General features: G+C 64.8%; 51 protein-coding genes. 36 read left to right on the top strand and 15 right to left on the bottom strand.

Translation table 11 applies throughout. From position 1 onward, the window contains the following. Positions 1-423: 423 nt before the first annotated feature. The 8 genes from RBA41_RS25360 (at position 424) to RBA41_RS25325 (ending at position 7,852) form a co-directional block, all read left to right on the top strand. Positions 424-2,046 (top strand): methyl-accepting chemotaxis protein, encoded by a 1,623-nt coding sequence (locus tag RBA41_RS25360; RefSeq protein ID WP_306627007.1) that lies wholly within the window; start codon positions 424-426, stop codon positions 2,044-2,046. A gap of 163 nt (positions 2,047-2,209) precedes the next feature. Further along, complete coding sequence (locus RBA41_RS25355) at positions 2,210-3,214, top strand: LLM class flavin-dependent oxidoreductase (protein WP_306627006.1); 1,005 nt, start codon at positions 2,210-2,212, stop codon at positions 3,212-3,214. Between the two features lie 57 nt (positions 3,215-3,271). After that, complete coding sequence (locus tag RBA41_RS25350) at positions 3,272-3,766, top strand: Dps family protein (RefSeq protein ID WP_306627005.1); 495 nt, start codon at positions 3,272-3,274, stop codon at positions 3,764-3,766. A 147-nt stretch (positions 3,767-3,913) separates the two neighbouring features. Then, positions 3,914-4,684, top strand: a complete 771-nt coding sequence (locus RBA41_RS25345) for a ParA family protein (protein WP_306627004.1) — start codon at positions 3,914-3,916, stop codon at positions 4,682-4,684. A gap of 75 nt (positions 4,685-4,759) precedes the next feature. Beyond that, on the top strand, positions 4,760-5,434 hold the full coding sequence (locus RBA41_RS25340) for a type 1 glutamine amidotransferase domain-containing protein (RefSeq protein ID WP_306627003.1): 675 nt from the start codon (positions 4,760-4,762) through the stop codon (positions 5,432-5,434). A 387-nt stretch (positions 5,435-5,821) separates the two neighbouring features. Beyond that, complete coding sequence (locus RBA41_RS25335; RefSeq protein ID WP_306627060.1) at positions 5,822-6,259, top strand: Hsp20/alpha crystallin family protein; 438 nt, start codon at positions 5,822-5,824, stop codon at positions 6,257-6,259. Between the two features lie 15 nt (positions 6,260-6,274). Continuing rightward, positions 6,275-7,021, top strand: coding sequence for an Hsp20/alpha crystallin family protein (locus tag RBA41_RS25330; protein ID WP_306627002.1), 747 nt, complete (start codon positions 6,275-6,277; stop codon positions 7,019-7,021). Between the two features lie 477 nt (positions 7,022-7,498). Further along, on the top strand, positions 7,499-7,852 hold the full coding sequence (locus RBA41_RS25325; protein ID WP_306627001.1) for a hypothetical protein: 354 nt from the start codon (positions 7,499-7,501) through the stop codon (positions 7,850-7,852). 76 nt (positions 7,853-7,928) lie between these two features. Here the strand turns inward: RBA41_RS25325 and RBA41_RS25320 are convergent, their stop codons facing one another. From RBA41_RS25320 to RBA41_RS25310, 3 genes are read right to left on the bottom strand one after another with little or no spacing between them, the layout of a single operon-like run. Beyond that, a complete protein-coding gene (locus tag RBA41_RS25320; RefSeq protein WP_099874076.1) occupies positions 7,929-8,354 on the bottom strand; it encodes a BLUF domain-containing protein in 426 nt (141 codons plus the stop codon). A gap of 19 nt (positions 8,355-8,373) precedes the next feature. Then, positions 8,374-9,081 carry a GTP cyclohydrolase I gene (gene folE / locus RBA41_RS25315; RefSeq protein WP_054266098.1) on the bottom strand — a complete coding sequence of 236 codons (708 nt, stop codon included), beginning with the start codon at positions 9,079-9,081 and terminating at the stop codon, positions 8,374-8,376. 40 nt (positions 9,082-9,121) lie between these two features. Further along, entirely contained in the window at positions 9,122-10,120 is a 999-nt protein-coding gene (locus tag RBA41_RS25310) for a MerR family transcriptional regulator (protein WP_306627000.1), read from the bottom strand. Between the two features lie 184 nt (positions 10,121-10,304). Here RBA41_RS25310 and RBA41_RS25305 point away from each other — a divergent pair, with 184 nt between their 5' ends. The 8 genes from RBA41_RS25305 to RBA41_RS25270 all read left to right on the top strand — a co-directional run bounded on the left by RBA41_RS25305 (position 10,305) and on the right by RBA41_RS25270 (position 22,039). Continuing rightward, positions 10,305-10,613 (top strand): PsiF family protein, encoded by a 309-nt coding sequence (locus RBA41_RS25305; protein ID WP_306626999.1) that lies wholly within the window; start codon positions 10,305-10,307, stop codon positions 10,611-10,613. 210 nt (positions 10,614-10,823) lie between these two features. Then, positions 10,824-13,289, top strand: a complete 2,466-nt coding sequence (locus RBA41_RS25300; protein WP_306627059.1) for an EAL domain-containing protein — start codon at positions 10,824-10,826, stop codon at positions 13,287-13,289. 172 nt (positions 13,290-13,461) lie between these two features. Next, the gene (locus RBA41_RS25295; protein ID WP_306626998.1) at positions 13,462-14,664 is read left to right on the top strand and encodes an ammonium transporter; all 1,203 of its coding nucleotides are present in this window, start codon (positions 13,462-13,464) and stop codon (positions 14,662-14,664) included. Between the two features lie 103 nt (positions 14,665-14,767). Next, a complete protein-coding gene (locus tag RBA41_RS25290) occupies positions 14,768-15,466 on the top strand; it encodes a FadR/GntR family transcriptional regulator (protein WP_099874071.1) in 699 nt (232 codons plus the stop codon). Between the two features lie 185 nt (positions 15,467-15,651). Further along, positions 15,652-18,471, top strand: coding sequence for a TonB-dependent receptor domain-containing protein (locus RBA41_RS25285; protein ID WP_306626997.1), 2,820 nt, complete (start codon positions 15,652-15,654; stop codon positions 18,469-18,471). A 2-nt stretch (positions 18,472-18,473) separates the two neighbouring features. Beyond that, entirely contained in the window at positions 18,474-19,298 is an 825-nt protein-coding gene (locus tag RBA41_RS25280; protein WP_306626996.1) for a rhamnogalacturonan acetylesterase, read from the top strand. A gap of 212 nt (positions 19,299-19,510) precedes the next feature. Next, the gene (locus tag RBA41_RS25275) at positions 19,511-21,745 is read left to right on the top strand and encodes a pectinesterase family protein (protein WP_306626995.1); all 2,235 of its coding nucleotides are present in this window, start codon (positions 19,511-19,513) and stop codon (positions 21,743-21,745) included. Between the two features lie 87 nt (positions 21,746-21,832). After that, entirely contained in the window at positions 21,833-22,039 is a 207-nt protein-coding gene (locus RBA41_RS25270; protein WP_306626994.1) for a hypothetical protein, read from the top strand. Between the two features lie 53 nt (positions 22,040-22,092). Here RBA41_RS25270 and RBA41_RS25265 read toward each other — a convergent pair whose 3' ends face one another. Next, positions 22,093-23,700 carry a glycoside hydrolase family 43 protein gene (locus RBA41_RS25265; protein ID WP_306626993.1) on the bottom strand — a complete coding sequence of 536 codons (1,608 nt, stop codon included), beginning with the start codon at positions 23,698-23,700 and terminating at the stop codon, positions 22,093-22,095. A gap of 2 nt (positions 23,701-23,702) precedes the next feature. Beyond that, positions 23,703-24,707, bottom strand: coding sequence for an alpha/beta hydrolase (locus RBA41_RS25260; RefSeq protein ID WP_306626992.1), 1,005 nt, complete (start codon positions 24,705-24,707; stop codon positions 23,703-23,705). A gap of 182 nt (positions 24,708-24,889) precedes the next feature. On the opposite strand from RBA41_RS25260, the gene RBA41_RS25255 reads away from it, so the two are divergent. From RBA41_RS25255 to RBA41_RS25245, 3 genes are all read left to right on the top strand, one after another. Beyond that, the gene (locus RBA41_RS25255) at positions 24,890-26,296 is read left to right on the top strand and encodes a glycoside hydrolase family 88/105 protein (protein WP_306626991.1); all 1,407 of its coding nucleotides are present in this window, start codon (positions 24,890-24,892) and stop codon (positions 26,294-26,296) included. A gap of 7 nt (positions 26,297-26,303) precedes the next feature. Then, the gene (locus RBA41_RS25250) at positions 26,304-27,518 is read left to right on the top strand and encodes a DUF4861 family protein (protein WP_306626990.1); all 1,215 of its coding nucleotides are present in this window, start codon (positions 26,304-26,306) and stop codon (positions 27,516-27,518) included. A 268-nt stretch (positions 27,519-27,786) separates the two neighbouring features. Continuing rightward, positions 27,787-30,738 (top strand): TonB-dependent receptor, encoded by a 2,952-nt coding sequence (locus RBA41_RS25245; protein WP_306626989.1) that lies wholly within the window; start codon positions 27,787-27,789, stop codon positions 30,736-30,738. Positions 30,739-30,757: 19 nt separating this feature from the next. On the opposite strand, the gene RBA41_RS25240 is transcribed toward RBA41_RS25245, so the two are convergent. Continuing rightward, on the bottom strand, positions 30,758-30,952 hold the full coding sequence (locus tag RBA41_RS25240) for a hypothetical protein (protein ID WP_306626988.1): 195 nt from the start codon (positions 30,950-30,952) through the stop codon (positions 30,758-30,760). Positions 30,953-31,152: 200 nt separating this feature from the next. Between RBA41_RS25240 and RBA41_RS25235 the strand changes: the two genes are divergently transcribed. Beyond that, complete coding sequence (locus tag RBA41_RS25235) at positions 31,153-32,403, top strand: DUF819 family protein (protein WP_306626987.1); 1,251 nt, start codon at positions 31,153-31,155, stop codon at positions 32,401-32,403. Positions 32,404-32,454: 51 nt separating this feature from the next. Here RBA41_RS25235 and RBA41_RS25230 read toward each other — a convergent pair whose 3' ends face one another. Then, positions 32,455-33,288: a pyridoxamine 5'-phosphate oxidase family protein gene (locus RBA41_RS25230; protein ID WP_306626986.1), complete on the bottom strand. Its 834-nt coding sequence runs from the start codon at positions 33,286-33,288 to the stop codon at positions 32,455-32,457. Continuing rightward, on the bottom strand, positions 33,285-33,908 hold the full coding sequence (locus RBA41_RS25225) for a glutathione S-transferase family protein (RefSeq protein WP_306626985.1): 624 nt from the start codon (positions 33,906-33,908) through the stop codon (positions 33,285-33,287). The genes RBA41_RS25230 and RBA41_RS25225 overlap by 4 nt, the downstream gene beginning before the upstream one ends. Before the next feature lie 117 nt (positions 33,909-34,025). Between RBA41_RS25225 and RBA41_RS25220 the strand changes: the two genes are divergently transcribed. From RBA41_RS25220 to RBA41_RS25205, 4 genes are all read left to right on the top strand, one after another. After that, complete coding sequence (locus RBA41_RS25220; RefSeq protein ID WP_306626984.1) at positions 34,026-34,952, top strand: LysR family transcriptional regulator; 927 nt, start codon at positions 34,026-34,028, stop codon at positions 34,950-34,952. A gap of 60 nt (positions 34,953-35,012) precedes the next feature. Beyond that, on the top strand, positions 35,013-35,600 hold the full coding sequence (locus RBA41_RS25215; protein ID WP_306626983.1) for a TetR/AcrR family transcriptional regulator: 588 nt from the start codon (positions 35,013-35,015) through the stop codon (positions 35,598-35,600). Positions 35,601-35,682: 82 nt separating this feature from the next. After that, entirely contained in the window at positions 35,683-36,456 is a 774-nt protein-coding gene (locus RBA41_RS25210) for an SDR family NAD(P)-dependent oxidoreductase (protein WP_306626982.1), read from the top strand. 62 nt (positions 36,457-36,518) lie between these two features. Continuing rightward, a complete protein-coding gene (locus tag RBA41_RS25205) occupies positions 36,519-37,004 on the top strand; it encodes a hypothetical protein (protein WP_306626981.1) in 486 nt (161 codons plus the stop codon). A gap of 109 nt (positions 37,005-37,113) precedes the next feature. Here the strand turns inward: RBA41_RS25205 and RBA41_RS25200 are convergent, their stop codons facing one another. The 3 genes from RBA41_RS25200 to RBA41_RS25190 all read right to left on the bottom strand — a co-directional run bounded on the left by RBA41_RS25200 (position 37,114) and on the right by RBA41_RS25190 (position 41,420). Beyond that, positions 37,114-40,272 carry a S8 family peptidase gene (locus tag RBA41_RS25200; protein WP_306626980.1) on the bottom strand — a complete coding sequence of 1,053 codons (3,159 nt, stop codon included), beginning with the start codon at positions 40,270-40,272 and terminating at the stop codon, positions 37,114-37,116. 19 nt (positions 40,273-40,291) lie between these two features. Further along, positions 40,292-41,080 carry an NF038120 family PEP-CTERM protein gene (locus RBA41_RS25195; RefSeq protein ID WP_306626979.1) on the bottom strand — a complete coding sequence of 263 codons (789 nt, stop codon included), beginning with the start codon at positions 41,078-41,080 and terminating at the stop codon, positions 40,292-40,294. Between the two features lie 175 nt (positions 41,081-41,255). Further along, positions 41,256-41,420, bottom strand: a complete 165-nt coding sequence (locus RBA41_RS25190; RefSeq protein WP_306626978.1) for a hypothetical protein — start codon at positions 41,418-41,420, stop codon at positions 41,256-41,258. Here RBA41_RS25190 and mepK point away from each other — a divergent pair. From mepK to RBA41_RS25140, 10 genes are all read left to right on the top strand, one after another. Continuing rightward, complete coding sequence (mepK, locus tag RBA41_RS25185; RefSeq protein WP_306626977.1) at positions 41,419-41,955, top strand: peptidoglycan L,D-endopeptidase MepK; 537 nt, start codon at positions 41,419-41,421, stop codon at positions 41,953-41,955. The two genes, RBA41_RS25190 and mepK, sit on opposite strands and share 2 nt — an antisense overlap. A 101-nt stretch (positions 41,956-42,056) precedes the next feature. Continuing rightward, positions 42,057-42,830 carry a hypothetical protein gene (locus tag RBA41_RS25180; RefSeq protein ID WP_306626976.1) on the top strand — a complete coding sequence of 258 codons (774 nt, stop codon included), beginning with the start codon at positions 42,057-42,059 and terminating at the stop codon, positions 42,828-42,830. Then, positions 42,827-43,159, top strand: coding sequence for a hypothetical protein (locus RBA41_RS25175; RefSeq protein WP_306626975.1), 333 nt, complete (start codon positions 42,827-42,829; stop codon positions 43,157-43,159). The genes RBA41_RS25180 and RBA41_RS25175 overlap by 4 nt, the downstream gene beginning before the upstream one ends. A gap of 42 nt (positions 43,160-43,201) precedes the next feature. Further along, positions 43,202-45,187 (top strand): putative bifunctional diguanylate cyclase/phosphodiesterase, encoded by a 1,986-nt coding sequence (locus tag RBA41_RS25170; RefSeq protein WP_306626974.1) that lies wholly within the window; start codon positions 43,202-43,204, stop codon positions 45,185-45,187. Between the two features lie 127 nt (positions 45,188-45,314). Beyond that, entirely contained in the window at positions 45,315-46,520 is a 1,206-nt protein-coding gene (locus RBA41_RS25165) for an MFS transporter (RefSeq protein WP_306626973.1), read from the top strand. 76 nt (positions 46,521-46,596) lie between these two features. Then, positions 46,597-48,030: a PQQ-dependent sugar dehydrogenase gene (locus RBA41_RS25160; RefSeq protein ID WP_306626972.1), complete on the top strand. Its 1,434-nt coding sequence runs from the start codon at positions 46,597-46,599 to the stop codon at positions 48,028-48,030. An 86-nt stretch (positions 48,031-48,116) separates the two neighbouring features. Continuing rightward, positions 48,117-48,560: a thioesterase family protein gene (locus tag RBA41_RS25155; RefSeq protein ID WP_306626971.1), complete on the top strand. Its 444-nt coding sequence runs from the start codon at positions 48,117-48,119 to the stop codon at positions 48,558-48,560. Positions 48,561-48,621: 61 nt separating this feature from the next. Continuing rightward, on the top strand, positions 48,622-49,215 hold the full coding sequence (locus RBA41_RS25150) for an RNA polymerase sigma factor (RefSeq protein WP_306626970.1): 594 nt from the start codon (positions 48,622-48,624) through the stop codon (positions 49,213-49,215). A gap of 16 nt (positions 49,216-49,231) precedes the next feature. Continuing rightward, positions 49,232-49,702, top strand: coding sequence for a hypothetical protein (locus RBA41_RS25145; protein WP_306626969.1), 471 nt, complete (start codon positions 49,232-49,234; stop codon positions 49,700-49,702). A gap of 26 nt (positions 49,703-49,728) precedes the next feature. After that, complete coding sequence (locus RBA41_RS25140) at positions 49,729-50,655, top strand: hypothetical protein (RefSeq protein ID WP_306626968.1); 927 nt, start codon at positions 49,729-49,731, stop codon at positions 50,653-50,655. Between the two features lie 22 nt (positions 50,656-50,677). On the opposite strand, the gene RBA41_RS25135 is transcribed toward RBA41_RS25140, so the two are convergent. After that, entirely contained in the window at positions 50,678-51,172 is a 495-nt protein-coding gene (locus tag RBA41_RS25135; protein ID WP_306626967.1) for a DUF3016 domain-containing protein, read from the bottom strand. A gap of 158 nt (positions 51,173-51,330) precedes the next feature. Between RBA41_RS25135 and RBA41_RS25130 the strand changes: the two genes are divergently transcribed. Next, positions 51,331-52,068, top strand: a complete 738-nt coding sequence (locus RBA41_RS25130) for a DNA-formamidopyrimidine glycosylase family protein (RefSeq protein ID WP_306626966.1) — start codon at positions 51,331-51,333, stop codon at positions 52,066-52,068. A 176-nt stretch (positions 52,069-52,244) separates the two neighbouring features. Further along, a complete protein-coding gene (locus tag RBA41_RS25125) occupies positions 52,245-53,750 on the top strand; it encodes a response regulator (RefSeq protein ID WP_306626965.1) in 1,506 nt (501 codons plus the stop codon). A gap of 489 nt (positions 53,751-54,239) precedes the next feature. Here RBA41_RS25125 and RBA41_RS25120 read toward each other — a convergent pair whose 3' ends face one another. From RBA41_RS25120 to RBA41_RS25110, 3 genes are all read right to left on the bottom strand, one after another. Continuing rightward, positions 54,240-54,854, bottom strand: a complete 615-nt coding sequence (locus tag RBA41_RS25120; RefSeq protein ID WP_306626964.1) for a hypothetical protein — start codon at positions 54,852-54,854, stop codon at positions 54,240-54,242. Positions 54,855-55,382: 528 nt separating this feature from the next. After that, entirely contained in the window at positions 55,383-55,751 is a 369-nt protein-coding gene (locus tag RBA41_RS25115; protein ID WP_306626963.1) for a hypothetical protein, read from the bottom strand. Positions 55,752-55,767: 16 nt separating this feature from the next. Next, positions 55,768-57,349 (bottom strand): RHS repeat-associated core domain-containing protein (locus tag RBA41_RS25110; protein WP_306626962.1); only part of this gene is annotated, 1,582 nt, incomplete at its 5' end.

Raw genomic sequence — 57,349 nt, 5'->3', positions numbered from 1 at the left:
GTCGGGCGAGCAAGAAAGATAATATTGCCGTAATGTTACGCCAGAGTGAGCTCCGGATGACCTTGCTATTACACATTATTTCCAGATATCCATTTTTCCAGCATGCAGCTTGTTGCTTTTCGGGCAGGCAAGGCCGGTTTTGTCCGGCCTTCCGCAGTCAGTGTTTGACTCTCCAGTTTCCATAACGTAATCTTTCCTGTAAGAATTCACAATCCTGGCGGCGGCGACCATTGCGCTTCCAGGTCGGGCCCGTCATCCGTGGCCGACCTGCCCGGTAGCGACAGCGGGCAAGCAAGCGCAATCTGTCGCCAGCCAGCCTCGGTGGCGTTCCAAAAAAGCACTGATCAACATCAACAAGCGCGGCGCGTGTGCTATCTTTCAATAGACAGACGGGCTCGCAGACTGCACGCAAAGGATGTCGCCATGAGTATTCCCTTTCTTGAATCGATGAGCATCGCCAAAAAGCTCGCCACCCTGATCCTCAGCAGCGTGGTCGGCATCGTGGTGCTGACCGCCCTGTTCCTGGCCTCCGAAAAGCGCCTCATCCTGGAGGAGCGCGAGAACAATGTGCGCCAGGCCGTCGAAACGGCGCACGGCATCATCGCCTACTATCACGGCCTGTCCGACAAGGGCGGCATGCCCAAGGCCGAGGCGCAGAAGCACGCGCTGGCCGCCATCAAGGTGCTGCGCTACAGCAAGACCGAATACTTCTGGGTGCAGGACCAGACGCCGGTGGTGTTGATGCATCCGATCAAGCCGGCGCTCGACAATACCAATGTCAGCGCCAGCAAGGACGCGACCGGCAAGCACCTCTTCGTCGAGTTCGTCGACACGGTCAAGGCCAACGGCGCCGGCTTCGTGTTCTACATGTGGCCCAAGCCGGGCAGCGAACATCCGGTGCAGAAAGTGTCGTACGTGCAGGGCTTCGCGCCCTGGGGCTGGATCGTCGGCTCGGGCGTCTACATCGATACCGTCGACACCACCATCCGCGCGCGCCTGATTTCCTTCTCGCTGGGCGCGCTGGCGCTGGCCGGGATGCTTGCGGGTCTCGGACTGGTGATCGGGCGCGGCCTGCTGCGCCAGCTCGGCGGCGAGCCCGACTATGCGGCCGGCATCGCGCGCAGCATCGCCGAAGGCGACCTGAGCATCAACATCGACCTCAAGCACAATGACACCAGCAGCCTGCTGCACGGCATCCGCACCATGCGCGACGACCTGGCCAAGATCGTGATGCAGGTGCGCATGGGCACCGATACCATCGCCACCGCATCGAGCCAGATCGCGTCCGGCAACCTCGACCTGTCCTCGCGCACCGAGCAGCAAGCCAGTTCGCTCGAAGAAACAGCGGCGTCGATGGAAGAGCTGACCGGCACCGTCAAGCAAAACTCGGACAACGCGCGCCAGGCCAACCAGCTGGCCGCCACCGCGTCCGACGTGGCCATGCAGGGCGGCGCGGTGGTGGCCCAGGTGGTCGACACGATGGCCTCGATCAACGACTCGTCCAGGAAGATCGTCGACATCATCAGCGTCATCGACGGCATCGCCTTCCAGACCAATATCCTGGCGCTGAACGCGGCGGTGGAAGCGGCGCGCGCCGGCGAACAGGGACGCGGTTTTGCCGTGGTCGCCTCGGAAGTACGCAACCTGGCCCAGCGCAGCGCCGCGGCCGCCAAGGAAATCAAGGCCCTGATCGGCGACTCGGTCGAGAAGGTATCGGCCGGCAACAAGCTGGTGGCCGACGCCGGCGGCACCATGGACAATGTGGTGGCCAGCGTGCGCCGCGTGACCGACATCATGGCCGAGATTTCGGCCGCCAGCCACGAGCAGAGCGCCGGCATCGCCCAGGTCAACCAGGCCATCGCCCAGATGGATGCGGCGACCCAGCAGAACGCCGCGCTGGTCGAGGAAGCGGCCGCCGCGGCCGAGAGCATGCAGGACCAGGCCGCGCGCCTGTCGCAGGTGGTGGGCGTGTTCCGCCTCGACGGCATGGGGGGCCAGCGCGGCGCCCTGGCGGCACGCGCGCCGCGGCAGGGACGGCTGGCGTAAGCCGCCGCGCACACCTTGTCAACACAGCGCGCCGGCGCTGTGAATTGCCTGACGGCATGTGGACAAAACGCCTTTTAAACGGCGCACCCGTCCCCATGTGGGTAAGACTGCGCTGCACAATCAGAGGCCGCGCCAGCCCCCTTACCGTCCCAAGGCACTGATGATGATTCCCTTTTCCGTACTCGACCTGTCCCCGATCACCCAAGGCAGCAACGCGCGCGTGTCGTTCCAGAACACGCTCGACCTGGCGCAGCATGCCGAACGCTGGGGCTTTAACCGCTACTGGCTGGCCGAGCACCACGGCATGCCGGGCATCGCCAGCGCGGCCACCGCGGTGCTGCTGGGCTATGTGGCCGGCGGCACCTCAAGCATCCGGGTCGGCGCCGGCGGCGTGATGCTGCCGAACCACTCGCCGCTGGTCATCGCCGAGCAGTTCGGCACGCTCGAGTCGCTCTATCCCGGCCGCATCGACCTGGGCCTGGGGCGCGCTCCCGGTTCCGACCAGGCCACCGCGCGCGCCATGCGCCGCAACCTGCAATCGGACGCCGACGAATTCCCGCAAGATGTGGCCGAGCTGATGGATTACTTTTCCGATGCGTCGCGCCGCCCGGTCATGGCCGTGCCCGGCGCGGGCCTGAAGGTGCCGCTCTGGATCCTCGGTTCGAGCCTGTTCGGGGCCCAGCTGGCCGCCCAGCTGGGCTTGCCGTATGCCTTCGCCTCGCACTTCGCGCCGGCCCAGATGATGCAGGCCGTGGACTTGTACCGCGCCCGTTTCCGTCCGTCGGCCCAGCTCGACAAACCGTACGTAATGCTCGGCTTTAACGTGTTCGCCGCCGATACCGACGAGCAGGCCGCGCTGCTGGCCACCTCGATGCAGCAAGCGTTCGTGAACCTGCGCAGCGGCCGCCCGGGACGCCTGCAGCCGCCCGTGTCCGGCTACCTCGACGCCCTCGGCCCGCAGGAACGCGCCATGCTCGACCAGGTGCTGTCGTGCTCGGCCATCGGATCGCCGCAGACGGTCGCGCGCCAGTTGCAGCAGTTCATCGAGCGCACCGGCGCCGACGAGCTGATGATCACCTCGCAAGTGTTCGACCACCAGGCGCGCCTGCACTCCTACGACATCGTCGGCCAGGTGCATGCCGCCGCCGGCGCGCACGCGATGGCCTGAAATCGCCTATATTCTCAACCGCTTTCCAATCAACGCCTCATACAGGAGCATGTACTTATGAACAGCAAAACCTCGCCCGCCCCCATGGTCGACCTCGGCATTGCCGACGACGACCGCAAACAGATCGTCGAAGGCCTGTCGCGCCTGCTCGCCGACAGCTACACGCTGTACCTGAAGACCCACCAGTACCACTGGAACGTCACCGGTCCCATGTTCCAGACCCTGCACACCATGTTCATGACCCTGTACAACGAGCAGTGGCTGGCGGTCGACCTGATCGCCGAGCGCATCCGCGCGCTGGGCGAACTGGCGCCCGGTTCCTACCAGCAGTTCGCCTCGCTGACCTCGATCACCCCGGCCAGCGGCACGCCCAACGCCAAGGAAATGATCCGCGACCTGATGGAAGGCCAGGCCACCGTGGTGCGCACCGCGCGCGCCCTGTTCAGCGTGGCCGAGAAAGCCAACGACCAGCCTACCTGCGACCTGCTGACCCAGCGCATGCAGACGCACGAAAAGTACGCCTGGATGCTGCGCAGCCTGCTCGAAGACTGATCGCCCGGCGCCGGCCGCCCCTTGTGCCCGGCCGGCGCCTGCCTGCGGCCAAACGTCGCATCAAGCTCACACTTATCCTCCCGTCGCCCCGATGCTGCATCGCAGCATGCTAGTATTGTAAATTAATCACTTCCCCCGGGCCGGCAGATGAAACGTGTGATTTTCAACCAGAAGGGTGGCGTCGGAAAGTCGACGATTGCGGTCAACCTGGCGGCCATCGCGGCCCATCAGGGCAAGAAAACCCTGCTGATCGACATCGATCCGCAGTGCAACGCCAGCCGCTACCTGCTCGGCGCGGCCATGAGCGAAGTAGCGCCGACCATGGGCGCCTACTTCGAGCAGATGCTCAACTTCATCGTCTTTCCCAAGCCGGCCAGCGAGTTCGTGCACCCCACGCCATTCGAGAATCTGTCGATCATGGTGTCGCACCCGGAACTGGGCGACCTGCAGGCCAAGCTCGAATCGCGCCACAAGATCTACAAGCTGCGCGACACCCTGACCGAACTGGCCAGGGACTTCGACGAGATTTTCGTCGACACCCCGCCGGCGTACAATTTCTTCACCCAGTCGGCCCTGATTGCCGCCGACCGCTGCCTGATTCCCTTCGACTGCGACGATTTTTCGCGCCAGGCGCTGTACACCCTGGTGGCCAACGTGGCCGAGATCAAGGCCGACCACAATCCCGCGCTGGAGATCGAAGGCATCGTCGTCAACCAGTTCCAGGCCCGCGCCCGGCTGCCGCAGCGCCTGGTGGACGAACTGGGCGCGGAAGGCTTGCCGGTGCTCGGCAACAAGCTGTCGAGTTCGATCCGCATCCGCGAATCGCACGACCGCAACCTGCCCATGATCCACCTCGACCCGCGCCACAAGCTGAGCCAGGAAATGCTGGCGCTGTATCACGAACTGCAAGCCGCGTAAGGCCTGCTGGACGACGCGGGAACGGCATCTGTGCCAAACTGCCAGGATTGTTTCTTTCCCAACCCTGGAGTCCGCATGAATGTATTGATGGTATTGACCTCGCACGATCAACTGGGCGACACCGGTCACAAAACCGGCTTCTGGCTCGAGGAATTCGCGGCACCGTACTACGTACTCAAAGACAAGGGCGTCAACGTGGTGCTGGCCTCGCCGGCCGGCGGCCAGCCGCCGCTCGACCCCAAGAGCGACGCACCCGATGCGCAGACCGACGCCACGCGCCGCTTCAAGCAAGACCCGGCCGCGCAGGCAACCCTGGCCGCCACGCACAAGCTGGCGGATATGAAGGCCGCCGAGTTCGACGCCGTGTTCTATCCGGGCGGCCACGGCCCCCTGTGGGACCTGGCCGAAGACAAGCATTCGATCAGCCTGATCGAAACCATGATCGCCGCCGGCAAGCCGGTAGCCGCCGTTTGCCACGCGCCGGGCGTGCTGCGCCATGTCAAGGGTGCGGATGGCAAGCCGCTGGTCGCCGGCAAGCGCGTCACCGGCTTCACCAACACCGAGGAAGAAGCGGTTGGCCTGACCAAGGTGGTGCCGTTCCTGGTCGAAGACATGCTCAAGGAACACGGCGGCATCTATTCCAAGGGGCCTGACTGGGCGTCGTACGTGCTCACCGACGGCTTGCTGATCACGGGCCAGAATCCGGCGTCGTCGGAAGCGGGCGCCGAAGCGCTGCTCAAACTGCTATAAAGTCATCGAGCCTTCCGCGTGGGACCGCCGCGGCAAAGGCTGAGGTACCGAACCGGCATCACCCGGGCGGTCAGTCGCAGCCGTGCCGGCGCGATGTCGTCGCCGCACACATTCGCCACACCTTCTTACACGCGGACAATCGCGGCATCGATCTCGCGCAGCTGGGCCTGTTCGTGTTTCCTTCCTTTGGTCGTCGGCAAGCGGCCTCATTCCCTGATCCCCTTATCCGATAGCCACGCAATGCGGGCAGTGCGGCCGACGGTTCGCACGCATGTTTGATCAAGCGCAAACGCGCGCAGCCGGACGGCGCGCCAACGCCATGCGCGCGAACCTCGCCCGTGGTGCAAGGTCAAACTCGCATTACCTAAACGGGAGAGCACCATGATGATGTATCGATCCATGTTTCCTGGCGATGTATTCGCCGAGATGGACCGCATTCAGCGGGAAATCCAGCAAGCCTTCGACCTCGGGCCCAGCATCCGCGGCCTGGGCCGTGGCGGCTTCCCTGCGCTGAACGTCGGCAGCACGCCGCACAGTGTCGAAATGTACGCCTTCGTGCCGGGGCTCGACCCCTCATCGATCGAGGTGCAGCTCGAACAGGGGGTGCTGACCATCGCCGGCGAGCGGGCCGACGATTTGTCGAGTGCGCAGCAACAAGCCACGGTACAGATTAACGAGCGCTTCGCGGGCCGTTTCAAGCGTGTAGTCAGCCTGCCTGACGACATCGACCCCGAATCGGTATCGGCGCACTATCGCGACGGCGTCCTGCACGTCACCGTGGCACGGCGCCAGGCGACCCAGCCACGCCGCATTTCAGTTCATTGACCAGGAGAGCGCACCATGACGACCAACGAGAACGAACACAGCGGCGCGGCAGGTACTGCCGGCCAGGCAGGCAATCCACCAGCCATGGGTGATCCGGCCGACGCAAGTATCGCCGGCAGTGCGGGCAACATCGGCAATGTCGGAACTGGCGGCGCTGGCGGTAGCGGGAGCACGGGCCAGGCTGCCGAAGGCGGCACCAGCGGGGCGGGCAGCGAGGCAGGCGGCGACATGAGCGCATCGGGCGCAGGCAGCAGCGCCGATGCCATCAGCGGGACCGGAGGTTCCGCCGGCGCTGACAGCAGCCAGGGCAGTGCGGAGATGGGCGATAGCGCCGGCGCCGGCCAGGGCAGCGCGGCAGCGGACGGTGGCCCCGGCGCGATGACCCCAACCTCCTCCAGCGACCAGGCCACCGGCACTTCCGTCGCCCGCACCGGTATTCTGATACCGCCAGTGGACGTGATTGAAGACGCCAACGGCATCACCCTGCTGGCCGACCTGCCCGGCGTCTCCAGGGACAAGCTCGATCTGCGCCTCGAAACGAACAGCCTCACCATCAACGGCGCGGTATCGCTCGATGTTCCGCAAGGGATGGAATCGCGCTACGCCGAGGTCAAGCACCTGCAATACCAGCGCACCTTCGCCCTGTCCAGGGAACTCGATGGCGAGCAGGCGAGCGCGGAACTGACGCACGGGGTACTCAAAATCCGCATTCCCAAAACGGCGCACGCCCAGCCGCGCAGGGTCCAGATCAACGTCGCGTAACGTACGCAGACGACAGTACCGGCGCTACGAAGCCTGCGATGCGCGCTGGCTTCGTCGCGCCGGTGCCGCGGGCACGGGCCGCTCGGAAAAATAAGGCGCATGGGACTCGCTGGGAGGACGACTCGGATCAGATCGGAGCAGCGCCTGCCCGTCCCGTTCCGTGTGCGCTTGACCTCATTGAGCGCTGTCACAATGGTCGCCGACGGATCGACGCCGCACTCATGTATTTTCCGACCACAAACCTGCCCGCCGGTGCATGGCCGCAGCATCGGTGTAATCAAAAAATAACAAACAATCTGGTTTGTTGCGCGCTTGCATCGTCATGCAAAAGGAATTTCACATGCCGCAATTTGATACTCTTGAGCATGATATATTTCACTCAGATCGACGCCCGGCACAGGTCAGCCCCCATCTGTCGGCGGCGCCCGCACAGTGGCGGGACGATCGGTCAAACCGAATTTATCGAAAGAGACACTCATGAAAATCAAGATGCTCGTAATCGCAACTGCGTTCCTTGGCAATGCAGCTTTTGCCGGTGATGCCGACTTCACGCTGGTCAACAAGACCGGCTATCCGATCCGCTCGGTCCATATCGCTCCAGCCAAAAGCAAAACCTGGGGTAACGACCGTCTGGGCGAGGGTATTTTGGCACCCAACAAGGCGCGCCTGATCAAGTTTTCGAACAAAGCCCAGTGCCTGCAAAGCCTGAACGTCACGTTCGACGACGATGGTTCGGAAGTCGAGTGGGACGACTTCAATCTGTGCGAGCTGAACAAGATCACGCTCAAATACAACCGCAAGACCGGCGACGTGTCCGCGGACGAAGAATAAGCCCTGCTTTTCTCCAGCAGCGCCATTGCGCCGCACTGCTGCCGGCGCGGCCATCCGGCCGCTGTGCGGCCTTGCCCTACGGGTGGCCGACCACCGACGCGCTGGCCATCAGTTCGTCGATCAGCGCCAGCGAATTCTTTCCTGACATGGCATGCGGGTTCAGTCCCGGCAAGTCGGAAAAACGCAGCAAGGTCGACGGATTGATGCGCGCCAGGTTCGCCTTGCCCATGGTCCAGCCGGCATACCGGCGCTCGTTGATTTCCTCATAGTGCAGCAACACCACATCGGTGTGGCGCGTATCGCGCACGATCTTCGCGTACAGCGCGTTGATCGCCTCGCGCCCGCCTTCGAGCACTTGCATGTAGACATGCTCGCTGTGGCACAGGATGCCGGTGATGCCCTGGGCGGGATTGTGCGCGTGCGACTGGCACATGATGTCGTGGATCGTATCGGGCTGCGGCGCAGCAATTGCGCGGCTGGCGTACAGGAGGCGGACGAGCATGGTGTGATTCTCCGAAAGATCAGCGTTTAATCAGGGACAAAAACTCGCGCCGCAGCGCCGGATCCTTCAAAAACGACCCGTGCATGACGCTGTTGATCATTTTCGCATCCATATCCTTCACGCCGCGCCACTGCATGCAAAAATGGTCCGCTTCCATGACCACGGCCAAGCCGTCCGGCTGCATCTTTTCCTGCAACAGGTCGGCCAGCTGCACCACCGCCTCTTCCTGGATTTGCGGACGGCTCATGATCCAGTTGGCGATGCGCGCGTACTTCGACAAGCCGATCAGCGCCGAATGCTCGTTCGGCATCACGCCGATCCAGACCTTGCCGATCACCGGGCACAGGTGGTGCGAACAGGCGCTGCGCACCGTGATCGGGCCGATGATCATCAGCTCGTTCAAGTGCGAGGCGTTGGGAAATTCGGTGACTGGCGGCATCGGCACATAACGGCCGCCGAAGACTTCGTTGATGAACATCTTGGCCACGCGGCGCCCGGTATCCTGGGTGTTGTGGTCGCTGACGGTATCGATCACCAGGCTTTCGAGCACGCCTTGCAGCTTGGCGCTGACTTCGTCGAGCAGCTCGTCGAGTTCGCCCGGCTCGATGAAACGCGCGATATTGTCATTGGCGTGGAAGCGCGTCTTGCTGGCGACCAGGCGCTCGCGGATGCGCTCCGACACCGTCACGGTGCTCGGTTGGTATTCGGTAGTCAATCCGTTCGACATGCTCAGTTCCTGTGAAAGATGATAAAAATGGCGGTCCGGCTCAGGCCAGGCCATCCGGCAGCGGCAAGCCTTCGGCCCGCGCCAGCCGTTCCAGTGCGTTTTCCAGCAGGGTGCGCGCCTGCGCCGCCGCCTGGCCCAACTCCTGGTGCAGGGCGGCGTCGCCCGGATTGCGCGATCCGCACTGCACGCTGTAGCGCTCAAAACTGCCGATCATCATCAGGATATCGGCAAGATGGCGCGGGCACTCGCACATCACGCTATTGCTGGCCGCCGCCAGGGCCGCGAGGGCCTGGTCGTCCAGCCGGCGCGGCGCCACCGTGTCGGCGGGACGCGGCGCCGGCGCACGGGCCGGTGCGGCCACCTGCGCGCGCCGCGCCGGAAACGCCACCTGGCACAGCAATGCCACCTCGGCCATGTCGGACGGCGCGCGCGCCACCAGGCAGCCGAGGGCGCGCAGATGGCGGATCGTGGCGCTGGCGCAAAAACGGTACAGCACCACCACCGCCGGCGTGCCGCACGCCAGGCGCGCGGCGGCCACCTGCGGCAGGGCCGAATCGTCCAGTTCGGATAATTCGATCAGCAGCACATCGGCATCCACGCCGCGCAAGGCGGTGCCCGCCTCGTCGAGGCGGGCGCAGGACTGGCGCACGTCGAGCGCGAGCCGGTCGCGTCCAGCGGCCGTCAACTGGCGCGCCAGCCCGGCGCCCACCACCGCCACCCGGATCGGGCCGCTGGCGCCGGTGTCGGGTGCCAGCGGCTCGGCCAGATGCTGGAGCTGGTCGAGCGGCAAGCGGGCCATGGCGCCGATGGGATGGCCCTGGTCGACCAGCTGCTTGATCAGGCTCAGGCGGCGCACCTGGGCACTCGAATACAAACGCTGCCCGCGCGCCGAACGTTGCGGTTCGGAGACGCCATAACGGCGCTCCCACACCCGCAAGGTTTCGACGGGCAAGCCCGCCAGACGCGCGGCCACGCCGCTGCGGTAGGCGCCCGTATCGTCGGAGCGCACCGTATCGTGATCGGCAGAAAGTTCATTCATGGCGTCATCCTTCGTATTGAACCGCTTATGAACCGTGAAAAATCAATTATACCGCTTCAAATCATGGACAGTTGGAAGTGCCCCAAAAAGCGCGGGCGCCAAGAAAAAGTGGTGACGGCGGCAACATCTGACGTATATTTGCTCTGTTGCACGCCAGAATAATCCAACGACCGAGGACGAACCGATGAAAAACATGTTGATGACCTGCGCCCTGCTGGCGTTCACCAGTGCCGCCTTCGCCGCGGCCGAGGCAGCGGCGCCGGCGGCCAAGTCGGCCCAGCAGAACAAGATGGTGACCTGCAACGCCGACGCCAGCGGCAAGAAAGGCGACGAGCGCAAAGCCTTCATGAAAGACTGCCTGAGCGCCAAACCAGCGGCCCCGACCGCCACGCCCCAGCAAAACAAGATGAAGACCTGCAACGCCGACGCCGCCGGCAAAAAAGGCGACGAGCGCAAAGCCTTCATGAAAACCTGCCTCAGCGCCCCGAAATAAGCCCCAACCAACCCGGTGCCGGACACCGGGTAACACGATGGCGCCTGCCGCTGCCCTGCGGCTGCGCCGTCGATCGTCCCGCGGCCGCCAGCGCCGCCGGGGCAAAATAATTTGACACAAGACCGCACTTTCTTGAAGCACGACTGTCTTACACGACTGGCGGATGCGGGACGAACTCCGCCTCCTCTGCCGCAAGGAGCCCGTGTGACAATGCTAGCCGCCTTACCCGACTCCATCCCCGAGGTCACGATCGATGCTTTGCTGGAGCATATCGTCCTGATCGACCAGCGCGGCACGATTCTGTCGGCCAACAAGGCGTGGCGTGAATTTGCCCTCGCCAATGGCGGCGACCCATCCCGGGTCTGCGAGAGCATCAACTACCTCGACGTGTGCGACCGCGCGGCCTCGTCCGGCTGCCGCGACGCCACCCAGGTCGGCGTCCTGGTACGCGACGTGTTGACCGGGCGGCGCCGCAGCGCCACCTTCGACTATCCCTGCGACGCGCCCGGCCAGCAGCGCTGGTTCTCGCTCAAGATCACCGCGCTCGACCATGCCGGCGTGCCGGCCGTGGTGCTGGTGCATGACAATATCACCGAGCTCAAAAACTGCGAGCGCCAGATCCAGTTCCAGGCCAGCCTGCTGGCTTCGGTCGAGCAAGCCGTCATCGCCACCGATGTGGGCGGCACCATCCTGTACTGGAACCCCTTTGCCGAAAAACTCTACGGCTGGTCGGCCGCCGAAGCGCTGGGACGCAACATCATCGAGCTGGTCCCGGCCGACAACTCCGCCGAACGGGCCGCCCAGATCATGGCGCGGCTGCAGGCCGGCTGCAGCTGGTCGGGCGAATTCCTGGTGCGCCACCGTAACGGCAGGACCTTCCCCATGCACGTGACCGATTCGCCGATCCGCGACGAGCAGGGCCGCCTGGTCGGCGTGATCGGCATTTCCACCGACATCAGCGAATGGAAAAAGACCGAGCGCGCCCTGAACCTGTCGGCCATGGTGTACGAGGCGATCGGCGAAGCGATCATGATCACCGAGCCCAACGGCCGCATCGTCGCCGTCAATCCGGCTTTTATCCGCCTCAGCGGCTACACCGAACAGGAACTGATCGGCCAGCCGGCCAGCATGCTGCTGGCCGGCGTGCTGGGCCAGGCCCACAACTGCGAACTGCTGCGGCGCCTGGAAAAGGCCGGTCATGCGCAGGGCAAGGTGTGGGCGCGCCACAAGAACGGCGACGAGTGCGCCGAATGGCTGCGCGTCGACACCATTTACGACGAGCGCGGCCAGGTCAAGTTCCGCGTGAATATGTTTTCCGGCATCACCGACCAGAAGCTGGCGGAAGACACCATCTGGCGCCAGGCCAATTTCGACTTTCTCACCGGCCTGCCCAACCGCAGCATGTTCCATGACCGCCTCGAACACGAGCTGCGCAAATCGCGCCGCTCCGGCCTGCCGCTGGCGCTGATGTTCATCGATATCGATCATTTCAAGGAAGTCAACGATACCCTCGGCCACGATACCGGCGACAAGCTGCTGCGCGAAGTGGCCGCGCGCCTGTCGGCCTGCATCCGCCAGGCCGACACCGTGGCGCGCCTGGGCGGCGACGAATTCACCGTCATCCTCGGCGAGCTCGACGACCTCGACAGCGTCGAGCGGGTCGCCCACGCCATGCTCGCCGCGCTGGCCGAACCGTTCGCCATCAAGTCCGAAACGCTGTACCTGTCCGGCAGCATCGGCATCACCCTGTTCCCGCACGACGCCACCGACGTCGACACCCTGCTCAAGAACGCCGACCAGGCCATGTACGCCGCCAAGAACCGCGGACGCAACCAGTTCGGCTACTTCATGCAATCGATGCAGCGCGCCGCGCAGAAAAAGATGCGCACCCTGAGCGACCTGCGCGCCGCGCTCGCGCTCGACCAGCTGCGGGTGCTGTACCAGCCCATCGTCGAGCTGGCGAGCGGGCGCATCCGCAAGGCCGAAGCCCTGCTGCGCTGGGAGCATCCGCTGCGCGGCCCGGTCAGCCCGGCCGAATTCATCCCGCTGGCCGAGGAATCGGGCTTGATCATCAGCATCGGCGACTGGGTGTTCCAGCAAGCGTTCCACCAGGCCATGCGCTGGCGCGGCAGCATCGACCCCGAATTCCAGATCAGCGTCAACATGTCGCCGGCCCAGTTCCGGCGCCACTCGCCCGGCGCCAGCCACGCCTGCCATCCGCCGCACGTGCGTGCCCATCCGGTGCTGGGGCGCTATGTCGGCACCGAAATCGTGGTCGAAATCACCGAAGGCATGCTCATGGAATCGACCCACAACATTCGCGAACAGCTGCTCTCGTTTCGCGAAAGCGGCATCCAGATGTCGATCGACGACTTCGGCACCGGCTATTCCTCGCTGTCCTACCTGAAAAAATTCCACATCGATTACCTCAAGATCGACCAGTCCTTCGTCCTCAAGATGGTGGCCGGCTCGGACGACCTGGCCTTGTGCGAAGCCATCGTCGTCATGGGCCACAAGCTCGGCATCAAGGTCATTGCCGAAGGCGTCGAAACGCAGGAACAACGCGACCTGCTGACCGCCGCCGGCTGCGATTTCGGCCAGGGCTACCTGTTTTCGCGGCCGCTGACCGCGCCCCAGTTCGATATTTTGCTGCGCAGCCACAATCACTGCGCCTGAACGCTGCACCAAAACGGATGCGCCGCCGTGGTGCGCGCGCACCGGCGCCAGCCGCCGGGTGCGCGTATTTCCCTGTCAAATCAAGCGCTTGCGGTGCCGCACCAAAATGGAACGATTATTGCTTTCTTTAAAGGCAGCAGCACTTCCATGCACCTTTATCGGGAATCGTCCAATGAACGGAACCAACCACGCCGCCGACGCGCTTTTCATCTTGCTCGGCGCCATCATGATCCTGGCGATGCACGCCGGCTTTGCCTTCCTGGAACTGGGGACGGTCAGGAAAAAGAACCAGGTCAACGCCCTGGTCAAGATCCTGGCCGACTTCGCCGTTTCCACGATTGCCTATTTTTTCATCGGCTACGGCATTTCCTACGGCGTCGACTTCTTCGCCAGCGCCGACGTGCTGGCGGCGCGCAACGGCTACGAACTGGTCAAATTCTTCTTTCTGCTGACCTTCGCCGCCGCCATTCCCGCCATCATCTCGGGCGGCATCGCCGAGCGCGCCAGGTTTTATCCCCAGCTGATCGCCACCGCCTTGCTGGTCGGCTTCATCTACCCCCTGTTCGAAGGCATTGCCTGGAACCAGCGCTTCGGCATCCAGGCCTGGCTCAAGCTGGCCTTCGGCGCCGAGTTCCACGACTTCGCCGGGTCGGTCGTGGTGCACGCCGTGGGCGGCTGGATCGCCCTGCCCGCCGTGCTGCTGCTCGGTGCGCGGCGCGGACGTTACGGGCGCAACGGCGCCATTGCCGCCCACCCGCCGTCCTCGATTCCCTTCCTGGCGCTCGGCGCCTGGATTCTGGCGGTGGGCTGGTTCGGCTTTAACGTCATGAGCGCGCAAACGCTCGACAAGATGAACGGCCTGGTCGCCGTCAACTCGCTCATGGCCATGGTCGGCGGCACCCTGGCCGCGCTGGTGCTCGGCAAGAACGATCCGGGCTTCACCTACAACGGCCCGCTGGCCGGACTGGTGGCCGTGTGCGCCGGCTCGGACCTGATGCATCCGCTCGGCGCACTGGCCACCGGCGCCATCGCCGGGGCGATTTTCGTGGCCATGTTCACCCTCACCCAGAACCGCTGGAAGATCGACGACGTGCTCGGCGTGTGGCCGCTGCACGGCCTGTGCGGCACCTGGGGCGGCATCGCCGCCGGCATCTTCGGCCTCACAAGCCTGGGCGGCATCGGCGGCGTGTCGTTCGCCTCGCAGCTGGTGGGCACCGTGCTGGGCGTGGCCATCGCGCTGGCCGGCGGCTACCTGGTGTATGGGGTGCTGAAAAAGGCCATGGGCTTGCGCCTCGACCCCGAGCAGGAATTCCAGGGCGCCGATTTGTCGATCCACCACATCTCATCGACCCCGGAGCGCGAATCGAGCTGGTAGCGCGCACATGGGGGGAGAGCCTTGCAACATTAGCCATAGCAAACTAAAATCAGGCGAGCATGCGAACACCCTCCCTCACGCCTTACCCCGGACCCAGCAATCAATGAAGAAACCCTCTGCGCCGCAAGAATCGAACTCGGCTGAGCCGCGCCTGTACCGTGTGGTGGCCACCCGGATTCAAGAACTCATTCGCGACGAGAGCATCAAGGCCGGCGAGCGCCTGCCGGCCGAGCGCGACCTGGCTGCCAAGCTGAGCGTGAGCCGGGCGTCGCTGCGCGAAGCGCTGATCGTGCTCGAACTGAGCGGCATCGTGGAAGTGCGCGGCGGCTCCGGCGTGTATGTGAGCGAGCAGGCCACCGCGCAGGCCGACGTGCCCGAGGTGGGGCCGGGTCCGTTCGAGGTGCTGGCCGCGCGCCGCATGATCGAGTCCGAAGTGGCGGCGCTGGCGGCCAAGATGGCCACCGATTCGGCCATCGACGCGATTCTGACGGCGGTGCTGGAGATGGAGCACCACCATGAAGACCGGGCCAGCAACGAGCAGGCCGACCGCAATTTCCATCTGGCGATTGCGCGCGCCACGGGAAACACGGCGCTGGTGGGCGTGGTCGATTACTTGTGGAACCAGCGCGGCAGTTTGTGGCACAAGCTCAAGGAGCATTTCCAGACCGAGGATTTGCGCGTGACCACCTTGACCGATCACCGCAAGATTCTGGAAGCGATTGCTTCCCATGATGTGGCTGGCGCCCGCCAGGCCATGCGCGCGCACCTGGAACGGGTGACGCGCACGTTCTCGCGCGGGTAAACCGCCGGGGCGTTGTTTTTCCACTCGTACTCCGAGAGTACCACCACACCTTTTTCTTTCCACCCCACCTCGTCGTTTCCGCCATTGGTGGAACGACAGGATATTGGCAAGTCCACCTTGATTAATTGGTCAGGCCAAACTAGAATTGGTCTAACCATAAAAACAATCCAATCAGGAGACTCGCCGTGCCAACATCATCCCGGTTCCCGCAACCCAAGCTGCTGCTATCCTCCATTGCCATCGCGGTCCTGACCCTGATGAACCAGGCTGCCGCCCAGCAGGCCGACGCCGCCATGGCCCGCGTCGAAGTCACCGGCTCCTCCATCAAGCGCCTGGCGAGCGAAAACGCCCTGCCGCTGACCACCATCAAATCCGAGGAGCTGGTCAGCCGCGGCCTGACCACGATGTCCGAAGTGGCCACCTCGCTCACCGTCGGCGCCACCAACGAACCGGTCGGCGGCGGTGGCGGCGGCACCATGATCAATATGCGCGGCCTGAACACCAACCGCACCCTGGTCCTGCTCAACGGCCGCCGCCTGGCCAACGAAGCCATCGGCGACAGCTCGATCAACGTCGACGTCATCCCGATGAGCGCCATCGAAAGAGTCGAAGTGCTGCGCGACGGCGCCTCGGCCATCTACGGCACCGACGCCATCGCCGGCGTGGTCAACTTCATCACCAGGCGCTCGATTTCCGACACCACCGTCAGCGCCAGCGTCATGGCGCCCGAGCGCAGCGGCGGCGGCGACCAGCGCCGCTTGAGCATCACCACCGGCACCGGCGACCTGGCCAAGGATGGCTGGAACGTCTACGCCGCCTTCGACACCCAGAAACGCACCTCGCTGATGCAGCGCGACCGCCCCAACATCAGCGACCCGGACGACATCGCCCGCCTGGGCGGCACGGCCTTCACCAGCAACACCTCCGGCTCCTCGTCCTCGCCGGCCAACTACACCGTCTACGCCAACGGCAAGCCGACCAGCCTCACCGGCAACCCGTATTTCGCCGCCGGCTGCGTCGCCCCCTACCCCGGCCAGTACAGCCTGCCCTCGACCAAGCCGAGCGGCGCCGGCAGCAAGACCTGCGTGCTCGACCCGACCCTGTATCCGCAACTGCTGGCCGACAACAAGCAAACCACGTTGCTTACCAAGGGCAGCCTGCGCCACGGCGACGGCAATCTGCTGACGGTCGAGCTGCTCAGTTCCGAGTCGTACATCGACGCCCTCAATCCGCCCCAGCCGTTCGGCGCCCAGACCGACTACGACAAGGTCAATCCCGGCGTGCGCAAGCCATTGATGATCACCAAGGCCAGCAAATGGTATCCGGGCGGCGCCGGCGGCGTGCCCGCCGTGGCCGGCCTGAACGGCGCCGATCTGGCGCTGACCTGGAGCCTGGACGAACTCGGCCCCGCCATTACCGACGACCGCCAGAACAGCCACCGCCTGGTGCTCACCGAAGAAGGCCAGTTCAAGGGCTGGGACTACAAGGCCGGCTTCAACTACGCCTACAGCAAGCGCACGGTCAAGTTTTTGAGCGGCTTCCTGCGCACGCCCGGGCTGTACAAGGGCGTGGCCGACGGCGTGCTCAATCCTTTCGGCCCGCAGGACGACGCCGGCAAAGCCTACCTCGACAGCATCTCCGCCGACGGCCTGGTCAACCGCCGCGCCGAAGTGCACTACTACGGCCCCGACCTGACCCTCAACCGCGAACTGATGCCGCTGGGCGGCGGCGCGCTGGCGCTGGCGGTCGGCGCCGACCTGCACCGCGAAACCTACCGCGACGCGTCCGGCGACATCGGCGACGCGGTGGTCTACAAAGTCTCCGGCACGCCCAACCGCTACCCGCACGGCGAGCGCACCGTGCTCGGCACCTACCTGGAGCTCGACGCGCCGTTCACCAAGCAGCTCAACGTCAACCTGGCCGTGCGCGCCGACCGCTTCAGCGACTTCGGCACCACCTTCAACCCCAAGGCCAGCGTACGCTACGAGCCATCGAAAGCGTTGATGCTGCGCGCCACCGCCAGCACGGGTTTTCGCGCCCCGACCCTGCCCGAGCTGTACGGCACCCCGCAAACGCGCGTGCCCTCGACCTCGAAATGGGATGATCCCGTGCTGTGCCCGAGCGCCACGCCCGGCATCAGCGGCACCGGCACCCTCACCACCGATCCGAAGTACGCGGGCCTGAACCTGGACGCGGCCAAGGTCTGCGGCAGCACCCTGACCGTACTGACCGGCGCCAATCCCGGCCTGGAGCCGGAAACGTCCAAGACCTTCACCGCCGGCATCGTGATCGAACCGGTCAAGAACCTGGTTGCCTCGCTCGACTTCTGGAACGTCGAGATGAAAGGGACGATCGCGCAGATTTCCGAAGACACGATCTTCGGCGACGTCAACAAATACAACAAGCTGTTCGTGCGCAACGCCGACGGCACCCTGGCCTACATCACCAAGACGCGCCTGAACATGGGCGGCCTGCGCACCCAGGGCATCGACGCCAGCCTGAACTACACCCTGCCGACTTCCACCATGGGGCGTTTCGGCCTGTCCTTCGACGGCACCTACGTCAGCAAATACGAAGGCCAGAACGAAGAAGGCGGCGACTGGTTCGACAGTGTCGGCCAGCCCGGCGCGCTCTCGACCGGCGCCACCTCGGCCAACACCTACGTCTTCAAGTGGAAGCACAACCTGCGCCTGTCGTGGAGCAAAGGCGGCTTCGGCACCCAGCTGACCCACTCCTACACGTCGAGCTACATCGACACCAACGCCCTGCCGAGCCAGAAGCCGGGCCAGCCGTTCTATCACGAGATCGAGCCGTACATTCTCTACAACCTGACGGCCAACTACGCGTGGAACAAGAAGCTCAAATTCACCGTGGGCGTGAACAACCTGTTTGATGTCGACCCGCCGCTGTCGAACCAGCGCCTCAGTTCGCGCGTGGTATTCGCGCAAAACATCGCCAAGCCGATCGGCCGCGCCTACAACGTGCGCGTGAACTACACCTTCTGACGATGAAACCGGTCCACACCCTCATTGCGCTGGCGTGCCTGGCGGTGGCTGCCAGCGTGCCGGTGCAGGCGGCGCACGGTGCGGCGCGGCCGGCGCGCATCATCCTCGTCGGCGACTCGACCATGGCGACCCGTTCGGGCTATGGCGACGCCCTGTGCCAGCGCCTGCGCGCGCAAGTGGCCTGCATCAACCTCGCGCGCGGCGGACGCAGCTCCGGCAGCTTTCGCGCCGAGGGGCGCTGGGACGAGGTGCAGGCGCTGCTGCGCGACGGCGCGGCCTACAGCGCCAGCTACGTGCTGATCCAGTTCGGCCACAACGACCAGCCGGGCAAACCCGGGCGCTCGACCGACTTCGCCACCCAGTTCCCTCACAATATGGCGCGCTACGTCAGCGAGGCGCGCGCGCTGGGCGGCGTGCCGGTGCTGGTCACGCCGCTGACGCGGCGCAGCTTCAAGGGCCAGTATTTGCGCGACGACCTCGGTCCGTGGGCAGCGCAAGTGCGGCGCGTGGCGCGCGAGAGCGGCGCCATTTTGATCGACCTGAACAAGATCAGTGCCGACGCGGTGCAGGCGATGGGATCGGCCGAAGCCGACACCCTGGCGCAAGCGCCGCCGCCGGACCCGAATGCGTCGCCGGCGCCGGCGACGGCGGCGACAGCGGTGGCCGCGCTGCCTGGTGCAGCCATCGAACCGCAAGGCACCCCGAAAATCAGCTTCGACCGCACCCACGTTGGCGCCAAGGGCGCGGCGCTGTTTTCCGGCATGGTCGCGAGCGAGCTGCGCCGCCAAATCCCCGCCCTGCGTCCCGCCTTCGCCCCCGAGCCCTGAGCCATGCCGACACAGGGTTCAACCTTCCTGCAACCGCCCTGCTTCCCGCCTTTGCCCCTGAGCCCTGAGCTATGTCCATGCGTCTGACCTCCCCGATCTTGCTGTCCCTGTTGCTCGCCCCCATCGCCGTCGCCGAAACAGGGTTCAAAACTCCTACAACCGGGGTCAGACCTCCAATTAGCAATGTTTCGAGTCAGAGCTCTGACCCCGGTTTGCCCACGGCCCTTCATCTCGACGAAGGCCCGGCCGCAGTGCGCACGCTGTTCACGCATGTGCCGCCCGCCGCCGACTATTTTGTCGAGGCCCGCATCCGCGCCTTGCCCGGCCCGCCCGGCCAGTTGTACTTGCTCGGCCGGCATGTCGATGCGAACAACTGGTTCGGCGCCGGCCTGCAAATCAGCGACGCCAGCCCGACCGTCCAGGCCGATATCGTGCGCCAGCAGCACGGCAAACTCAGCCGCCTGAAACAGGTCAGGCGCGCCATCGCCAGCGAGGGCCGCTTCCTCACCGTCCGCTTCGAGATGGCCGGCGAGGCGCTCAGCGTCTACCTCAACGGCGAAAAACTGAGCACCGCCACCGTGCCTGCGTCGGCCATCGCGGGCGCGGTCGGCGTCTACAGCAGCGGCAAAAGCTTCGAGCTCGATAACATCCGCGTGGGCGACCCGGCAAACAAGCCGATGCGCATCGCACCCGCGGTCGCCGCCAGCAGCTTCAAGGCGCAAGCGGGCGACCCGCCATCGACGCTGCCCATCAGCGCCTTTTCCGGCGACGGCCTCACACCGGCACGCTTCACGGTCCGCTCCAGCAACCCGGCCGTGGCCAGCGCCACCGTGCGCGGCGGCAGCATCGTCGTCACGCCAAAGAAACCCGGCAGCGCCAGCCTCGTTCTCGCCAGCGTCGCCGACCCGAGCGTGCAGAGCATCATCGACGCCAGCATCGCGCCCGCCTTCGCGCCGCCCGCCCACAAGGCCGATCTCGCCGGCGCCATCATCCCGCCCGCCCGCGCCGACGCGGTCCAGACCGACACCCCGCTGCGCCTGCGCTTCGACCAGCCGCCCCGCCTCGGCAGCGCCGGTTCGGTGCGCATCTACCGCCAGGCCGACCACAAGCTGGTCGATATCATCCGCCCCGGCGATGAAGTCGCGGCCATCGGCTACCCAGGCCAGGACCAGCGGCGCTACACCCGCCGCACCCCGATCACCATCGACGGCAACAGCGCCACCATCCGCCCGCATGCCCACCGCCTCGCTTACGGCAGCGCCTACTACGTGGTGGTCGAGCCGGGCGTGTTCGACAACGCCACCATCAACGGCGCACCCTTCGCCGGCATCGGCAAGGCTGCCGGCTGGACCTTTCGCACCCGCGCCGCCGCCCCTGCCGGCCCCATGCTGAGCGTGGACGATGACGGCCCGGCCGATTTCCGCACCGTGCAGGGCGCGCTCGACCACGCCATGCAGCACGCCGGCCAGGCCACGCCGGTCACCATCGCCGTCGGGAACGGCCGCTACGACGAGATGCTGTTCATCCGCGGCAAGGACAATCTGACGATCAAGGGCGAAAGCCGCGACGGCGTCGTCATCCACAACGGCAACAACGATGGCTACAACCCCGGCTCGGGCCTCAGCCAGGGTCCGCAGTCGCCCTCCTTCACCGGCGGACGCGCGCTGCTGATGGCCGAAACGTCGGACCTGCTCACGCTCGACACGCTCACCCTCAAGAACACCACCCTGCGCTCCGACAGGATCGCGGGGCAGGCGGAAACCGTCTTCTTCAACAACGATGGCGGCCGCCTGATCGCGCGCAACGCCAGTTTTTTCAGCGAGCAGGATACGATCCAGGTAAAAGGCTATTCCTGGTTCTACCGCACCCTGATCGAGGGCAACGTCGACTTCATCTGGGGCGCGAACCGCGCGGCGCTGTTCGAGGAAAGCGAACTGCGCTCGGTCGGCGACAGCGCCAACCCGTCCAGCGGCGGCTACGTGGTGCAGGCCCGCACGGTCAACGCATCCGATCCCGGTTTCGTATTCCTCAACAGCGCGCTGACCCACGGTCCCGGTCCCGGCCCGCTGGCCAACACGATCCCGCCCGGTGCCACCTACCTGGCGCGCAGCCCGGGCACGGCGGCCACCTGGGATAACGTGGCCTACATCAACTGTAAAATGGGCGAACACATCGCCCCGGCCGGCTGGGCCGGCAAGGGCGTGCAGCGCTACGCGACGCGCGCGCCAGCGCCCAACCCCAACCCCGCCAGCGCGACAGCAAGCAGCGGCTGGCGCGAGTTCGGCAGTACCGACCTGGACGGCAAACCGCTCGACCTGTCACGCCGCGCCGGCGGCTATGTGCTCAGCGCCCAGGAAGCGGCGACCCTGTCCACCCGCGCGGCGGTGTTTTCCAGCTTCGATGGCGGCCGCGGATGGCATCCGGAACCTGGTCAAGCGGCGCCCTGAACGGCGTTCGTGATACGCTAGCGGCCTGTTTCCGCCGCGGCGCCTTTGCCCGCGCCTGCGGGGCCCATATTGACCAGAAATCGACCCATGCAAAAACTGAACTCAAAAGCCCAGCTCAACTGGATCCTGCTGCGCGGCCTGCTCGCCTTCGCCCTCGGCGCCGGCGTGGTCATCACGCGCGAGATGGATGCCAGCGCGTGGCTGGTCGTCACCGCCGTGCCCGCCGCGCTGACCGCTTTCAACGTCTGGCGCTGGCGCCGTTCGCGCATGGCGGCCAACGACCCGGCGTTTTAAGCGCGCTTCCTTCCGCTTGTCGTTTCTGCCATTGGCGGAAACGGCGGAGCAGGCTATTTGCTGACCCGGAAGTAATCCACATCCGCATGCGCCTGCGTGCCCCCGGTGCTGAACAGGCCCATCTGCGCGCCGACCCAGCGCCCCATGCTGGCCTTGAACGGCTGGCCGGCCTCGACGAACTTGCTGTTGTCGAGGCTGTACGAGAACGATGCCACGCCGTCCGCCATGGTCATGCGCAGCCAGGCCGCGTTGGCGTCGATCGGCACCACCAGCTGGTCTTTTTCGGTACATGCGTGCTCGTTGCCTTCGCACACGCCCAGCACCAGTTGCGAGCCGCTTCCGGCGCGGCGCAGCCCCAGCCACGCATACTTCATCCCCAGCAGCACCAGCCCGGCACGGTCGCCCTCGCGCGTGGCCGACAGTTCGATGCGCGTGTCGACCGTGAACGCCGGCGCCGGCAGCTTCTGCGTCAGCACCGACGCCATCTCGCGCAGATTGCTGCCCGGCTGCGCCTGCAGGCGCAACTGGCCCGGCCGGGCCGCCAGCGAATACCACTGCGGCTCGCCATTCGCGCTCCACTGCCACTGCAGTCCCAGCGCCGTGCCTGAAAACTCGTCGCCGGTCGGCGGCACCGGCACCACGCCCGATGCCATCGGCTTGGCATGGCGCAGGAACGGCTGGCCCACGCCGCTGGCGTCGACTTCCTCGCCGATCAGCGGCCAGCCATCCTTCCAGCGCATCGGCTGCAGGTGCACCACGCGGCCGTAGGCGCGCTTGTCCTGGAAGTGGAAGAACCAGTCGCTGCCATCCTGCGCCGTCACCCACGCGCCCTGATGCGGGCCGTTGGTGCTGGATTTGCCCTGCGCCATGACGATCCTGTCTTCGTACGGCCCTGTGATGCTGCGCGAACGGAACACCGACTGCCAGCCCTCCTCGACCCCGCCGGCCGGCGCGAACACATAATAATAGCCATCCTTCTTGTAGAACTTGGGCCCTTCCAGGGTCTTGTAGTTCGGCAGTTTGTTGCCGTCGATGACGATCTGGCCGCTGGTGTCGAGCAAGCTGCGTCCGTCCGGCTCCATGCTGCGCAGGGTCAGCACGTTGTTGAAGCCGGCCCGGCTCTTGGCCCAGCCGTGCAGCAGCCAGGCCTTGCCGTCGTTGTCCCACAGCGGGGTCGGGTCGATCAGGCCCTTGCCGCCGGCCAGCAGGTGCGGCGCGCTCCACGGTCCGTTGAAGTTGGTGGCGGTGATGACGTAGATGCCGAAGTCCGGATCGGGATAGAAGATCCAGAATTTGCCGTCATGAAAACGCAGGCACGGCGCCCACACGCCCTTGCCCGGCTGCGGCGTGGCGAAGACATTCTCCGGCACCAGCCTGGGCAGCGCGTGGCCGACCAGTTCCCAGTTGACCATGTCTGTCGATTGCAGCAGCGGCAGGCCGGGCGTGTTGCTGAAGCTCGACGCGGTCATGTAGTAGGTGTCGCCGACGCGGATCGCATCCGGATCGGAATAGTCGGCGTGCAGGATCGGGTTCTGGTACTGGCCGTTGCCCAGGTCCGCCGTCCACGGCTGCTGCGGGGTGGCCGGCGTGCTCTGGCAGGCGCCCAGCGCCAGCGGCAGGATCAGTAGCGCCGCCCGGCGCAAGAGGTGAGTTGTTGTCATGGTCATTGTCTCGTTGTTGTTGGAATGGGAAGCTGGGTCGTCAGGAAGTCGGCCATGGCTTCGGCCGTGGGCGTGATCCACGGGTCGAACAGCCAGAAGGAGTGCGGCGAGTCGGGCAGCATCACCACCTTGGCGGCGACGCCGGCGGCGTGCATCTTGCCGGCCATCTCGTCGCGCCCGACCGCAAAGCGCGCCTGGCCGCTGCCGATGAACAGCATGGGCGGCGTGTGGCGGCTGACGTAGAAGGTGGGCGAGGCTTCGCGCCACAGGGCGGCCGCGCCGGCGTAGCTGCCGCCGAACCAGAAACCGGCCGCCGATGGTTTTTTCTTCGGATCGTCTTCATGCGCGCGCGCGGCCGGCGAGGTGAAATCGGACAGGCCGTCGATGTTGATGACCGCCTGCGCGGCGCTCGATACGGCACTGCCGGCGCCATCGGGATCGAACTTGACCATGCCGTTGGTGACACCGACAAGGCTGGCGATCTGCCCGCCGGCCGAGCCGCCGGCCACCGCGATGCGCTGCGGGTCGATGCCGTGTGCCGCGCTGTTGGCGCGCATCCAGCGCAGGGCGGACTTGACGTCGTGGATGGCGGCCGGGTAGCGCGCCTCGTCTGCCAGGCGATAGTCGATCACGGCGGCGGCGATGCCGCGCGCGGCCAGGCGAGCCGCCAGCGGCGCCATGTTGCTGCGCTCGCCGGAACGCCAGCCGCCGCCGTGCACCAGCACGACCGCCGCCACCGGTGCTTTATCGCGCGTCGCTTGCGGCGGCAGGAACAGGTCCAGCTGCAACAGATGCACGCCACGGCGGACGTAACCCATGCCGCCGATGGTGACGATCTCCGCGTTTGGGCGGGTGTTGGCGATCTGAATGAAGGGATAGGCCTTGACCAGCTTGGCGTAGGTGGTCGCGGCATTGTACGGAACAGCGGCGGGCACGGCGGCGGTGACGGCATTGGGCACGGTCGCCGGCGTCACACCCGCGCACCCGAACACCAATGCGCTCGTCAATACAACTCCCAAGCCTCGAACAGCATTGCGCATTGCCGACCTTCCCAGTTCATCCACGTGTCGATAAAGTATGCCATGGGGCGGCGGAAGTGGCTAGTCCGCCTTGCACATTTGGCCTGACCAAACTAGAATGGCCTGACCAAATAGCGCTTAAAAAATCATCACTGATAACAGGGGACAATGTGAATACAGCACTTAAACTGTTTGCCGCCATCGCCGCGGTCGCCGTCATGGGAAGCCAGGCGCAAGCCGAAGGCCCGTACCGCAATCCGGACAACAAGAACCTGAGCGACCCGGGCGAAGGCACCTACCCGGTCCCGTACAAAAAGCCCGTCGTGGCCGAGATCACCGCCTCGCTGCACCGCATCCGCGACTTCATGGAAACGGCCACGCCGACCCGCGTGGTCGACAAAAAAACCGGCGCGCCGATTCTCGACTTCAAGAAACCGGTCGCCACCGCCATCACCGAAGCGAGCCATTCGGACATGGGCATCATGGTCTACGAAATGGGCGTGGTCCACGCCGGCATGGTCAAGGCCCAGGAAGTGACCGGCGACAAGCGCTTCACCGACCTGACCGCGCGCCACTTCAATTTCTTCGCCGACAAACTGCCCTACTTCCGCGCCCAGGAAAACCAATTCAAGCTCGAACGCGGCAACAGCTTTTCGCGCTTCCTCGACCCGCGCGCGCTCGACGACGCCGGTTCCATGTGCGCCGCCATGATGCGCGCGCGTGCCCTGAAAATCGGCCCGGACCTGTCGCACATCATCGCCACCTGCAGCGACTGGGTGGTCAACAAGCAGTTCCGCCTGCCCGACGGCACCATGGCGCGCGAGCGTCCGCAAGCGGTCTCGCTGTGGGCCGACGACCTGTACATGTCGGTGCCGGCCCTGGCCGAACTGGGGCGCATGACGGGCAAGCGCGCCCATTTCGACGACGCCGTCAAGAACGTGCTGCAGATGAGCGGCTACCTGTTCAACAAGCAGCAGAATCTGTACACGCACGGCTGGAACGCCAACAACACCGACGCGCCGAATTTCTACTGGGCGCGCGCCAACGGCTGGGCGGTGATGAGCATGTCCGACCTGCTCGACGTGCTGCCGAAGGACCATCCCGGCTATCCCCAGGTGCTGGCGCAGTTGCGCACGACCCTGAAAAGCATCGGCGAGCGCCAGTCCGGCAGCGGCCTGTGGCACCAGATGCTCGACCGTAACGATTCCTACCTCGAAACCTCGGCCAGCGCGATGTTCGTCTACGTCTTCGCGCACGCGATCAACCAGGGCTGGATCAGCCCGACGACCTACGGCTCCATCGCCCAGGCCGGCTGGGCCGGCTTGTCGACCCGCATCAACGACAAGGGCCAGGTCGAAGGCACCTGCGTCGGCACCACCTTCGCCAGCGACCAGGTGTATTACTACAACCGCCCCACCAGCCCGTTCGCGCTGCACGGCTACGGCCCGACCCTGCTGGCGGGCGCCGAGATGATCAAGCTGATCAACAACCCGAACGTCGAAGTCCAGCACAAGGTGCGCACCTATCACTACATGCCCAAGGGTGCCGGCCAGACCAACTACCGCGAACATCACTGAGAGCGCCATGTCCCAATCACTCGCCATCTTTGTCCTGGCCGCCGCGGCGGCGTCCCCGCTGGTGCAGGCCGGCCCGGCGGCCACCATCACTGTCAGCCATGAGCTCGACATCGAACGGCCGTCGGAAACCATCGTCCTGCCGTGGAGCGAGATCAACCGCGCCCTGCCCGGCGCGCTGATCCAGCGCATCGCCGTCAAGAATGCGGCCGGCCGCGTCTTGCCTTACCAGGTGACCAATATCGCGCCGCTGGCCAAGGACCCGAAAAACGTCGGCATCGCTTACGGCGAGCTGATTTTCCAGCACAGCTTCGCGGCCGGCGAGAAGCGCGCCATCTTCACGGTCGAGAAAATCGACACGGTGGCGCCGCCGTTTCCGGTGAAGGCCTTCGCCCGCTTCGTGCCGGAGCGGCTGGACGACTTCGCCTGGGAAAACGACAAGCTGGCGCACCGCACCTACGGCCCGGCCCTGGGCGCGCCGGCGTCCAGCCCCGGCGCCAAGGAAGTGCTGGTCACCAGCGGGCTCGATATCTGGTTCAAGCGAGTGCCGTATCCGGTCGTCGACCGCTGGTACAACAAGGGCCACGACCATTATCACAAGGATGAAGGCGAAGGCATGGACATGTACAACGTCGGCAAGACGCGCGGCGCCGGCGGCAGCGGGGTGTGGGATGGCACCGTGCTGTTCACCAGCAGGAACTTCAGCGGCTGGAAAGTGCTGGCCAACGGCCCGGTGCGCGCCATCTTCGAGCTCAGCTACGACAGCTGGGACGCGGGCGGCACCGCCGTGTCCGAGGTCAAGCGCTTCACGGTCGACGCCGGGCACTATCTGGACCGCATCGACAGCACCTTCACCTTCGCCGGCAAGGCGGGCATCGACGTCGCGCTGGGCCTGAACAAGACCCCGACCGACAAGGGCCAGAATCCGACCATCAAGGCCGGCAACAAGGCGCCGGGCATCCTGATGCAGTGGGTGGAGCAGGCCAGCAACGGCGCCATGGGCACCGCCATCGTGCTGCCGTCGGCCACCGGTTTCACCGAAGACCCGCTCAACCACCTGGTGGTCGCGCCGGTCGCCTCGGGCCAGCCCTTGCGCTATTACGCGGGCGCGGCGTGGAGCCGTTCGGGCGAGATCCTCACGGGCCAGGACTGGGAACGCTACCTGGTCGCGGCGGCGGCGCGCGCGGGCAATCCGGTCACTGTGAACGTGGCCGTTACGCCATAAAAACCACAAATCGGTCGGACCATAACAAGATTTTGGTCTGACCAATTGTGCAAATTTATAAACCGGCCTAGAATTGGTCAACCGCTTAATTAACTGGCAGCAAAAAGCCAGGCGCCACGGGAACTCTCGTCATTACCGCGCGGGCGGCGAGCCCTTCGCGGGAATGACGGACAAATCGGCGCGGCGGTAACCCGGCCGGTTGTTGGATCAGCGGCATCAAGACCGCGCGGCATCCGGCTGTATTCTAATAACGATAGGAGACAGCAGCATGCGCATCACCGACCAGACCCGCGCGCTCGGCAAATTCGCCGTGCGCCTCGTGGGCAGCACATCCGTCACAGCCATGGCGATCAGCGGGGCCTATGCCCAGACCAGCGCCGTTCCCGCCGAACAAGCCCAGACCGTCGTCGTGACGGGCTTGCGCGCCTCGCTCGAGAGCGCCCTCAACAAGAAAAAAGAAGACTTCGGCATCGTCGATGTCATCAAGTCCGAAGACATGGGCAAGTTCCCGGACACCAACCTGGCCGAGTCCCTGCAGCGCGTCCCCGGCGTGGTCATCGACCGCGATGCCGGCGAAGGCCGCAACATCACCGTGCGCGGCCTGGGCCAGGATTTCACCCGCGTGCGCATCAACGGCGTCGAGGGCCTGGCCACCACCGGCGGCACCGACAGCTCGGGCGGCGCCAACCGCTCGCGCGGCTTCGACTTCAACGTCTTCGCCGCCGAACTGTTCAGTTCCCTCACTGTGCGCAAGAGCTCCTCGGCCGACGTCGACGAAGGCTCGCTCGGCGCCACGGTCGACCTGCAAACCATGCGCCCGTTCGACCTGAAGGGTTTCAACGCGACCGTCATGCTCAAGGGCCGCTACAACGACCTGTCCGAAAAAACCGATCCGCGCGTCGCCTTCCTGCTCTCGAACACCTTCGCCGACCGCAAGCTCGGCGTGCTGGTCTCGGGCGCCTATTCCAGGCGCCAGGTGTATGAAGAAGGCTTCAGCACCGTGCGCTGGGATAACGGCCCCTCCTCGGGCGGCTGGTGCGCGCCGATGGGCATGGCCGCCAACCCGGCCAACTCGACCGCCACCACCTGCGGCCCGGCAGCCCAGGGCGTGGCGCGCCTGCCGAACAGCCCGGGCGCGGTAGCCGCCTACAACGCCGCCAGCAGCGCCGGCAACTTCGCCCCGCGCATTCCGCGCTACGGCCGCCTGACGCACGACCAGGACCGCCTCGGCCTGACCGCCTCGGTCCAGTGGCGTCCGGTCGCCGGCACGCGCCTGACGCTCGATATGCTGTACTCCAAGCTCGACGCCACGCGCCAGGAAGACTATCTGCAGGCCACCTCGTTCAGCCGCGGCGGCACCCAGGGCGGCAAGCCCCAGACCAGCGTCATCGACGCCGCCTACGCGCCCAACGGCGCACTCCTGCACGGCACCTACAACGGGGTCGACATCCGCGCCGAATCGCGCTACGACGAACTCAACACCACCTTTACCCAGCCGACCCTGACGTTCGAGCACGACCTGAACCAGACCATGCGCCTGAACGCCCGGGTCGGCCGCGCGACCTCCAAGTTCCGCAATCCGATCCAGACCACCACCACGCTCGACGCGCTCAACGTCAACGGCTACCGCATCGACTTGCGCGGCAACGACCGCCTGCCGAGCATCAATTACCCGTTCAACGTCAGCCAGCCGGGCGGCGCGCTGGGAATAGTCGGCGTGCCGCAGGTGGCCAGCGGCGCCCAGCCATCGAGCATCCCCAACACCAGCCCGAGCGAAATCCGCATGCGTCCGCAAGGCGCCAACAACCGCAACGACGTCGGCCACATCGACCTCACCTGGGACGTGGTGCCCGACAAGTTCACCCTGAAAGCCGGCGCCGACTATAAAAAGTTTGAATTCGATTCCTACGAATTCCGCCGCGTGAACCAGGGCGACACCATCTTCGCCGCGCCGGCGGGCGCATCGGCGGCCAGCTTGAGCACCCAGATCAACGGCTTCGGCAAGGGTCTCGGCATGCCGGCCGGCACACCGACCGCCTGGGTGCTGCCCAACCTGAACGCCATCGCCCAGGCCTACGACATCTACTGCAACTGCATCAAGAGCGGTCCGGCCGGCGGCCCCGGCGACTTCACCCTGTCGTCGATCAGTAACGCCAATGCGCGCGGCAACAACCGCTCGGTCAGCGAGGAAGACAACGGCCTGTTCCTGATGGGCGAGTTCACCAGCGAGCTGGGCGGCATTCCGCTGCGCGGCAACCTGGGGGTGCGCTATGTCGAGACGCAGCAGAGTTCGACCGGCTACCAGGCCGTCGGCAACGGCACCGCGGTCACGGTCGACAACGACTACCACGACGTGCTGCCATCGTTCAACATCGCCGCCAATATCACCAGGAATTTCATCGTGCGCGGCGCCGCCGCCAAGGTAATGTCGCGGCCGCAGCTGGCCAATCTGACGCCGGGCGGCAGCGTCGCCACCACCGGCACCCTGTCGATCACCAGCGGCAATCCGATGCTGAAACCCTTCCGCGCCAAGGCCTTCGACACCAGCTTCGAGTGGTACTTCGACAAGAACGCCTTCATCGGCCTGGGCCTGTTCCAGAAGAACATCGCCACCTACATCCAGAGCATCCGCAACGATGTGAAGTTCAAGGATACGGGCTTGCCGCTGTCGCTGCTGCCGACCAACATGACGGGCGATGAAGTCTTCCAGTTCACGGCGCCGATCAATACCGAAGGCGGCAAGCTGCGCGGGCTGGAACTGAACTACCAGCAACCGTTCACCTTCCTGCCGGGCTGGGGCCGCAACTTCGGCAGCTTGCTGAACTACACCTATGTCAAGTCGAAGATGGAATACGTGGTTTCGCCGGCCAGCAACCAGACCGTCACCGACGACCTGCTGAACCTGTCGCCCAAATCGTGGAATGCCACCGTGTACTACGATGACGGCAAGTTGAGCGCACGCGTATCGACCTCGCAGCGCGCCGGTTTCGTCACGCGCGTGCCGGGCCAGAACAACAACGATGTCGAGGGCAAGAACAAGACCTTCAACGTCGATGTGTCGCTATCGTACAAGGTCAACGACAAGCTGGAGCTGACCCTGGAAGGCGTGAACCTGACCAACGAGGAGAACGACCAGTTCGCCAGCCGCGCCCGCAACAGCGTGGTGGTCAACAACGTGACCGGACGCGAAGTGCTGGCCGGGCTGCGTTACAAGTTCTGACCCGGCATGGCGGCGGGCCTCACTTCACCGAGAGGATGAACTGATGCCCGTCGTGCTCTTCCACGAACGCGGCTTGCGCCTCGCGTGAATACAGGACCACTTCGCGCATGCGCCCGGCCACCTCGGCCAGCGCTGCACGCAAGCCGGTTTCCTGCCCAGCGAACTCCGGGCAAGCGAAGGCATGGCAGGTCTGGCCGGCGCCCTTCTTGCGCATCAGCGCCAGCAACTGGTCGGGATCGGACAGTCAAGAGACCGCGAACAGTTTCTTGCTGCCGCGGCGCCAGGCTCCCTGCACCAGCCCGGTCTTCGCACGGTTGACGCTGGCGGCGAGCCCGGCGATACTCGCTGGTTCTCGATTTCCGAGCCGCCAATGCACGCCTGCATCGGTCCTTATGTCAATACCCTGGAGCCCGCATGCCCCCTGCCCCTGTTCCCATGATCACCAACGATGCCGTCATCCTCGGCATGCTCGCCGTCATTCTCGGCACCGTGATGTGGACTGCTTCGCGTCAGGATGGCTTCTGGAAGAAATTCTACAGTTACGTGCCGGCCCTGCTGCTGTGCTACCTGATACCGTCGCTGCTGAACACCCTCGGCGTGATCGATGGCACAGCGTCGAAGCTGTACCCGATGGCGCGCGACTACCTGCTGCCCAGCTCCCTTGTGCTGCTGTGCGTGGCGATCGATTTCAAGGCCATCGTCCGGCTGGGGCCGAAAGCGGTCATCATGTTCCTGACGGGGACGGTCGGCGTCATGCTCGGCGCCCTCGTGTCGTTCGAGGCGATGCGCCTGATCCACCCTGACACCGTGGCCGGCGACACCTGGCGCGGCATGACCACCGTGGCCGGTTCCTGGATCGGCGGCGGCGCCAACCAGGCCGCCATGCGCGAGGTGTTCAATGTGGACGCGACCATGTTCGGCCAGTTCGTCGCCGTCGATGTGCTGGTGGGTAACCTGTGGACCGCGATCCTGCTGTTTCTGGCCAGCCGCGCCGCCGTGTTCGACCGCTGGACCGGCGCCGACCTGACGGCGCTCAACCGCTTGCGAGACAGCATCGAGCAATACCAGGCGCAGCACATCCGCATCCCGACCATGGCCGACATCATGGTGATTCTTGCCATCGGCTTCGGCGCCACCGGGCTGTCGCATTTCCTGTCGCAACTGCTGGTCGGCTGGATCGCCACCCTGCCTGCCGAATGGCGCCTGCAGGACTACAGCCTGACCTCCGGCTTTTTCTGGATCGTCGTGATCGCCACGACCATCGGCCTGCTGCTCAGCTTCACCAAGGCCCGCACCTATGAAGGCGCGGGCGCCTCGCGGATCGGCTCGGTGATGCTGTATGTGCTGATCGCCACGATCGGCATGCAGATGGACCTGGCCGCCCTGCTCGAGCGCCCCTGGCTGTTCCTGCTGGGCTTCATCTGGATCTTCTTCCACGGTGGCTTGATGATCCTGATGGCCAAGCTGATCAAGGCGCCACTGTTCATGATGGCGGTCGGGTCGCAGGCCAACATCGGGGCCGCGGCATCGGCCCCGGTGGTTGCCAGCGCCTTCCACCCTGCCCTGGCGCCGGTCGGCGTGCTGCTCGCCGTGCTGGGCTATGCGCTGGGGACCTACGGCTCGTACATGACAGGCATCGCCCTGCGCGCGCTCGCCGCGGGCTAGGGCACGCTCAGTCCCTGCTGTCGGCGCTGCGCTCCGGCCCCGGTTAGGAAATTATTGCCGCCGGGTCCAGCGCAGCGCGAGGGCGCCGTGCGTGATGCGGCCGCGCTCGGCCGTGAAGCGCCAGTGCCGTCCGCCGCCCTGCCCCGGCGCGGCGGGACCGTCTTCCCACACAATCTCCACCCGGCCTTCGAGTTCAAGCACGGCGCCGCTGGCGTCATCGATGAACAGCAGCGCCGCGCGCGGGTCGAGCAGCAAATTGCCCAGGGTATTGAAGAACCGGTTGCCGCCGAAATCGGGCACGATCAAGGTGTCGCCTTCGATCCGCACGAAACCCATCGGCCCGCCACGGTGCGAGATATCGACGCCGTGTGCGCCGCCGCTGGTGGCAATGAAGAAGGTCTCGGCGCGCGCGATCATGGCGCGCTCGTCCAACCCGTCGAACTCGCGCACCACCGCCGGCACAGCCGCTACCGCTTGCACGTCGCGCAGCACGATGTGCTGCGGGCAGTTGCCGAAACTCTCGCGCACATCGATCAGCAACGCGCCCCCGTCCACCCTGCGCACCACGCCATTGACGCGGTTGCGCCGGCGCGTGGCGAAGTCGAGCCCCAGCAGCCCGACCGCCCGCCCAGCCTGCATGCCGCCCCCGCCCACGGCAAGGCGCAGGGTGGCCGGATCGGGACTGTCGATGAAGCCGGGCTTGCCACTTAGCACGCGGGCGCGCGGACGGCCATCGGCGTCGAGGGTTCCCATCAGCACGAACGGCAGCGCCGCGAAAAAATCACGGTGCTGGTCCGGCATGAAGGCGCGGATGCCGTTGCCGGAACTGCTCACGCCAGCGAGCGCCTGCGCCCTGAGCTCGCCTTCGTGGAACGGCGTGTTCATGCGGCGGCCGGCAGCGGCGAGGCGGGCAGGGCCACAAACCCCGGCAGGGCTTCGATCCGCGCCAGCCAGGCGCGCAGCGCGGGATACGGCGCCAGCGCGATGCCGCCTTCCGGCGCATGCGCCACGTAGCTGTAGCAGGCCAGGTCGGCCACGGTGGCATGCCCGGCCGCCAGGAAGCTGTGCGCTGTCACATGCTGGTCCATGAAGGCCAGCAGGCGCTGCGCCACGGCGCTGGTCTGGACCAGGTCGGCCGGAACGTTCCACAGCGCGTTGGCGCGCGCCTTGGCCGGACCGAAGGCCAGCTCGCCGGCCGCGATCGACAGCCAGCGCTGAACGCTGGCGGCCCCAACCGGGTCCTCGGGCAGCCAGTCGCTGCCGGGCGCGTAGCGCCTGGCCAGGTAGACCAGGATCGCATTGCTGTCGTTGATGACCAGCTCGCCATCTTGCAGCACCGGGATCTGTCCGAGCGGATTGAGCGCGCGGAAGGCGGCGCTGTCGCGCACCTCGGCCGGCGCCGGCACGAACGTGAACGGCAGCCCGAGCATGCGCAGCAGCAGCTCGACACGGTGCACATGGCCGGACACCGTCAGGCCGTGGAGGATCAGGGAAGTGGTTTGCATGGCGTCTCGATTCAAAAAGTGATCCGGAAAGGAACAGGAAACACATGCTATCCCTTGCACGCTTTAACGAGAATAGTGATAAATTGAAAATGATTATTTCAATTGGTGGAAGAATGCATGGACCGGTTCGATGAATTGCAAATTTTCGTGGCGATCCTCGACGCGGGCAGCCTGAGCGGCGCGGCACGGCGCCTGCGCCGCTCGGCTCCGGCCGTCACGCGCGCGCTGGCCGCGCTGGAAGAGCGGGTCGGCGCGCGCCTGGTGGAGCGCACCACGCGCCGCCTGGCCGCCACCGAAGCGGGCCTGCGCCTGGCCGAGATGGCGCGCCGCGTGCTGGCCGACTACGACGACGCCGTGCGCGAGGACGGCGACGGCCCCCTGCGCGGGCGCCTGCGCATCACCGTGCCGGCCGTGTTCGGGCGGCGCCACGTGGCCCCTGCGATGATCGATTTTCTCGACCTGCATCCGGCTTTGCAGGTCGAACTGGTGTTCAACGACCGCAACCTGGACATGATCGAACACGGTCTCGACCTGGCGGTGCGCATCGGCCCGCTGCCCGACACCGGCATGATGGCGCGCCAGGTGGGCCAGGTGCGGCGCATGCTGGTGGCCAGCCCGGCCTACCTGGCGCGGCGCGGCACCCCGTCCAGCCCGCGCGAACTCGACGCGCACGACATCATCTTTTCCGAGCAGCGCACGGCCACCGAATGGCGTTTCCTGGAGGCCGGGCGCGACGATGGACGCGAATTCGCGGTGCGCCTGGCGCCGCGCCTGATCGTCAACGAAATCGATACCATGCTGCTGGCGGTGCAGGCCGGGCGCGGCATCGGCCGTCCATTGTCGTACCAGGTGGCCGAACAGCTCGCCGCCGGCACCCTGGTGCGCCTGCTGCCCGAGAGCGAACCGGCGCCGCTGCCGGTGCAGCTGCTGGTGCCGAGCGCGCGCCACATGGCGCCGCGTTTGCGCGCCTGCATCGATTTCCTGGCGACCCATCTGGCCGCCCTGCCGGTGCTGCAGCCGGTCGCCCCCGCCAAAAGCGCTTGACGCCGCGCCCGACCTTCGGCATGATGCAAACCTACTAGTTGGTAGGCAAGCGGAGGCAAGATGGTAAAACGATTTTCTGAATTGTCGGCGTCGGCCGAGCGGGTGGTCGACGCGGCCCAGCGGCTGATCCAGCAGTACGGCTATAACGGCTTTTCGTACGATGACATCGCGCGCGAAATCGACATCAAGAAGCCCAGCATTCATCACCATTTCCGCACCAAGGCCGATCTGGTGCACACCATCGTGCAGCGCTATGGCGACCGTTTCGCCACCCTGCTGCGCGCCATCGACCAGACCGGCGAGGACGCGCCCGCGCGGCTGGCCCGCTACGGCGAGCTGTTCGCGGCCACCTACCAGCAGGACCGGCGCCTGTGCGTGTGCGGCATCCTGGGCGCGGAAGCGGCGGCCATGTCGCCCGAGGTGGCGCTTGAAGTGCGCGATTTTTTCCAGATGAACCTGGACTGGCTGGGCAAGACCATCCTCGAGGGCGAACGCGCCGGCTTGCTGCGCGTGCGCGGCAGTGCCGAGGCGCAAGCCTACGGGCTGCTCAGCGCGCTGGAAGGGGCGATGATGGTCGGGCGCGGCTTCGGCAGCGACCACAGCCCGGCCCTGGCCGGCACCACCTACGTATCGAACATGCTGGTCTGATCCGGCATCACCGTTGCCGGCATTGGCCGGCATTTTTTTGGCAACATCAACCTACCAACTAGTTGGTATAGAAAGGTATCTCATGAACACCGCATTTGCAGGACAAACTCTTCTCGCCATCGGCGGCAACAGCGGCATGGGCCTGGCCTCGGCCCGTCTGGTGGTGCGCGGCGGCGGCGCGGTGGTGCTGCTCGGGCGCGACGCCGCCAAGAACGCGCGCGCCGCCGACGAGCTCGACGCCCCCGGCCGCGTGCACACCCTGGCCGGCGACATCGGCAACGAGGCCGACCTGGCGCGCCTGCGCCAGCAACTGGCGGCCGACCACCCGCACATCAACCTGATCCTGAACGCCGCCGGCATCTTTTTTCCCAAGCCATTCCTAGAGCACAGCGCGTCCGACTACGACCAGTACCAGGCGATCAACCGCGGCATTTTCTTCCTGACCCAGTCGGTGGTGGCGTCCATGGTGGCGCGCGGGGCGCCGGGCGCGATCGTCAACATCGGCTCGATGTGGGCGCGCCAGGCGGTCGCCGCCACGCCGTCGTCGGCCTATTCGATGGCCAAGGCCGGCATCCACGCGCTGACCCAGCACCTGGCGATGGAACTGGCGCCGCATCAAATCCGCGTCAATGCCGTCTCGCCGGCCGTGGTCGATACGCCGGTGTACGAAGGCTTCATTCCCAAGGACCAGGTGGCGGCCGCGCTGCAGGGCTTTAACGGCTTCCACCCGATCGGACGCATCGGCACGGCGCAGGATATCGCCCACACGGTGGCCTTCCTGCTGTCGAACCAAGCGGCCTGGGTCACCGGCGCGGTGTGGGATGTGGATGGCGGCGTGATGGCGGGACGCAACTGACGCCAGGCAGCGGCGAATCGTGCCACGCTTGCCAAGGGCGCATCGATCCGGGATGATGGGGCATGAAAAAACATATCCCCTCCTCCTTCCTGCGCCTGTGCTTCGCAGCCGCGCTGATCGCCGCAGGCACCGCCTGCAGCGAACCTTCCAACACGTCCGCGGCGGCAACGCCGGCGACGCCGGCCGCACCTGCGGCACCTGCCACGCCGGCGCCGGCCGCTGCCGGCGATGCGGCCAGTTCGCTCGGCGCGCGCATCACGGCCGAGATCGGCGACGCCGCCTGCGACAACGCCAGCCAGTGCCGTACCCTGCCGGTCGGCAGCAAGGCCTGCGGCGGACCGGCCGGCTTCCTGCCATGGTCGACCAAGCGCAGCAACGGTGAGCTACTGGCGCGCCTGGCGGCCGAACAGGCGGCCGCCGAAAAGAAAGTGAACGAAAAGAGCGGCATGATGTCGACCTGCTCGGTCGAACAGGACCCGGGCGCGACCTGCAGCGCCGGACGCTGCGTGCTGCAACAGCGCAGCCTGGGCGGGGTCGACGCACGCTGACGAATAGCGCCGCTGCAAGCGGCGGCGCTCCATAAAAAAAGGCTGCGGGCAAGAATGCCGCAGCCTTTTTTCACAGGCGCGCCGTGCGGCGCGCCTGCTCTTGCCAAGCTTACTTCGCCGGTGCCGCGGCGCGACGCGGTGCGTCGAACTGTGGCAGCGGATCGTCGGTATTGACTTCAACCATCGTCATGCCCTGGGTAGCGCCTGCCACTACATAACGCAGTGCGCCCAGGTGACGCTGGTTGGCCGCCAGGCCCGACCAGCTCATGCTGACCGTGCCGGTGCCGCCGACATACGAATACGCCGGTACCAGTGCCTTGAAGTTGCCGTTGGTGGCGCCTGCCGGCAGGACCCACGACGACAGCTTGTACTCGGCTTCGCCGCCGGCTGGCTCGTAGCCGATCACGCACACCTTGTAGGCGCCCGCTGCCGGCGAAACCAGTTGCACGCGCTCGTTCGAGCCGCCGTTGCCGCTCGAGCTGATGGCGCCGTTCGGGCCAACCACGATCAGGTCCAGGTCGGATGCCGCGCCGCCGCTGGTGTCGTCGTTGAACAGGGAGAAGCGCGCGGCCATGGTCGATGCTGGCACGTTGACCGTGTGCACGTTCACGCCAGGACCGCCGCCGGCCAGGCAGGCTGCCTGGTAGATGTCGCCGTCGGTGCCCGATTCGCCGATGGTACGCGTTTCCACGACCGCAGGCAGCAGGCCCGATTTGACCGCCGTCATGGCGCCGGTGAAGCCGGTGCCGATGGTGATCAGCTTGCTGCCGGTGGCAAATTCGCTCGACACGGAAGCTGCTGCCGCCAGGGCCGAACCGCGCACCGTCAGCGGGCTGCGCACGTTGGTCACGCCGTCGGACCAGACCAGGCTGCCGTAGGTCCAGGTGTCGACCGGGGCATCGATGCGGGTGACCTTGACCTTGAAGCTGGCTTTCTGGCCGGCGCCGATGGTCAGCGTCGGCGGTTGCACCTCGACCTTGTAGCCAGGCAGGTTAGCCGTGGCGTTGTAGGTCGCGGCGGTGGTGCCGACGTTGGTCACGGTACGGCTCAGGGTCAGGCTGCCCAGCACGTTACTGGCGGTCAGCGACGCCAGGTTCAGGTTGTACGGCTGGATGGTGCCGATCGCCTGGCATGTCGCGGCGCTGTACACGCCGGCATTGAGGCCGCACAGGAAGCGTGCGTAGTCGATCTCGCTGGCGTCGTACACCAGGCCCGGATTGGCGGCGCCGTTCGGCGTCACGTGGCCGGCGCCCTGGCCCCATGGCAAGGTGCCGGTGGCTTTGGCGGTGGTATCCCACTTCACGCCCGCGGTCACGCCGTCCGGCTGGGTGCTGCCGGCGCTGGTCATCAGCGCCGATTTGATCGCCGCTGGCGACCAGGTCGGGTGCAGCTGCTTGAGCAGCGCGGCCAGGCCGGCCACGTGCGGGCTGGCCATCGAGGTACCCGAGTAGAAGGCCCAGTCGGACATGGTCGACGGGTTGCCGGCGGCAATCGCATCGCGCTGCGCGCGGGTCAGGTCGGCGGTGACGCCGGCCAGCACGTCGCTGCCCGGTGCGGTGACGTCCGGTTTCAGGATATTGGCGTTGGCCACGTTCGGTCCGCGCGAGGAACTGCCGCTCATCACCGGTGCCGCCACGTTCGGATTGATCACGCCTTTCAGGTCGCCCAGCGAAGCGACGGCACTGGTCGGGTTGGCGACGATGTAGCTTTTCAGCGTGGTGCCTTCAGCGACCGGCAGGTGCACGGTCGACAGCGAATGCGACTGGTTGAGGATGGCGTTGTTGGTCACGACGACGTTGGCGATGATCGCGCCGACAGCGCCGGCATCCTTGGCATTCTGGCTCTTGTTGACCAGCACGTTGGCGCCGCGGTCGCAGACCAGGATCTTGCCGGCCACCTTGGCCGGATCGATCAGGGGCTGCTCGCCATCGGCCGCGCCGAAGCATTGCAGCAGTTTCGGCAGGGCCGGATCGACACCGGCCAGGCCGGCGTCGCGCGCCAGGATCAGCGGCGCCGTGCCGGTCGAGGCATTGCTCGACGAACCGGTCAGCTTGGTGCCGTCACCCAGCGTGGCGGTACCGACGAACAGGCGGTTGTGGGAAGAGTTGCCGACCGTGGTCAGCCATGGGCTGATGTGCGATACCGGGGCGGGCGTGGCCACGCCAGGGCCGGAATTGCCGCCCGAGGCTGCCACGAACACGCCAGCGCTGGCTGCGCCGAGGAAGGCCACTTCGGTCGCTTCGTTGAAAGCGCCGCCGCCGGCGTTCGGGCCGATCGAGAAGTTGATCACGTTCACGCCGTCCTTGACGGCTTGCTCGATCGCGGCCACGCTGTTGGCGGTGGCGCAGCCGTTCTTGCCGGAGGTGGCGTCGGTCCAGCACACCTTGTACGAGGCGATGCGGGCGCGCGGCGCGATGCCGCTGGCAAGACCGAGGGTCAGGCCGCCGTTGACGATCGGGGTGTTGGCATTGCCGCCGGCGGTGGTCGAGGTGTGGGTACCGTGGCCGCCATGGCCTTCGGCGCCGGCGACCGAGTCGCGCGGGGAGTTAAATTCGGTCCAGTGCAGGGCCTGGGTAGGCGACTTGAAGTAGCGCGCGCCGATCAGCTTGTTGTTGCAATTGGTCAGGGCGAAGCCTTCGCCGGTGTCGCAGCTGCCTTTCCAGGTCGACGGCGGCGCGCCGTAGGCCAGGGTGGTGCCCGAGTGGCTCGGCACGCCGTTGGCGTCGACCTTGTCGGCGAACGAGGCATTTTCCGGCCACACGCCGCTGTCGACGATGCCGATGACGATGTTCTCGCCCGCGGCCACCTTGCCGCCAACCTGTTCCCACAGGCCGCCGGTTTTATCCAGGCCGAGGAAGGTCGGGGTGTAGTTGGTGTCCATCTGCATGATGGAGTCGGCCGTGATGTTGGCCACGCCCGCATCTTTTTTCAGCGCGCGCACTTCGGCGTCGGTCAGCAGGGCCGAAAAGCCGTTGAAGACAACGTTGAACTTGTGGGTGACCTGGGCCGCGTTGACGCCGCTGAGGACTTTCGATTTCTTGGTTTCGAGGTAGGTGATGTAGTTCTGCACATCGGTCGCGTCGACGTCCAGGCGCTGGCCTTCGGCCGGCTTGGTGGCGGCGAAGCCGGCGACCTGGCCGGTGTAGGTGGCGACCGGCTTGTCGACCAGTTGCACGATGTAGGAACGGCGTACTTCGTCAGCGGAGGTGGTGGTGGCGAGGCCAGCCAGCATCAGCATGACGGCAAGGGAAACGGGGCGGAGTGTCATAGTGGAATTCCTTGCGTGCTTAGAGGGTAACCGGGGTCGATGGGGTGGTGCTGCCAGCCTTGCGGCGGCGCGTCAGGGTGATGGCGCCGATACCCAGGCCCACCAGCAGGAACGATCCCGGTTCCGGCACGGCGTTGAAGCTGATGTCGTCCAGCGCGAACTGGGCCTGGCCGTTGGCCGGATTGGCCAGCGAGTTGAAGCAGCCGCCATTGCCGTCGAACAGGCAGGCGTTGACGGTCAGGCTGGTCAGCACTTCATTGCGGAATTTCTGGTCGATCAGGGCCGAGCCGAAGGTGAAGCTGCCGCCGGCGTTCTGGCCAGGGAATTCCGAGGTGCTCGACACCACGGTGCCGTCGGCACGGATGCCGGAGAATTGCAGCAAGCCATAGTTGCCGTCAGGAACGCTGACCGGTGGCAGGAATGCCAGGCTCAGGCCGCCGACCTGGAACTGGTGGCCGGAACGCGTGAATTTCACGCCGCCATCATTGATAACCGCAAGGAAATTTCCGCTGGCGCCCGCCGGGCAGCCGATCGAGAAACAGGTATCCGGATCGTTGCTGTTGGCGATCGCGGCGAACGGACCGGTCAGGCTCAGCTCATCGGCAATCGGGCTGCCGAGAACCAGCATGTTGTAGCCGCCCTCGCTGACAGATTCGCCGTTGACGAGAGCGTTGGGCTGGACCGATTCGAAGGTGATAGGACCGGCCATGGCCGGCAGTGCGCACATCAGTGCGGCTGCTGCAGCGATCGTTTGGAGTGCGCGGGTGGCGCGCCGTGGGGTACCCAGCGGGGTGACTGTGCGATTCATCTCATGCCTTATGTTTGAATTATTTCGATCAATGGGCGTACAGGTCGAGGTGCCTGCTTGCTACTTTTCTTAAAAGTGCAAAAGACTATAGCAAAGGAAATAATTGTTGTAGCAATATTCTCAACGTAAATAATTCATATTTTTGATGGTTTCACCAAAGCTTGTTTCGTTTCCTCTATGAAAAGGTATCAAATTGGTCCGTGACAATTTCACCACATTTGCCAACATTGTTTGTGTTAGCTCCGCTTGACTCTTTTTCCGTTTGCGCGCGTAATTGCGTGCGCGCGGCGCCGAGGGTGTGTATGATGGTCATTCGTGTATAAGCGTAAGGATCGATCATGAACCCACGCCGCTCCTTTCTGAAGAGTTCGGTTGTACTGGCATCGGCACTGAGTCTTCCCGCCATGGCCCGTAGCGCCAAGGCTGCATCAGGCGAACGCACCTTGCGCCTGTATAACACCCACACGGGCGAAAGCCTGCGCAGCGTGTTCTGGGCCGAGGGCCAGTTCCTGCCCGAGTCGCTCACCGACATCAACAAGCTGTTGCGCGACCACCGCAGCAACACCGTGGCCGAAATCGACCCGCAACTGCTGGTGCTGCTCAACAGGGTCAGCACCCAGCTCGGCAGCGATCCGGTCCTGCACGTCATTTCCGGTTACCGCTCGCCCGAAACCAACCTGAAACTGGCCGCGGCCAGCGATGGCGTGGCGCGCCACAGCATGCACCTCGAAGGCAAGGCCATCGACATCCGCATGCCGGGCAAGAGCCTGTCGCATGTGCACAAGGCGGCGCTCAACGCGCGCGGCGGCGGCGTCGGCTACTACCCGGATTCGCAATTCGTCCACCTCGATACCGGCCGCCTGCGCCGCTGGTAAGCCCCCGGCCTAGCCCCAAGCCGGACGGCGCCACACCGGCGCCGCCGGCCGGACTGATGTCCCTGCCATCATTGTCCCGCATTGTTGTTGCCATCCTTGCCATGGCATGCCTGCCCGCGCGCGCGGCCCCGGCGCCCGTGGCCGCGCCCATCCAGACCGTGATCGTTCCCTACGTGCGCGATCCGGTCGACAAGTCCTACCGCAAGATGCTGGCCGGGGTAGCCCGTTTCGAGCGCGACCGTGCGCTCGCGCCCGCCGCCAGCCTGCGTTTCCGCCTGCTGCCGCGCCTGCCCGGCACCGACATGGCCGGAGTGGCGCTGCGCATCGCGGGCGAGCGCGTCAGCGTGCCGCTGGCGCTCGATGCGGACCACAGCTTCGTGCTGCCGCATAACGAACAGGCCGTGCGCGAAGACGCCGCCGTGGTGGCCAACCGGCGCGGCGACAGCCTGACCTGGCGCGCCGCCATCCACAGCCCCGGCCTGGCGCCCGGCACGCGCCGGCTGGGCGACCTGCGGCTCGAATGCCGGGCCGGCATCGAAGCGGGCCTGGTGTCGAACAGCTCGCCCATCTTCGGCTGGCTGTCGGACGCACTGAGCAGCGCCGACCAGGTGTGCAACAGCGCCGACGGCAACTACCTGTTCTTCACCGATCGTGCCGTGTTCGCCGTGACCGTGCGCCACGGCGCGCGTAGCGAGGTGCTGCCCTTCCGCATGCTGTACGCCGGCGGCCGGCTGGCTGCGTCCGACTTGCGCTTTTGCGACTGCCAGGTGCTGCTCGAGCGCAGCTACTACGCGCCGATTTTCGACCCCGCCTGGCCCGATGACAGCATCGTCGAATTCGACTACATGGACGATGCGCCGCGGGGCGCGCCATGAACCCGGCCCGCCCGTGCCTGGCATTGCTGGCGGCCCTGCTGGGCGCCTGCGCCAGCATGCCGGCACCGCCGCCGGGCACGCAGGTGAGCGCGGCGCAGGTGGCCGCTGCCATCCGCCCGGGCGAGTCGACCCGCGCCAGCCTGCTGGCCAGCCTGGGGCCCACGCACAAGGTGCGCTTCGACAGCGGGTACGAAGCCTGGCTGTACCAGCTGGCGGTGCCCGGCGCCGGCTTCGACGAGATCGTCGTGCTGCTCGATGCGCAGGGCGTGGTGCGAAAAATGCGCCGGCGCAGCCATATTTCTGGCCCGGCGGGGGAACCTATCCGGTAAGACCGCGTCTAACTGGTTCCATCACCCCTTCGCGGGGATCGCATGAACGATCATCTGGTCCAGTTTTACGAGGACGACGTTTTTCTCATCAAGGGCCTGGCCGACTACATCGGCGACGCCCTCGAGCGCGGCGACAAAGGCATTGCCATTGCCACCAGCGGCCATCTCGACATGCTGCACGAGAACCTGTTCGCGCGCGGGCTGGTCGACGCGCAGGGCCGCAGCGCCAACGGCGACTACCTGGCCTTGCATGCCGACCACATGCTGCCCATGTTCATGGACAGTGGCATGCCCGACGAGCGGCGCTTCCGCACCGCCATCGGCAACGTCATCCGCAAGGCCAGCGAGCGGCATCGCGGCCGCGTGTGCGTGTTCGGCGAAATGGTGGCGATCCTGTGCGCCACCTCGCACTGCTCGCTCAATGCCGTGGGCAAGCACGACGCCGCCATCCGGGTCGAGCGCTTCTTCAACAACCTGCAGCGCCAGTTCGATTTCGAGCTGCTGTGCGCCTATCCGCTCAACGCCTTTCCGTCCGCCGCCGACGCGCCCATGTTCGACGAAGTGTGCACCCTGCACACCCATGTGCTGCCGGCCGAGAGCTACGATCCGGCGGCCAATGTGCACATGCTGCAGCGCACGATTGCATCCTTGCAGCAGCAAGCCTATTCGCTCTCGACCGAGGTGCGCGACCGCCAGCTGATCGAACAGGCGCTGCGCGAAGTGAACATCGACCGCCTGACCGGCCTGCCCAACCGCAATGTGTTCCAGGACCGGCTGGAAATGGACATCAAAAAAGCCCACCGCAGCGGGCTGCCGCTGGCCCTGCTGTTCATCGACCTCGACCACTTCAAGGAAATCAACGACACGCTCGGCCACCAGGTGGGCGACATGCTGCTCAAGCAGGTCGGCCAGCGCCTGCAAACCTATGTGCGCGAGAGCGATACCGTGGCGCGCCTGGGCGGCGACGAATTCACCATCACCCTGAGCGAACTGCACAATGTCGACACGGTCACCGACGTGGCCCAGAAAATCCGCAACGACCTGGCCAAGCCTTTCCTGCTCGGAAATGAACTGGCGTACATTTCGGCCAGCATCGGCATCACCATATACCCGCGCGACGCGCAGTCGGCGGGCGAGCTGCTGCGCAACGCCGACCAGGCCATGTACCAGTCCAAGGACAATGGCCGCAACCGCTTCACCTATTTCACGCCCAGCATGCAGGAGGCGGCGCAGGCGCGCATGGCGATCAGCAACGAGTTGCGCCGTGCCATCGACGAAGACCAGCTCGCGGTCCATTTCCAGCCCATCGTCGACATGAACGACGGGCGCATCCGCAAGGCCGAGGCGCTGGTGCGCTGGCAGCATCCGGCGCGCGGGGCGGTCAGCCCGGTCGACTTCATCCCCATCGCCGAACACACCGGCCAGATCGTCACGATCGGCAACTGGGTATTTCGCAAGGCGCTGGCGCACGCGCGCCGCTGGCGCAGTGTCGACAAGCAGCTGACGGTCAACATCAACGTGTCGCCGGCCCAGTTCTATCACACCAATGGCGAAAACTGCCGCCACTGGCTGACCGACAACTCGTTCGATCTCAACGGCAGCGCCGGCCCGCCCGAAGTGGGGCTGGAGATCACCGAGGGGCTGCTGCTGGCATCCAACAGCGCGGTGATGAAGCAGTTGCTGGCCTTCCAGCAGGCCGGCATCAAGATTTCGCTCGACGATTTCGGCACCGGTTACTCCTCGCTGTCCTACCTGCGCAAGTTCAACCTGGATTACCTCAAGATCGACAAGTCCTTCGTCTACAACCTGGAGCACGACGTAGCGAATGTGGCGCTGTGCGAGGCCATCATCGTCATGGCGCACAAGCTGGGCCTGAAAGTCATTGCCGAAGGCGTGGAAACCGAACAGCAATACGACATCCTGCGCCGGGCCGGCTGCGATTACGGCCAGGGTTTCCTGTTCGGCGGACCGCTGCCGCCCGACGAGTTCGAGTCGCTGCTGCACGAGCGGATGATGCTGAGCGCCTGAAGCGGCCCCGATCGCGCCAGTCCGCGCCGCCCTTCGCGGCCGAACATGACCATCAGCAATATTTTTCGGATACTCGTACAATCGTCGGGTGCGCCCTTGCGCCAACCACGCGCAAGCTTGCCACCCCATGGACCGTCCTCCCCGCACCGTCGCCACCATCGCCATTCTCGCCGTCACCCAGATCCTGTCCTGGGGCACGCTGTACTACGCCTTCGCCGTCGTGGCCCACGATATCGCGCGCGAACTGGCCTTGCCGGGGGCCGCCGTGTTCGGCGCTTTTTCCTGGTGCCTGCTGGTGGCCGGCCTCACCGCCACCCCGTCCGGCATCCTGATCGACCGCCATGGCGGGCGCCTGGTCATGGCCGGCGGCTCGCTGCTGTGCGGCCTCGGCTTCATCATGCTGAGCCAGGCCCGGGGCGCCACCGCTTACTACCTGGCCTGGACCGTGCTCGGCGCGGCCATGCCGGCCGTGCTGTACGACGCCGCCTTCGCCACCCTCAACCGCCAGTTCGGCATGGGCGCGCGCCGGGCGATCTCCACCCTCACCCTGTTCGGCGGCTTCGCCAGCACCGTGTTCTGGCCCCTGACGGTGCACCTGAACGGCATCGCCGGCTGGCGCACGACCTACCTGGCCTACGGGCTGGTCCAGCTGCTGCTGTGCATGCCGCTGCACTTGTTGCTGAGCACGCCGCCCGAAGCCGCCCAGATGCACAAGCAAGCCGCGGCGGGCGCCGATTTCAGCCTGCGCCAGGCGCTGCGCCATCCCGCCTTCTGGAAGCTCGCCTTTGCATTTTCGGCCAACAGTTTCATCTTCTCGGCGCTGTCGGCGCACCTGATCCCCATCCTGCAATCCTACGGCCACGCCTTGTCCAGCGTGGTGTGGATGGCCGCGCTGATCGGGCCGATGCAAGTGGCCGGCCGGCTCGGCGAGATGCGCATGGCCCGCCACGCGCGCCCGCAGGCGAGCGGCACTTTCTGCTTCGCGGTCTTGCCGGGTGCCTTGCTGGCCGTGCTGTTCTGGGGCCAGCACCAGGTGGCGGTGGCGCTGTTCTGCGTGCTGTACGGCTTGTCCATCGGCATTCTGACCATCGTGCGCGGCACCTTGCCGCAGATCCTGTTCGGCGCGCGCAACTATGGCGCCATTTCCGGCGCCCTGGCCGGACCGGCGCTGATCGCACGCGCCGCCGGCCCCATCGCCATCGCCGCCCTGCTCCAGTTCAACTCCTCGCCGGCGCTGCTGTTTTCGCTGCTGCTGGGCTGTTCGCTGGCCTCGCTCCTGTTCTATCTGCTAGCCGTGCGCGGCGGCTCCCCGGCCGCCGCCACTGCCCGCTGAACGGCGTGCGATGGCGCACAGACCGGCGCCGGGGCGGCCAGTATTGTCAATCGCTCAAGACACTGCGGAGGATGACATGCTCACACCCCACCTGCGAACCATCCTGGCCGCGCTCGCCATGCTTCTGCTGTCCGCCTGCGGCGGCTCGGACGACGACAAGCAGCCAGCCGGCAACGGCGCCCTGACCGTCAACCTGGCCAACCTGCCGGCCGGGCTGCCCGCGGCGGTGCGCATCAGCGGCCCGGCATCCTACGCAAAAACCATCAGCGCGGGGCAGACCCTGACCGGACTGAAGGCCGGCAGCTATACCGTCACCGCAGACAGCATCCTGAGCGGCAACCTGAGCTGGAGCGCCGCCGCGCCGGTCCAGAGCGCCACCGTGGCCGATGGCGGCACCGCCGTCGTCAACATCAGCTACAGCAGCAGCACCCTGGCGCTGGGCGTGCGCGAAGTGGCCAGCGTGAGCGGTGCCGTGTTCCTCGCCGCCCCCGCCGGCGACGCGCGCCAGTTCATCGTCGAACGCAGCGGCCGCATCCTCGTGATGCAGGATGGCGCACTGCTGGGCACGCCCTTCCTCGACATCCGCAACCGGGTCGCCGCCACCGGCGAAGGCGGCCTGCTGTCGATGGCCTTTGATCCCCAGTACGCCAGCAACGGCTGGTTCTTCATCTACTACACCGACGCCGGCAACAACATCGTGGTCGAACGGCACAGCGTGTCCTCCACCAACCGCAACCTGGCCGAACCGACCGCGGTGCTGGAAATCATCCGCATCCCCCACCCCGGCGCCACCAACCACTACGGCGGCCTGGTCAGCTTCGGCCCGGACGGCTTCCTGTACCTGGCCACGGGCGACGGCGGCGGCGCGGGCGACCCGAACGGCAATGCGCAAAACCTCAATGTGTTGCTCGGCAAAATGCTGCGCCTCGACGTCGCCAATTCGCGGGGCGCGCAACCGTACGTCATTCCACCGACCAACCCCTTCGTCGGACAGGCCGGGCGCCGCGCCGAGATCTGGGCGTCCGGCCTGCGCAATCCGTGGCGCTACGCCTTCGACGCCGACCGCCTGTACATCGCCGACGTCGGCCAGGGCAAGCGCGAGGAAGTCGACATCGCCGGCATCTCCCAGGGCGGCCTGAACTACGGCTGGAACATCATGGAAGCGTCGCTGTGCTACAACGCGGCCATCTGCAACAAGTCCGGGGTGACCCTGCCCGCCTTCGAGTACGAGCATGGCCCCAACAAGGTCAACGGCTGCTCGATCACGGGCGGTTACGTCTACCGCGGCAAGGCGATTGCGGAACTGGCCGGGCGCTACTTCTATTCCGACTATTGCGGCGGCTACCTCAAGAGCTTCCTGTACAAGGACAACAGCGTCACCGAACCGGCCAGCTGGTCCATTCCCGACATCGACGCCGTGCTTTCGTTCGGCCAGGATGGCAACGGCGAGCTGTACCTGATCGCCGCCACCGGCAAGGTCTACCGGATCGTGCGCGCGGGTACGTCCTGACAGGGCCGCGCGGTAACAAATCGGTCGGGCGGGGCATGACGCGCTAAAATCGGCGTTTGCCCCGTCCTTCACGAACCGGTACCCTTATGGCCCGCCTGATCCTTGAATTTCCGGAAGAGCAGTATTGCTACACCACCCCGCTGACCGTGCGCGTGACCGACATCAACGGCGCCAACCACCTCGGCAACGACTCGATGATTTCGATGATTTCCGAGGCGCGTGCGCGCTTCCTGTACGAATTCGGCATCGCCGAAACCGAGCGCGACGGCACCGGCATCATCGTCACCGACATGGCCACGACCTACCGCGCCGAAGCGCATGCGCGCGACCAGCTGCTGTTCGAGGTCGGCGTGATGGATTTCAATAAATACGGCGGCGACCTGATCTTCCGCGTGAGCCGTCCGCGCGACAGGAAACAGATCGCCATGGCAAAGTCCGGTTTCGTCTTCTTCAACTACAAAACCACGCAAGTGGTGACGATGCCGGACGATTTCCGCGCCAAATTCCCGCGCGTGAACTGGATCGACTGAGTCATCGCAAAATAGTTGGAACTTATTCGTCCCCGGGCGGCAATACAGGGACGAGACCACCATGACGATGCCGCCCCCACCCCTGCCGCTTGACACCGACCTGCTACGCCAGCTGCGCGATGGCGTGGGCGCGGCATTCCAGACGCTGTACCAGCGCCACCAGGCGCCCTTGTACCGCTTCGCCCTGCTGCGCACCGGCTCGGGCGATACGGCGGCCGATATTGTCCAGGAAGTGTTCATGGGGTTGCTGACCGGGAGTGTGCGCTACGACCCGCTGCGCGGGCTGCTGCCGCACTTTTTGTTCGGCGTGGCGCGCAATCTGATCCTCAAGCACGAGCAGCCGCGCCTGCGCCTTGCCAGCCTGCCCGATCGCGACGACGATGACGACAGCGCCTTCGAGCCCGGCAGCGAGGAAGGCGAACCGCTGGCGCGCCTGCTCGACAACGAACTGGCCGAGCAGGTGCGGCGCGCGCTAAGCCTGCTGGCGCCCCACTACCGCGACGCCGTCATCCTCTACGAGCTGCACGACATGTCCTACCTGGAGATTGCCGAGATCTGCCAGATCGATATCGGCACCGTGCGTTCGCGCCTCTCGCGCGGGCGCGCCGCGCTGGCCAAACGGCTGGCGGCGCACCGTCCCGCCTTGCACGACTGATTGCTGAAAGAGCGCCATGAACCACGACCCCATCGATCCCGCCTTCGCCGCCTTGCGCAGCGCTACCGCCGATTGCAGCACGCCGCAGCGCGTGGAGCAGGCGCTCATGGCCGCCTTTGCCAGGCAGTGTGCGCGCAAGCGCTGGTACCAGCGCCTGTCCCCGGCGCAATGGGGCATGGCGGGCGGCCTGGGCAGCGCAGCGGCGGCGATGCTGGCCGTGCTGATCCTGCGCGCGCCCCTGCCCGGCGCCGCCGGCGACGCGCCGCTGCCGCAGCTTGACGACGGCCTCGCCTTCATCGCCCTCGCCTCGCAAGAGCGGATCGAGCAGGAACCCCATCCGCGCATGCTCGAAACGAGCCTGCCGCGCACCGAACTGGCCTCGCTCGGCGTGCCGGTCAGCCCGGACACGGCGGGCGACTCGGTGCGCGCCGAAATGCTGGTGGGCGCCGACGGTGCGCCGCTGGCCCTGCGCCTGAGTTCACAGTAATCCCATTCACCCCGGAAAGGACCATCATGCACACCACCCCACTCCTGTTCGCCGTTCTGCTCGGCAGCGCGCTGCTTCCCGCGGCGCAGGCCGCCGTCAGCACCCCGCCCGATCCCTTGCGCTTTACCGGTCCGCTGATGCCGATGCACGGCAAGGCCGTCAAGAACGCGCCCTACAGCGCCGAAGCGGTATCGGAACAGATGCAGCGTCTGGCTGACGGCAACGAGATCAGCCGCACCAGCAGCACCATGAATTACCGCGACAGCGCCGGCCGCACGCGCCAGGAAATCCGCGATGCGGCCGGAGACGTGCGCACCATCACCCTGTACGAGCCGGCCGAGGGGGTCACCTACATCCTCAACCCGCGCCAGAAAAGCGCGACCCGGGTGGCCGCCCCCAGCGCCGCTGCGCGCGCCGCCGCCCAGGCCCGGGTGGCGCAACTGCGCGCCGGCGGCAAGCTGCCCGAGCGCCGCGCGGACGCCGATGACGTCATCGTCAAGAGCGTCGACCGGGGCGATGGCGAAGCGCGCAAGCAGTTCCAGGAAAAGGTGCGCATCCAGATCGCCGACAGCATGGCTGGTTCGCGCCTCGGCCCGGCCATGGCGGGGGCATTCGGCGACATGCGCTGGGCGGCCAAGGCCAGCACGCGCGAGCTGGGCAGCAAGGATATCGACGGCATCAAGGCGGACGGCAAGCTGCGCACCTACGAAATTCCCGCCGGGGAAGTCGGCAACCGCAATGCCATCGTGGTGTCGCACGAAAGCTGGTATGCGCCGGACCTGAAGGTGACCGTGTACAGCAAGCACACCGACCCGCGCAGCGGCGAACGGATCTACCGCCTGACCAATATCAAGCGCGAGGAACCGGCCGCGGCGCTGTTTGCCGTGCCGGCCGATTACACGGTCAGGGACGTGATGGCCGAGCGCGCCAAGGCGGCGGCCGGCAACCGCTGAGCGTCAGGAACGACCGTGGCGGCTAGCGCGTCGCCACGGTCTGCTTGAACCAGTCATCGAGCATCTGCTTTTCGTAGCGCAGCAGCTCGTTGTTGCCGTACGAATTCATCCGGTGCAGATACTGCATATTGCTCAGCTTTTCCTCGCCCGATTTGAGCACCTTGCCGCCCTCGCTGATGCTGTAGCGCAGATGAATACGCGGCCAGTCGGCGCCGCCGTTCATCACCCGCAAATCCTGGCCGCCGCGAAAATTCGGCTTGGTCTGGCCGGCCAGGTCGAGGTCGAGCACTTCCACCTTGAGTTCCTGCCCGGGCGGCAGACTGGCCGCCAGCTTGTCGAAGTGGGCCGTGAGCTGCTTGAGCACGCGCTCGCGTTCCCACGGCGTGAACGGCACGTCGGTAAAGCGGTCCGGCTCGGCATACGTCACCGTCGCCACGGCGGTTGCGGCGCTGGCCGGCAGGGCCATCGCCGCCGCCAGCGCGCTCGCTTGCAATAACTTGATCAATACGTTTTTCATGTCCATCCTTTCAATGCGCACAGTGCTTCTTCCTATTGAATATACGCGCTTTTGACAAGAACGTTGAGCCACGAGTTGTCACGCTTTGTATCGAAATGTTAGTCGCCGCACACTGCCTTTCCCGCTTTCAATCCAGAATCGGAAAAAAGGAGATCACCGTGCCCGAAGGACCATCGCTCGTCATCCTGCGCGAAGAAACCACGCGTTTCGTCGGCAAGGAAATTGCCCGTGCCAGCGGCAACACCAAGACCGTTGACCTGCCCAGCCTGGAGGGGCAGAAAATCGTCTCGCTGCGCAGCTGGGGCAAGCATTTCATCATCGAACTGCCGCACACGGTATTACGCATTCACTTTATGCTGTTCGGCAGCTACCGCATCGACGAGCGCAAGGACAAGCCGCCGCGCATGGCGCTCGAATTTACCGATGGGAGCGAACTGAATTTCTACGCCTGCTCCGTCAAGCACATCGAACCCGACCTCGACGCCAGCTACGACTGGGACGCCGACATCATGTCGCCCACCTGGGACGCGGCCAAGGCGCGCAAGAAACTGCGCGCCGCGCCCGACATGCTGGCCTGCGACGCCCTGCTCGACCAGACCATCTTCGCCGGCGTGGGTAATATCATCAAGAATGAAGTGCTGTTCCGCATCCGTTTGCATCCGCTCTCGACCATCGGCGCGCTGCCGGCGCCCAAGCTGCGCGCCCTGGTGGAGCAGGCACGTCAATACAGTTTCGATTTCCTGGAATGGAAAAAGCAGTTCGTGCTGAAACAGCATTGGCTGGCGCACCGCAAGAGCACCTGTCCGCGCTGCGATATTCCCTTCTCAAAAGGACATCTGGGACTGACCAAACGGCGCGCATTTTACTGCGAGAAATGCCAAAAACGCTACGGCTAATGGCGCGCTTGCAACAGCGCTGACCAAATCCGTGTGCAAGCATGACGGGTTTTGTATTGCATGTTGTTAATAGGGGGGAGTGGGTCTACAATCGAACGGACTCCTCCGGGCGTCACCGGCAGCTTGTTGGCTACCGATGCGCTTGCCTTGCAACATACCGGTATCGGAACTTGTTCATGTCATTTCTGTCATCCGCCACGCCCAAACTCGCTCCATGGAAAGTTTTGCTGGTCGACGATGAGCCGGACATCCACGACATCACCAAGCTCACCCTGAGCCGTTTCCGCCTCGACGGACGCGCCCTGACCTTTTTGCATGCCTACAACGGCGCCGAAGCGAAGGAAGTGCTGGCGCGCGAGAGCGATATCGCGCTGGTGTTTCTCGACGTGGTGATGGAGCACGACGACAGCGGCCTGGAAGTGGCGCGCTGGATGCGCGAAGACCTGGGCAACCAGTTCACCCGCATCGTGCTGCGCACCGGCCAGCCGGGCCAGGCGCCGGAAGAGCGCGTGATCGTCAATTACGATATCAACGATTATAAGGAAAAAACCGAGCTCGACCGCACCAAACTGTTCACCACCACCTTTGCCGCCCTGCGCGCCTACCGCGACATCATGAAGGTCGAGGACGCGCGCCTGCTGCAAGCCAATTACCGCGAAGGGCTGGAGCGGGTAATCGCGGCGTCCTCGCACATTTTCCAGCAGCGCAATCTGAAAGACTTCGCCAGCGGCTTGCTGCAGCAGGTTGTGGCGCTGCTGCGGCTGGAAAAAAGCATGCTGCTGCGCCTGTCGGGCGCCAGCGTCATCACCGGCGCGAGCGAATACGAAGTCCTGGCCCAGATCGGCGACATCGGGGAGGCCATGCTCGGCCCGGAACTGATGGCCCAGCTCGACGACGCGCGCAGCAACCGTATCTCGCGCCTGCATGGCGACACCTATGTCGGCTACTTCCCCAACAGCAGCGGCAAGGCGTCCTTGCTGGTGCTCAAGGGCGTGGAGGAAATCGCCGACATCGATGCGCAGTTGCTTGAAGTGTTCTGTTCCGGTGTGGCGATTGCTTTCGACAATATCCTGCTCACGCAAGAGATCACCGATACCCAGGCTGAGCTGATCATGCGGCTGGGCGACGTGGTCGAATCGCGCTCGAACGAGGCGGGCAACCACGTGCGCCGCATGTCGCAGGTGTGCCATATGCTGGCGCAGGCGTGGGGCATGCCGGAAGATGAAACGGCGGTGCTGATGCATGCCGCGCCCATGCACGACATCGGCAAGATCGCCACGCCGGACGCGGTGCTGCTCAAGCCCGGCAAGCTCACGCCCGAGGAGTGGGAAATCATGAAGCAGCACCCGACCGTGGGGCTGTCGATCCTGGATGGGTCATCGCGGCCGATCTTGAAGGCGGCGGCCGTGATCGCTCACCAGCATCACGAAAAATTCGATGGCAGCGGCTATCCGCAGGGCTTGATGGGGCCGGACATTCATGTGTACGCGCGCATCGTGGCCGTGGCCGATGTGTTCGATGCGCTCAGCCACAAGCGCTGCTACAAGGAAGCATGGCCGGTGGACGAGGTGGTGGCGCACCTGCGGGAAGTATCCGGCCAGCATCTCGATCCGGTGTTTGTCGAGCTGCTGATCGCCAATATCGACGCGGCGGTCGATATCAACCGGCGCTGGCCGGATTGACAGGATAATTGTTTCGGAACGTTTGTGCCGTTTGTATGTCCCAGTCAGTCGATCGCTCGATGGGTGGCGTCGACCCGTCCGAAAAACTGCTGTTTTTCTTACGTCGGCAAGGGCACCGAATGGCCAATCGATGCCGATGCGGCCTTGGCGATGTCAGCGGGCGCGGCAAGGGCGTCGACTATCGCCATCTGCTCCCGGCACTCAAACGCAAGCCCGGCGCCGTGGTTCGCTCAGTGCTGGGGGCACCGAACGAGCCACGATCTGGCCTTGCTGCGACAGACCTTCATCCATCACGCGCAGCAGTTATGGGTGAGCGATGGCACGGGCGGCGCTTCCAGTTGCGTTTTGCCGGTCGCTCGTTGCCCGCATCCGTGACCGATCGACAGTTGGCCCCCATATTCCACTTCCGGCCCATAGATTGGCTGAAGCACATTGTCGCCGCCGCCTTGCTTCTACATGCGCCGCTCTTCAAGAAGTCGCTTTTCGTAGCTAACTGCATTCAGGCGCTTGGCTCGCCAACTCGTTTCGCTCATGGCCAATGCCAGTCATTTTTCTCTCTGCCGTATCACGCCAGCCATCGTCGTGCATTTTCGCAATCCGCTGCTTTAATAACGCCATCAATTGCGCGTCGGCTGCGGCATCATATTTACCCATCGCATCAATGGTTGACAGTAGCATAGTGATATCGCGTACAGTCAGGTCACCACTATCTTCTTTGAGCTTTGAGCGTAAGAGTTCAACTGCGGGAGCACCGTTGAGCGCAAAGCATTGTGCAAGATAAAGTGCAGGCGGATGACGAACTTGGTTCCCGAAGAAAAATAAATCGAGCTGATCTTGCAATGGGTGCTGACGAAATAATTTTTGTTGCTGCGTAATAGGCTGGCGATAAAACTCACGCGCGCCGCGTATGTCACCGCGCCACTCTCGTGACTGGAGGCACCCGCTCAAGACGCAGCCCCCTAAAATAAGCGAGAAAAGATTTTTCATTTTCCGCACCCGCAATTTGCCCCAGGCTTGCTGAAATCGCTTTTCACCCGGACTTTCATATCGTAGGCAGGCTTCTCGTATTTGCTGGCCGAAAAATAGCAGCCTTTCGCCAACCATAAATATTTTTCTAGATTCATTCCATTGCGATATTGGCCAACATAAACAAGTTCATGCGCCAGAAGTGCCAGTCCAGTAGCCGTTCTCGCCAGATAGGTGCGGTCTCGGAGATAGGCCCTTCCCTCGCTTGTCGGATTTGGCCCCGTTGCCGCGCAAGAAGAAACTTTCGAATGACCTATTTACCTACGCATCGGCCCACGTCCGCTTGTCAGACTCGACCACTTTTTTTGTCGCGTATTCGATACAGGTGAAGTCTGGGGTAAAGACATAATCAGGCTAATAAACAGTTTTCATAGATCCGTGGGCCGAGCAAATGAAGGATATTTTCACGAACGATTTTGAACGAATCAACATAAAAGGCAAAGCGAGATTTTTTCATTATTTCCCCATACATCCGCAAACTGCTGTTGAAGAAGGGAGCATTTCCCCAGCGATTGAGAGTTGTTCTCCGCATTTAACTATGCAACAGCCCATATCCGTTTGTCAGACCCGAGATGCGGGTTTCCCGCTGCCCGCTCAGCGCCCCAGTCACTGACAATCCATGATTATCTTTTGTTTTCTGTATTTTTTCATATATAAATTGTAACGAAATGCATAACTATTGATTAAGGAAAGAGACACTCCTCTATTCTCGAAACTAATGACGTCACTCGTACCCGGAATAATGTCGACGAACTGACGTGCCACCTGACAATTACTTTCATCAATTCCAGGTACAGTAAGAGAAAAGCCTGCGACGCCAAGAAAATTCAGTTTTCCTGCAAGGATCGCCGCGCGGGCATCATCCTCTGGGACTCGGCCCTCTAGCTGTCCAACCGATATCTGAGGCTGCTCAGCAATTGCTAAGGTAGAGAAAATCGCACCGATCAGCAGTGCCACAAGGCTATTCTGTTTCATAATATAGATTTTCCTATTAATATCTAATTCTCAAGGGGCGACACGCGGCTTCACGGTATGGGTTCTCGTTTTTATGGACATTATCCATTTTCCCAGGGCCGATATCATAAGTCCCCAGTGCGTGTCCTATCTCATGTGCCAGTATTTCCTCTGCAGTACTCGGCAACATACCATCAGGAGTCATCACTGCGGATCCTTGGCTACCGGGAAAAGAAAGATCCATGTAAATTGTTTGTGTTAGGCGATCGTATTCGGCTGGTGCCCCACGCGGAGAGGGACCCGCGACGAAAGTGTATACCGTTGCCCTGAAATTAATTTGACTAGTCAGAGATGCTCCGAAAGTATTATTGCTAATATTATTGTAAATTAATGTCATTCTTGCCACTTCCCACGGTGTTCCTTGAAATTTGGCAACTAGCCCTGTAGGATCCACCTTTCGGATAGGGTCAGCCGAAACATATGCATATGTATTAATGCCACCATTCAGTCCGATCGGATCGCTCTGCACGTACCGTCCAGTCTGAGGATCGTAGTCCCTGTGGTAATTGTGGAACAGATTGGTGCTTCGGTCGTAATACTGGCCTGGCATCCGCAAATTGAATGTAAAGGTGCCTGATCCGTTGAAATATTCGGTCGGCGGTGTCAGCCCGAACGGATCACCATTGTCCCAGCGCCAGACGATCTTGTTGTCGAGCGGGCGCGTGATCATCCGGGGCGTGCCCAGATGATCTGGATGAATATGGAACACGTTAATCGCCGTGCTTTGGGCGGGTGCCGTACCCGTCACTGTCTGCGTCAGCACAGCCACTGGCAGGTTGCCCAAGTACACCGTATCGCGCGTCGCCTTGCCGTTGAGATAGCTGTACTCACCTACCAGCTGTCCTTGTTCGTCATAGACGAATATACCACCACCGTAAGTCTGGAATACACGCTGATCCAAGCCGTTGAACAGCTGGTGGGTCGTGACAGCACCATTCTGGTTCCTGTACGGGCGGCCCCGGCCGCTATAAGTGACGACGTGCGTGCCATCCGTCGTCAGATCGCCCGCGCCGTTATAGAGATTGGCTTTTGCCGGCCCCGGGCCCGTGGTCGCGCTCAGTCTATTGCTGAGCGGGTCGATAGTATTCGTGTAGCTGTTCGCACCAAACCCGGCCTTGATGCGGTTACCGCTGGCATCGTAGGCGTAGGTCTGGCTGGTGCCGTTGCCGCTGTAGCTGGTCAGACGATTCAACTCGTCGTAGCCAAAGGTCTGGTTCAGGCTGGCAGGGATGGGCGCCGTTCCTGTGCCAGCATGGGTGTATCCCTTGATACGGCTGGCGGCGTCGTAATTGACCGTGCGCACCACGCCGTTGGCAGAAGGGCTTCCCAAGGTATAGCCGCTGATCCGACCATCGAGATCGTAGGTGCGCACATGCGCGTACTGGTTTGCCGGAACGCTATTGCCCCATGTCCAACCAGTGGTTCCGCCAAACGGTGCATAGGTAATATTGTTCAGCAAAACAATGGTGCTGTTGATGTTGGTGCCGGTACCGTTGGCTGCCACTGGGTTCAGCGTGATGCTGGCGACCTGGCCCGCAGGGTTGTAGCCATAGTTTACA

This window comes from Massilia scottii (genome assembly GCF_030846495.1).
GTDB classification, from domain to species: Bacteria; Pseudomonadota; Gammaproteobacteria; order Burkholderiales; family Burkholderiaceae_D; genus Telluria_A; species Telluria_A violaceinigra.
Note: the sequence above shows the minus strand (reverse complement) of the source record. Positions and strands in the feature narration are given on the sequence as shown.

Excerpts from the sequence above, each read along its gene's own strand:
- RBA41_RS25360 (WP_306627007.1), top strand. The coding sequence starts at position 424 with ATGAGTATTCCCTTTCTTGAATCGATGAGCATCGCCAAAAAGCTCGCC.
- RBA41_RS25295 (WP_306626998.1), top strand. The coding sequence starts at position 13,462 with ATGAACGGAACCAACCACGCCGCCGACGCGCTTTTCATCTTGCTCGGC.
- RBA41_RS25350 (WP_306627005.1), top strand. The coding sequence starts at position 3,272 with ATGAACAGCAAAACCTCGCCCGCCCCCATGGTCGACCTCGGCATTGCC.
- mepK (WP_306626977.1), top strand. The coding sequence starts at position 41,419 with ATGAACCCACGCCGCTCCTTTCTGAAGAGTTCGGTTGTACTGGCATCG.
- RBA41_RS25230 (WP_306626986.1), bottom strand. The coding sequence starts at position 33,288 with ATGAACACGCCGTTCCACGAAGGCGAGCTCAGGGCGCAGGCGCTCGCT.
- RBA41_RS25345 (WP_306627004.1), top strand. The coding sequence starts at position 3,914 with ATGAAACGTGTGATTTTCAACCAGAAGGGTGGCGTCGGAAAGTCGACG.
- RBA41_RS25135 (WP_306626967.1), bottom strand. The coding sequence starts at position 51,172 with ATGAAAAACGTATTGATCAAGTTATTGCAAGCGAGCGCGCTGGCGGCG.
- RBA41_RS25125 (WP_306626965.1), top strand. The coding sequence starts at position 52,245 with ATGTCATTTCTGTCATCCGCCACGCCCAAACTCGCTCCATGGAAAGTT.
- RBA41_RS25215 (WP_306626983.1), top strand. The coding sequence starts at position 35,013 with ATGGTAAAACGATTTTCTGAATTGTCGGCGTCGGCCGAGCGGGTGGTC.
- RBA41_RS25195 (WP_306626979.1), bottom strand. The coding sequence starts at position 41,080 with ATGAATCGCACAGTCACCCCGCTGGGTACCCCACGGCGCGCCACCCGC.
- RBA41_RS25165 (WP_306626973.1), top strand. The coding sequence starts at position 45,315 with ATGGACCGTCCTCCCCGCACCGTCGCCACCATCGCCATTCTCGCCGTC.
- RBA41_RS25190 (WP_306626978.1), bottom strand. The coding sequence starts at position 41,420 with ATGATCGATCCTTACGCTTATACACGAATGACCATCATACACACCCTC.
- RBA41_RS25320 (WP_099874076.1), bottom strand. The coding sequence starts at position 8,354 with ATGCTCGTCCGCCTCCTGTACGCCAGCCGCGCAATTGCTGCGCCGCAG.
- RBA41_RS25225 (WP_306626985.1), bottom strand. The coding sequence starts at position 33,908 with ATGCAAACCACTTCCCTGATCCTCCACGGCCTGACGGTGTCCGGCCAT.
- RBA41_RS25210 (WP_306626982.1), top strand. The coding sequence starts at position 35,683 with ATGAACACCGCATTTGCAGGACAAACTCTTCTCGCCATCGGCGGCAAC.
- RBA41_RS25240 (WP_306626988.1), bottom strand. The coding sequence starts at position 30,952 with ATGCGCAAGAAGGGCGCCGGCCAGACCTGCCATGCCTTCGCTTGCCCG.
- RBA41_RS25180 (WP_306626976.1), top strand. The coding sequence starts at position 42,057 with ATGGCATGCCTGCCCGCGCGCGCGGCCCCGGCGCCCGTGGCCGCGCCC.
- RBA41_RS25305 (WP_306626999.1), top strand. The coding sequence starts at position 10,305 with ATGAAAAACATGTTGATGACCTGCGCCCTGCTGGCGTTCACCAGTGCC.
- RBA41_RS25145 (WP_306626969.1), top strand. The coding sequence starts at position 49,232 with ATGAACCACGACCCCATCGATCCCGCCTTCGCCGCCTTGCGCAGCGCT.
- RBA41_RS25175 (WP_306626975.1), top strand. The coding sequence starts at position 42,827 with ATGAACCCGGCCCGCCCGTGCCTGGCATTGCTGGCGGCCCTGCTGGGC.
- RBA41_RS25340 (WP_306627003.1), top strand. The coding sequence starts at position 4,760 with ATGAATGTATTGATGGTATTGACCTCGCACGATCAACTGGGCGACACC.
- RBA41_RS25115 (WP_306626963.1), bottom strand. The coding sequence starts at position 55,751 with ATGAAACAGAATAGCCTTGTGGCACTGCTGATCGGTGCGATTTTCTCT.
- RBA41_RS25250 (WP_306626990.1), top strand. The coding sequence starts at position 26,304 with ATGTCCCAATCACTCGCCATCTTTGTCCTGGCCGCCGCGGCGGCGTCC.
- RBA41_RS25120 (WP_306626964.1), bottom strand. The coding sequence starts at position 54,854 with ATGGTTGGCGAAAGGCTGCTATTTTTCGGCCAGCAAATACGAGAAGCC.
- RBA41_RS25220 (WP_306626984.1), top strand. The coding sequence starts at position 34,026 with ATGGACCGGTTCGATGAATTGCAAATTTTCGTGGCGATCCTCGACGCG.
- RBA41_RS25160 (WP_306626972.1), top strand. The coding sequence starts at position 46,597 with ATGCTCACACCCCACCTGCGAACCATCCTGGCCGCGCTCGCCATGCTT.
- RBA41_RS25200 (WP_306626980.1), bottom strand. The coding sequence starts at position 40,272 with ATGACACTCCGCCCCGTTTCCCTTGCCGTCATGCTGATGCTGGCTGGC.
- RBA41_RS25170 (WP_306626974.1), top strand. The coding sequence starts at position 43,202 with ATGAACGATCATCTGGTCCAGTTTTACGAGGACGACGTTTTTCTCATC.
- RBA41_RS25140 (WP_306626968.1), top strand. The coding sequence starts at position 49,729 with ATGCACACCACCCCACTCCTGTTCGCCGTTCTGCTCGGCAGCGCGCTG.
- RBA41_RS25310 (WP_306627000.1), bottom strand. The coding sequence starts at position 10,120 with ATGAATGAACTTTCTGCCGATCACGATACGGTGCGCTCCGACGATACG.
- RBA41_RS25150 (WP_306626970.1), top strand. The coding sequence starts at position 48,622 with ATGACGATGCCGCCCCCACCCCTGCCGCTTGACACCGACCTGCTACGC.
- RBA41_RS25300 (WP_306627059.1), top strand. The coding sequence starts at position 10,824 with ATGCTAGCCGCCTTACCCGACTCCATCCCCGAGGTCACGATCGATGCT.
- RBA41_RS25205 (WP_306626981.1), top strand. The coding sequence starts at position 36,519 with ATGAAAAAACATATCCCCTCCTCCTTCCTGCGCCTGTGCTTCGCAGCC.
- RBA41_RS25245 (WP_306626989.1), top strand. The coding sequence starts at position 27,787 with ATGCGCATCACCGACCAGACCCGCGCGCTCGGCAAATTCGCCGTGCGC.
- RBA41_RS25265 (WP_306626993.1), bottom strand. The coding sequence starts at position 23,700 with ATGACAACAACTCACCTCTTGCGCCGGGCGGCGCTACTGATCCTGCCG.
- folE (WP_054266098.1), bottom strand. The coding sequence starts at position 9,081 with ATGTCGAACGGATTGACTACCGAATACCAACCGAGCACCGTGACGGTG.
- RBA41_RS25280 (WP_306626996.1), top strand. The coding sequence starts at position 18,474 with ATGAAACCGGTCCACACCCTCATTGCGCTGGCGTGCCTGGCGGTGGCT.
- RBA41_RS25270 (WP_306626994.1), top strand. The coding sequence starts at position 21,833 with ATGCAAAAACTGAACTCAAAAGCCCAGCTCAACTGGATCCTGCTGCGC.
- RBA41_RS25290 (WP_099874071.1), top strand. The coding sequence starts at position 14,768 with ATGAAGAAACCCTCTGCGCCGCAAGAATCGAACTCGGCTGAGCCGCGC.
- RBA41_RS25335 (WP_306627060.1), top strand. The coding sequence starts at position 5,822 with ATGTATCGATCCATGTTTCCTGGCGATGTATTCGCCGAGATGGACCGC.
- RBA41_RS25235 (WP_306626987.1), top strand. The coding sequence starts at position 31,153 with ATGCCCCCTGCCCCTGTTCCCATGATCACCAACGATGCCGTCATCCTC.
- RBA41_RS25330 (WP_306627002.1), top strand. The coding sequence starts at position 6,275 with ATGACGACCAACGAGAACGAACACAGCGGCGCGGCAGGTACTGCCGGC.
- RBA41_RS25155 (WP_306626971.1), top strand. The coding sequence starts at position 48,117 with ATGGCCCGCCTGATCCTTGAATTTCCGGAAGAGCAGTATTGCTACACC.
- RBA41_RS25355 (WP_306627006.1), top strand. The coding sequence starts at position 2,210 with ATGATTCCCTTTTCCGTACTCGACCTGTCCCCGATCACCCAAGGCAGC.
- RBA41_RS25325 (WP_306627001.1), top strand. The coding sequence starts at position 7,499 with ATGAAAATCAAGATGCTCGTAATCGCAACTGCGTTCCTTGGCAATGCA.